Source organism: Rhodococcus sp. 15-649-2-2, assembly GCF_002258645.1.
Classification (GTDB): domain Bacteria; phylum Actinomycetota; class Actinomycetes; order Mycobacteriales; family Mycobacteriaceae; genus Rhodococcoides.
Genome location: NZ_NPFM01000004.1, coordinates 56,592 through 114,262 on the forward strand (window position 1 = coordinate 56,592; position 57,671 = coordinate 114,262).

Here is a 57,671-nt window from a genome sequence, read left to right on the forward strand (position 1 = left end):
ATCCGGACTTTCGGGCCGACCGCGCGAACCAGGCGATGAGCCTGACGCGCAATGCCACGCTGATGGTCTCGCTGATTGCATTCGTCGTCGCGGCGTTCCTCGTCTTCAACGTCATGAACATGGCCATCGCGAAGCGTCGACCCACGATCTCTCTGCTCCGGGCTGTCGGCGGTCGCCGCGGCGATATCGTCCGCGACCTGTTGTTCGAGTCCGTTCTGGTGGGCCTGGTCGGCGGTGCCGTCGGTGTTCCGTTGGGAATCGCGATGGGCCGCATCGCCATCGAGAGCCTTCCACCGTTCCTGTCGCAGGCATTCGACGCACGGATCGAGTACGTGTTGCCCGGTTTTGCAATTCCCGTGGCGATTGCGGCGTGCGTCCTGGCCTGTGTCGGTGCCTCGGCCGTCGCCGCGGTACAGGTGTATCGCATCTCGCCGATCGAAGCACTCGCCGTCGGCGGCGGGGAAACCGCAGGCGGACCGCGCCGTCGATTCGTTGCTGCTGCTACCGCGTTCGGCCTCGTCGCCATTGCCGGATCGTTCGTGTTCGCCGTCAGCGTCGACGGGCAACTGACCCTCGGTGCCGGTGCACTGTTCATGTTCGGCGTCGTCGCGCTGTGCGTCGGGGCGACGGGTCCGATCGTGTCCGCCACAGCGGCCGTCCCTCGCCGCTGGGGTGGTGCCGGCCGACTGGCCACCGCCACCATCGAACGGGCCCCGCGGCGGATCTGGGCAACGGTGATGACGATCGTGATTGCGGTGGGAGTCAGTGTCGGAGTGTCGGGTTCGTTGACCAACATGACCGACTCGGCGGCCGAATCGCTGTCTTCGTTGGCGAACACCGACCTGTACGTGTCGATGAGCTCCCCCGACGCCATACCGTCGGGCCCCATCGTTCCCGCCGAGGTGGAAGAAGCCGTCGCATCGACTCCCGGTGTGTCTCGCATCGTCGAGGGGCAGTGGGCATACGCCACGATCGACGACGAACTGGTGTCCATCCAGGGCGTCGCCGACGGCAGCAATGCGGTGACACTCGCGTCGCTCACCGACGACGTGCGTTCCCAGGTGCTCGCCGGTGACGGCGTGGTGCTGTCCCAGGGGTTCGGCAGAACGTTGGGTGTGTCGGTGGGCGACTACATCGATCTCCCGACGCCGACCGGTCTGCAGAACGTGCGGGTGCTGGATCTGGTGGACTACATCAATGCCGCAGGCGGCACGATGGCGATCTCGTTGGACTCGATGCAGCGCTGGTACGACCGCCCCGGTGCGACCTACCTCGAGATCAGCGTCGACGGAGACGTTGCCGCCGTGCAGGATTCATTGCGTTCGACACTTCCGCCCGAGACCTTCGTGTACACCGGCGCTGCCGCACTCGAGGGCACCAGCGCGGCCATCAGACAGTCCGGTGCACTGGCCATCGCGCTGCAATGGATCGTCGCACTCGTGGCTGCAGTCGCGTTGCTCAACACGTTGACGTTGTCGGTTCTGGAGCGTCGACGTGAACTCGGCGTACTACGTGCCATGGGCGGTGGACGGGGAACCTTGGCGCGAATGGTGTTGGCGGAGGCACTGTCAGTCGGCATCGTGGGCGGTGTGCTCGGCCTGATCATCGGCGCCGGTCTGCAGTATCTGAGCACACTGATCCTCGGCGCCAGCATCGGAATCCCGGTTGCCTACACCGCCGGGTGGTCGGTACTGCTGTACGGACTCGTCGCCCTCGGCCTGTCACTGCTGGGTTCCGCTCCCCCTGCCGTGCACGCCTCGCGACTGAACATCGTGGACGCCATTGCGGCGGATTGAGTGGTGGGCGGGGGCCTCCGGGATCCGCAAACGCGCGCGCGTTCGTCAGATGCGAGCGGAATAGTGTGACGAGCCTGCGCGCGTATGACAAATGCGCTCGCGTTTGCGGGAGGAAGGGTGACGGCCCGCGATATTCAGTGTTTCGTCGGTATCGAATCGATCGCCAACTACACCGCTCACCAGCACCGCACCGCCCTGAACCTGATCACGTCGATGACCGGCACAGTGACGAGCAGCGGCGACCTGCTTCACGATCGCCACGGTGGGCCGCTAGACTAGCGAGCGCGATGTGGGCCAGCTGAGCATCTCGACAGCGAACCCATCCGCACCCGATTGTTCGCTGGATCGAAAGCCGTTGCTGGACAATGACTTCGATCCAAAAGAACGGTCACCAGCCTTCGTAGCTCAGGGGATAGAGCAACCCTCTCCTAAAGGGTAGGTCGCAGGTTCGAATCCTGCCGAGGGCACCACACAGCAATTTGGTGACCCTCCCCAGTTTCGTGCATCTATTGCGGAACCACAAAAACCTCCGTACTATCGAACATGCATTCGAGTACTGGGGAGGAACTCGTGGTCACAGCTCTACAAGATTCGCCACTGACGTCCGATGAAGTGTTGCGGTTTGTCGCGCGACTTCAGGCGTCCGATGTCGTTGTCGACGCAGCAGCCGGCATCGATCTGATCTCCGCTCTCGAGACGGTCAAGTGCGTGAGCGTGGCAACGCAAGCCGTGGTGACCGATGCCGTCGCAACAGCCATCAGCGCCGAGCGCAAAGAACTCGGCAAGCCGAAAGCCCAATGGCGCAGCGGAATTGCGTCGCAGATCGGCCTGGCACGACGCGAATCACCGAACCGCGGCGGCACTCATCTGGGACTCGCTCGCGCGCTGGTGCACGAAATGCCGCACACCCTCGCGCGCCTGAAAGCCGGCGAACTCAACGAATGGCGGGTCATGATTCTCGCTCGCGAGACCGCGTGCCTCACCGTCGACGATCGCCGCACCATCGACGAACGACTCTGCGCAGACCCGGCCACCCTGGCCGGTGCCGGGGACCGCACCATCGAGGGCCGCGCCCGCGCACTCGCCAACGAACTCGATGCCGCCTCCCAGGTGAGACGACGCGCCAAGGCCTACGCAGCTAGGCGCACCAGCACCCGTCCCGCACCTGAGTCGATGGGCTTCTTCACGGTCCTCACCTCGATGGAGAAGATGGTCTGTATGTGGGCCACGCTGCGACGAGACGCCGACACCATCATCAATGCCGGCGGCGACACACGCACCCGCGACCAGATCATGGCCGACCTGGTGTTCGAGCGAATCACCGGCACATCGGCGGCTCAAGGTCCGCCGGTGACCGTCGACATCGTCATCTCGGACTCGACCCTCCTTGCCGGTGGTGACACGTCCGCATATCTGCACGGCTACGGCGATATTCCGTCCGACGTCGCCCGGCAACTCATCCGAGACGCACTCGACAGTGAGACGCACATCGCATTACGACGCCTCTACGCCCATCCGAAATCCGGAGCACTGACGGCCGTGGAGTCCACATCGCGAGGTTTTCCCACTGCGTTGGGACGCCTCATCGATCTCCGAGATCGCACCTGCCGCACCCCATGGTGTGACGCGCCGATCCGACACCACGATCACATCAGGCCACACACCGCAGGTGGCAAAACCAGCGCCGAGAACGGCGCAGGCCTTTGTGCCGCATGCAATTACGCGAAAGAAGGGGAAGGCTGGACGGCCGAAGCGATACGAGACAAACGCAACGCGCGACATCGCTACAGGCTCATCTCACCCACGGGGCACACCTATGACTCGAGTGCCCCGCCCATGCCGGTGGTCGAGCTCTACAGCTCGCAGATCGAGAACGTGATGATCACCGGTCTCTTCGACGATGACGCTGCATGACGCGTCGCCGCGGGAAGAGACCGAGCCACAACTCGGTTACACTCGGTGACGACGCGCGTAGCTGCACGTCAGACGTCGTGGAATGCTCCCGAATCACCATGTGCACCCTGCACAGGCTTCTCTTACGGCGATCGAAACTGCCCACCGGCAGTCTCGCCACCTTGCATCTCGGCCCAAGGCCCGCAGGTGCAACACCCTGCCCGAAAGGCACTTTTCATCACTATGACGACCCCACAAACTTTTGCTGCGCTCGGCGTACCCCAGGCCATCGCGGATGTACTCGCGAGCCAGGGCAAGACCGAGGCGTTCCCCATCCAGGCCGACACGCTCCCCGACACACTGCAGGGACGCGACGTACTCGGACGCGGAAAGACCGGCAGCGGAAAGACACTCGCATTCGCCATCCCGATGGTCGCTCGTCTCGCCGGGCAGCTTCCCGGCAACCGCAAGCCCGGCCGCCCGCGTGGCCTGATTCTCGCGCCGACGCGTGAGCTCGCCACCCAGATCGCCGTCGCGATCGAGCCACTCGCCTCCGCATACTCGCTGAAGGTCACCACGATCTTCGGTGGTGTGTCGCAGGTTCGCCAGGTCTCCGCGCTCAAGGGTGGAGTCGACATCGTCGTCGCCTGCCCCGGCCGCCTCGAAGACCTGATGAAGCAGCGCCACCTCACGCTCGACGGCGTTCAGATCACCGTCCTCGACGAGGCCGACCACATGGCCGATCTGGGCTTCCTGCCCGTCGTCACCCGCATCCTCGCCGCCACCCCGGACAAGGGCCAGCGCATGCTGTTCTCTGCGACCCTGGACAACGGCGTCGACAAGCTGGTCAAGCGCTTCCTGCACAACCAGATCACGCACTCCGTCGACGAGGCCACCTCACACGTCGAGGCCATGACCCACAGCGTCTTCGAGGTCGACGGCGTCGAAGCCAAGAAGAAGCTCGTCCATCAGCTCGCCTCGGGTACCGGACGCCGCATCCTGTTCATGCGCACCAAGCACCAGGCCCGCAAGCTGGCCAAGCAGCTCACCGACGCCGGAATCCCGTCCGTCGACCTGCACGGCAACCTCTCGCAGGCCGCACGCGACCGCAACCTCGCAGCCTTCTCCTCCGGCCAGGCCCGCGTTCTCGTCGCCACTGACGTCGCAGCCCGCGGCGTCCACGTCGACGACGTTCAGCTGGTCGTCCACGTCGATCCCCCGGCCGAGCACAAGGCGTACCTGCACCGCTCCGGCCGCACGGCACGCGCCGGAAGCGCCGGCGACGTCGTGACCGTCGTCCTGCCAGAGCAGCGCAAGGACACCGCAGTGTTGCTGCGCAAGGCCGACATCAAGGTCACCCCGATCCGCGTCACCGCCGACTCGCCCGCAGTGGCGAACCTCGTCGGCGAGCAGGCCCGCTACGTCGAGCCTGCACCGCGAGTCGAGCAGGCCCCGGCCCGCACCGGAGCCCCGCGCAACAACAACGCGCGACGCGGCGGCCCGGCCCGTTCGGGTGGTCAGCCGCGCAGTGGTGGTCAGCCGCGTAGTGGTGGTGGTCAGCCGCGCAGTGGTGGCGGTCAGCCCCGTAGCGGTGGCGGCGGCCACAGCCGTCGTGCAGCAGGACCGGCCACGAGCCAGCGCAGCCGCTGATCTGAGCACGTAAGAATCCCAGCCTGAGCGCGGAAAGCCCCATTTACGAGGGCTTTCCGCGCTTTCCTGTTCTCACGCTCACCACGGCAGCAACCGCACAGAGGCCGGCCGCACCGAACCACGCCATCGTGTAGGCGCCGGTGGCGTCCCGCACGACGCCTGCGACGACCGATGCGATACCGGCACCGATCTGATGTGAGGCGAACACCCAGCCGAACACCAGTGAGCCTCGATCGCCGAAGACCTCTCGACACAGCGCAATCGTGGGCGGAACCGTTGCCACCCAATCCAATCCGTAGATCACCACGAAGATCACGATCGACGGCTGAATGGTCGCGGACAGCAACCACGGCAGAAACAGCAGCGATACACCACGAAATCCGTAGTACGCCGCCAGTAGGTAACGCGGGTCGACGCGGTCGGTGAGCCACCCCGATCCGATCGTCCCGACGATGTCGAAGATTCCCACCACCGCCAGCAGTCCCGCTGCGGTGGTTTCGTGCATTCCATGGTCGTGTGCGGATGGGATGAAGTGAGTTCCGATGAGCCCGTTCGTCGTCGCGCCACAGATCGCGAAGCCCACCACGAGAGCCCAGAACGTACGAACGCGGCTCGCATCACGCAACGCCTGTATCGCGGCCCTGGCAGGATTCGCCGTCGGGTCCGCAACCACCGCCGTGTAGCCCTCCGGCGCTCCGTACGGTGTCACCCCGACGTCCGCGGGCATGTTTCGCAGCCACCGCAGCACGAACGGGACCACGATCAGCGAGCCACCCGCGATGAGGAACGACGCGGCCCGCCAACCGGACCTGTCGACGAGTTGCGCGATCACGGGCAGGAAGATCAGCTGCCCTGTCGCGCTGCCTGCCGTCAAGATGCCCGACACGAGGCCACGACGCCGCACGAACCACCGATTGGTCACCACCGCCGCAAAGACCAGAGCCATCGATCCGGTGCCGAGGCCGATCATGACGCCCCAGGTCAACACCAACTGCCACGCCTGGGTGACGAAGACACTGAGAGCACTGCCTGCCGCGACGATCGTCAACGCAACCGACGTCACCGCCCGGATTCCGAAGCGGTCCATCAAGGCTGCGGCGAACGGAGCCGTCAGGCCGAAGAGCACAAGATTGACGCCCACCGCCAGCGACAGCATCGACCGCGGCCAACCGAACTCCTCCTGCAACGGCACCATCAACACGCTCGGTGCCGCCCGGAAGCCCGCTGCACCGACAAGGGCGAGGAATGCCACGGCCGCGACGATCCACGCCGGATGAATCCGCCTGCGGGTCCCGATCTCGGAAGTCACCCAGACAGTGTGCACCAGCTGAGCTGGCACACTGGAGCGGTGACCGTCAGTTCTCCTCGCACTCCGAAGTCAGGGCCCCTCGGTCCTCAGGAATTGGCAACCGCCGCGGTCATGAGCAGCTTCACTGTCGCGTTGACGGTGATCGGTGTGCTCGTGCCCATGGCAACAATTCTTCAGGTCGTCGCGGCCATTCCCATGTCGGTGGTCGCGCTTCGGTATCGGACGCGCGCGCTTCTCACCGCTGCGGTAGCAGGCACCCTCGTCGGATTCGTCGCCGCCGGTACTCAGACGGCCCTCACCGTGGCCAGCGCCGCGCTGTTGGGCGGCCTGGTCGGGCGGGCGAAGCGCAAGAAGCAAGGACTCTTCGGCGTACTGGTCACCTCGATGGTCGTCGGGCCGGCGCTCGGGGCCCTGACGGTGTTGCTGCTCCTGATCCTCGTTCCACTACGCACGTTGTTCCTCGACACCCTCCGCAATACCTTGGAGGGGGTGTCCAGGTTGCTCGAGCGCACGTCGGCCTTGCAAGGTGCCGCCGATGTGCTCCGCAGCAGCTCCACCGCGGTGCTCGACAACTGGTGGTGGTGGGTCGGCGGTTCGATCGCGTTCGGGATCGTCACCGGAACGCTGTTCGCCTGGCTGATCCTCACCGCCATCCTCGACCGTCTCTCCACCATCCCCACTCCCGAGGCACTGGTCTCGAGCACGGACGACGAGGAGATCGGACCACTGCCGGTCACCCTCACCTCGGTCGGATATCGGTACCCGGGAAGTGCCACCCCTGCGTTGACCGGAGTCGAACTCCACATCGGACAGGGTGAATTCGTCGCGATCGTCGGCCACAACGGCTCCGGCAAATCGACACTGACGAGGATCCTCGCCGGCCTGGAACCGTCTGAAGGCACCGTGAACAGGCCCGGCGCAACCGGACTCGGTCGGTACGGTGGCACCGCAATGGTTCTGCAGCGACCCGAGAGCCAGATCCTGGGCACTCGCGTCGCCGACGACGTGGTGTGGGGTCTGCCGCCCGGCGACTCCCGTCCCGACGTCGATGCCCTGCTCGACGAGGTGGGTCTCGGCGGCATGGGTGCCCGCGACACCGCATCCCTGTCCGGCGGCGAGATGCAGCGCCTGGCCGTGGCCGCGGCCCTGGCCCGCCGTCCCGCCCTGCTCATCGCGGATGAGGCAACCGCCATGATCGACGCTGCCGGCCGCGAGCATCTGGTCTCGCTCCTCGCCGAACTACCTCGCAGACACGGCATGTCGGTCGTGCTCGTCACCCATCATGTCTCGGAAACCGTTGCCGCAGATCGCGTCGTGCATCTGCACGAGGGGTATCAGGTACAGCACGACTCGGGGTGGATGCAACCGAATACTGCAAATTCTGCTGTACTGCACGACAATTCGAGCCAACGCCTGCTCGAAGTGTCAGACGTTCGGCACACCTACAACCGTCGAACTCCCTGGGCGCAGGGCGCACTGAACGGGATCGACATCACCGTCAAGCGTGGTGAAGGAGTTCTCGTTCTCGGCGGAAACGGCTCGGGTAAGTCCACTCTCGCTTGGATCATGGCCGGACTCACCGGCCCGACGAAAGGCACCGCGCAGCTCGACGGCAAGGCCATGACCACCCGGGTGGGCGACGTCGGACTGGCATTTCAGCATTCCCGCCTGCAGTTGCAACGTCGCACCGTCTCCGAGGACATCGCCGCGGCAGCGGGGCCCGAAACCGGTTCTGCCACAGTCTCGGCCGCCATGGATGCGGTCGGCCTCGACAGGTCTCTCGCTGCCCGCGAGATCGATTCGCTCAGCGGTGGTCAGATGCGACGCGTCGTGCTGGCCGGGCTCATTGCGCGTCGGCCTCGCGTGCTGGTTCTCGACGAGCCCTTGGCCGGCCTCGATCCACCCGGCCGCGACGACATCATCGGCGTTCTCGCCGGACTACGTGAACGCGGCGTCGGGATCGTCGTCATCTCACACGATGTGGACGGCATGGACACCGTCTGCAGCCGCACCATCACGATGTCCGACGGCCACATCGTGTCCGACTCGATCCTGGGGAGCGTGCCCTCGTGACCACCGTCGTACTGCGTCAGGTCCCCCGGCTCTCGCCGATCCATCGGCTGTGGGCCGGCACCAAACTCGTCGTCGTCCTGCTCCTCAGCGTCACTCTCGTGGTGGCACCGACGTGGCCCGCGCTCGGAATCGTGTTCGGACTGTTGGTGATCGCCGCGATCATTGCGCACGTTCCGATCACGGCGCTGCCGCGTCCACCGTGGTGGATCTGGGCATTGTTCGGCGTCGGAGCCTTGATCAATCTGCCGATCGGCAGCGCAGCAGTGCTGGTGTACCTGCGTGCGACGCTCTTCGTCTTCGTGCTGCTCGGTGCCTCGATGATGATCGGCTGGACCACCTCGATGAGTGACATAGCCCCGGCCGTATCGAAACTCGGCGCACCGTTGAAGAAGCTGAAACTGCCGGTTGACGAGTGGGCGATCGCCGTGGCGTTGAGCCTGCGATCGCTTCCGCTGTTGATCGAAGAGATGCGTACCCTCAACGCGGCCCGACGCCTTCGCCCCAAGCCCGTTGTGAACAGCGCCTCGGACAATTCGCTGGTCGACATCGTCACGACGGTCATGTCGGTGGCCATCCGACGGGCCGACGAGATGGGTACGGCCATCACCGCTCGCGGCGGCACCGGGATGATCACCGCCACCGACTCTCGATTCAAGGCCTCGGACGCGCTGACGCTGGCCGTGGTGACGGTGGCCTGCGCCGCAGCGATCGCCATCAGCTTCCTGGTGGGGTGAAGGCTATTCGCCCGCGAGGCGCTCGGTGCGAGAGTTCAAAGCCTTCACGAACACATCGGGGATGTCTCGCGGATCCTCGGCGATGTAGCTCGTTCCACCCGTGACCGCTGAAATCTGTTGCAGCGCAACGGGGTCTGCATCACTGGTGACGCCGACGGTAACGATGACGATGGGCCGAACGGGATCTTGTTCCTTCTGCAGCGCTGCCAGCAACTGATCCAGCGAAATGCTGCCGTCGTCTTCGTTGGCTCCGTCGGTCAGGATGATGACGCTGTTGACGTAGTTCGGGTCGTAGCCCTCCTTGACCCGGCGGAATGCGGCCAGAGTGGTGTCGTACAGCCCGGTTCCGCCTCCGACCAGAGCAGGTAGACCACGAATGGAGTCGAGGATCGCCTGGCGCTGCGGCTTACCGTCGACCGTGTTGCTCACCGGACCGAGCGGTACCAGTTCTCGATAATCCTGTTTCCCACCACCGAGTCCGATCGAGAAAGCCCACAGACCCATCTGGGTCTGGTCACTGAACAGGTCGTTGGCACCGACCGATGCATCGACAGTCAACGCGATACGAGTCGAGTCACCCGATTTCGCGGCCATCGAACCGGATACGTCCTCGACGACGAGGGTGCGCAACGGCAGCGCGAGTACGGCCCAATCGCGCAGTGTCGTCTCGATGGACAGGGGGTTCTTGATCTCCAGCGAGGCAACGGATCCGACACCCTTGCCGTCGGGCAGCGGGGTGCCGCTCGCGGTACGGAAGCCGGCCGCGACAAGCGTGTCGGTGGCCGACTGGGTGGCCAGGACCGAGGCCAATGCCGCTCCGGCTTCCTTGACACGGTCGTAATCGGGCCCGGCCGGAGCGGTCACCGCCAACGGATAGTTGAGGAAGTAGCTGCCGGTCGGCGGAACCGACTCGGTGAGCTCCGCGCCCGGGTTGTCCGCCTCGTAGGCGAGCAACGCCTGTTCGGCTGCCACGCTGGTGCCGCCCTCGGCGGCCACCTGGGCCACCAGATCCGGGGTGTCGTGGGGAGCGTCGGCAATCCGTCCGAAGTCCTGCGCCATGGGTACCAACGCTGCGGATACGGCCTTGGCATCCGAGATCGCGACCTCGGATTCGGCAAGCGCGCCGAGAATGGCTGCGTTCGACGCACTGCTGGTGAGGGGATCTCCGATGCGCTGCCCGGGAAGTTGCAACACGCTGAGCCAGGTATCGGTGACCGGCACCGCATCGGACTTCGAGACCAGAACGGGAAGCGTGTTCGCGACGGACGTCTTGGCCAGCTCGGGCAGAGCACCGGTCGAGCGCAGGGTCTTGAGCAGCCACAGCGTCGAATCCGGGATCCACAGGTCCGGGCGGTTCTCGGTGCCCGCGATCTCCGTCGCAGTATCGGTGGGACGCTCGGAGCGGACATCGAAGTTCACGCACCCACGATCGAACTCGCCGGCCCGAGAGACGATCTGCTGCACCGGCTCGGCGATGGAGGCGTCCACCGCGAGCGAGACGGTGTCGAGGGAATCGCAGGAATCCGCACCGGATGCACGGACGGCCTGGACGCCGAACCAGCCGCCCGCCGCGACCACTACTACCGCGAGCGCCGCTGCGCCCCAGGTCACGACAGGACTGAACCTACGACTGCTGCCGCTGTGACGTCCCGACATCGACTTCGCCCCCTACTTCGACCCCCGACACGCCTCTGCGCCACGGTTACTCCGCACTACCCCAGGTGACGGAGAGCACGCGGCGCACATCATAGCCGCTCCCGTCACCGACCGGAACGGCTCCTCAGCGCATTCACGAAGACATTCGGGATTTCGGCCGGATTTCGAGCAACAAAGCTCGAACCACCGGTCGCAGCCGAAATTTGCTGCAGCACACCGGCATCGGCGTCGTCGGTGATGCCGATGGTGACGATGACGACCGGCTTGGACGGGTCCTGCTCGGCGCGCAGGGTGGACAACAGCTCGTCGAGCGAGATGCTGTCGGGATCCTCGTTGGTGCCGTCGGTGAGGATGATGACACTGTTCACGGCATCGGGGTCGTACCCCTCCTGCACGGTGCGGAACGCAGCCAACGTGGTGTCGTAGAGCCCGGTACCGCCCCCGACCAGCGACGGAAGGGTTCGAGTTTGCTGCAGCAGCACCTCGCGCTGAGTGGTGTTGCCTACCTTCTCGTCCATGCGCCGGATCGGTGCCAGCTCTTTGTAATCCTGGCTGCCGCCGCCGAGTCCGATCGAAAATGCCCACAAGCCCATCGACGCGTTGTCGGGGAACAGGCGGTTGCCGGTCTCGCTGGCCTGCACCGTCATGGCGATGCGCGTGTTCGCACCGGCGCTGTAGTTCATCGATCCGGAGACGTCTTCCATCACCAATGCCCGCGAGGGAAGCGCCAGCACCTGATACTGCTTCAGCGTCGACTCGGCGGCCTGCTGATCGGCAATCGTCAGGGGCGTCACCTCCCCGATCCCACGATCGGAATCCAACACTGCATTGTCCGCGGAACGGAACCCGGCCTCGGACAACGCCTGTTGGCCTTGCTCGGATTCGATGGCCGCCGCCAGAGCCGTGCCGACGGACTTCGCGGCCTCGTGTCGGTCTCCTGCAGGCTCGGTCACAGCCAACGGAAAGTTCAGGAAGATGCTGCCCGTCGGCGGTACCGTCGCGCAGAGATCGTTGTCGTTGTCGATCTGGTATTGCAGGAAGGTCTGCTCCGAGACCACGGCAACTCCGCCGTCGGCGACCACGTCGTCCAGACGAGCATTCGGATCGGCCTCACCGCGGGTGGCAGCCTGAGCCTGTGCGATGGGAACGAGCGCCGCCGAGACCGAGTCGAGGGCCTTCTCGTCCGATCCGGCCTCGGCCACCGCGCCGAGGATCGCCGCGTCGGACATGGTGTTGGTCAACGGGTTTCCGATACGCAGACCTTCGAGTTTCAGGGCAGTGAGCCACGTGTCGAAGAACGGCACCTCGTCCTTGCGGGCAGCGAGCACAGCGGGGGTACTGGCCACCGACTGACTCGCGAGGTCGATCAGCGATGCGGTGGACCGGACGGTCTTGCCGACCCACAGTGACGAATCCGGAATCCAGAGAGAGGGAACATCGGCACCCTTGGCCACAGCGGCCGAGACCTGACCCGATTCGCTCGCGGTCACGTCGATCCGAGCGCAATCCAGTTCCTCTGCGGACGTGCCGTCGACGATCTTCTGCAGCACCGGCGCGATCGCGGGATCCGCGGCCAGCGAGTAGGACGCGGGGTCGCCGCATTCGGAACCGAAGGCCTTCTGTGCAACGACCACGCCGCCTGCGACCACGACGAGGAGCGCGACGGCAATGACGCCGTACTTCACCACTCCTCTACTGCTCGTCGTGGACGACGAAGCACTGTGCCTACCGGGCATGACATGACCTCTCCGTAGCGAGCGAGAGGGAGAAGTTCGTCCGCCCCGCCGTTCGGTTCGCCAGATACTACGTCAGGCGTAGATCTTGACGAACGTCTTCAACGAGTTCTCGATGTCGCCCTTGAGTGCACGGGCCACGCCGGAACCGATCGGACCGAACAGCGGTGCACCGCCCAGGTTGATGTCGATGGTGATCTCGGAACCGTCGCCCTTGGATTTCACGGACATGTTCAACCCGATTTTGACTCCGCCCTTGCCGTTGCCCTTGAGCTCGAGCTTCTTGGGCGGATCGTAGGACTCGATCTTCCAGGACACCCGGTTGCGCATACCTTTCACGCTGGCGATGGAGTCCAGAGTGGTGCCGACGGCCAGCTGCTCGGGCAGCTCCCCCCGCCACGCTTCGTGGATGGAGAGCCATTGCTCGTATCCGGACAGATCGGACGCGTGCTCCCACGTCTGCTCGGGGGTCAGTGGGACGTCGAGGGAAACCTTCAGCTTGGCCACAGCAGGGATGGTAACCGCTGAACGAGAAGTGCCCGTGTGAGGCCTTGCTCACACGGGCACTTCTCGACGCGTCTACAGGTGTACTAGTGCGCGCTGGCCTTCTCCGCACCGATGCCGGTGAGGGAGCGAACCTCCATTTCGGCCTGCTTGTCGGTGTTCTCGGTGTCCTTCGAGATCAGAGTTCCGACGATGCCGAGGATGAATGCCAGCGGGATCGACACGATGCCCGGGTTGGAGAGCGGGAACCAGGCGAAGTCCGAGCCGGGAATCATCGACGTCGGCGATCCGGAGACGGCCGGGGAGAAGACGATCAGCACGATCGTCGAGATCAGGCCTCCGTACATGCTGAACAGTGCGCCGGTGGTGGTGAAGCGACGCCAGAACAGCGAGTACAGGATGGTCGGCAGGTTCGCGGCCGCCGCGACAGCGAACGCGAGTGCCACCAGGAAGGCGATGTTCTGCCCGTTGGCGAGGATGCCGAGGCCGATGGCCAGGATGCCGATGACGACGGCCGTGATGCGCGAGACCTTGACCTGCTTGGCGTCGTCGACCTTGCCCTTCTTGATGACGCTCGCATAGATGTCGTGAGCGAACGACGCCGACGCGGTGATGGTCAAACCGGCGACCACGGCGAGGATGGTCGCGAAGGCGACCGCCGAGATGACGCCGAGCAGAATGACGCCGCCGAGCTCGAAGGCCAACAGCGGAGCCGCGGAGTTCTGACCGCCGGCCGAGGCCAGGATGCGGTCGGGTCCGACGATCGCTGCGGCACCGTAGCCGAGCACCAGGGTGAACAGGTAGAACGCACCGATGAGCGCGATGGCCCACACGACGCTGCGACGAGCTTCCTTGGCGGTGGGCACCGTGTAGAAGCGCATCAGCACGTGCGGCAGACCCGCAGTGCCGAGCACGAGTGCGATGCCGAGCGAGAGGAAGTTGATCTTGGAGGTGGCACTGCCGCCGTACTGGGCGCCGGGCTCGATGACATCACGCGCTGCGACGGCGTCGCTTGCCGACGAGGACACCATGGCCTGTGCGCTACCGAGCAGCTCGGAGAAGTTCAGGCCGAACTTGGCGAGCACGAGGACCGTCATGAATGCGGCACCGGCGATGAGCAGAACGGCCTTGATGATCTGCACCCAGGTGGTGCCCTTCATGCCGCCGATGAGCACGTACGCGATCATCAGCACACCGACGATGGCGATGACGATGGACTGCCCGGTGCGGTCGGAGATGTCGAGCAGCAATGCGACGAGTCCGCCTGCTCCTGCCATCTGTGCGAGCAGGTAGAACAGCGAGACGGTCAAGGTGGACAACGCGGCCGCGGTGCGAACCGGGCCTTGCTTGAGCCGGAAGCTCAGCACGTCCGCCATGGTGAATTTGCCGGTGTTCCTCAGCAACTCGGCGACCAGGAGCAGGGCCACGAGCCAGGCGACGAGGAAGCCGATGGAGTACAGGAAGCCGTCGTAGCCGTACACCGCGATGGCACCGGCGATACCGAGAAAGCTTGCCGCCGAGAGGTAGTCGCCCGCGATGGCGACGCCGTTCTGAGGTCCGGAGAACCCGCCACCTGCGGTGAAGAACTCTGCAGAGGTCGCGTTCTTCTTCGATGCGCGAATGACGACGGCCATCGTGATGAGGACGAACGCGCCGAAGATCGCGATGTTGACGAGTGGCTCGCCGACGGTGGTGCTTGCTGCTTGCGCGAGATTCATCGCTTCGCTCCCTGGGAGGCTTCCATCTCGGCGCGCAAGGCTGCGGCGCGAGGATCGAGTTCACGGTTGGCGAACTTCACGTAGATGCCGGTGATGGCGAACGTGGTGACGAACTGGCCGAGGCCGAGCAGCAGACCGACGTTGATGTTGCCCCACACCTTGGTCGACATGAAGTCGACGGCGTAGGTGCTCAGCAGCACGTAGATGACGTACCAGACCAGGAAGAACCCGGCCATCGGGAACACGAAGCTACGCAGGCGGTGTCGGAGTTCCTGGAACTCGGGACTGGCTTGCATGTCGACGAACGCTTGCGCGTCCGGTGGCGAATTGGTTTCCGGTGCGGTCACCTTGGACTCCTGAAGTAGATGTGAGCTCTAGCTGAGTCGGAACAGTAATGAGAGTCAGGTCACAAAATCAGGAGGTGGCATCGATCACACGGCGGGCTGCGGGAGTGTGCGACGAGCGGTCGAGAATGGCAGATGAGCGGCGGCGGCGGGAGTGGAGCCTGCGGAATGACCCAACGAGTGGAGTGGAGCCTGCGGAACGACCCGAAGACGCAGTTACAGTTCGCGCTCTCGGTCTTTGCCCATGTCGAGGCCCTCGGGCAGGTGCAGACGGGCGAAGATGCGGGAGATGTCCGACGGCACCGTTTTTCGGGTGGCGAGGCTGACGACGATCATCGCGGCGAAGGCGACGGGAACGCTGACTGCGGCCGGGTAGCCGAGTATCGCTGCCGCCCAACCGCCGAGGACGCCGTCGGAGATGGGGGTGACGACGGAGATCGACGCGGCCACGAGTGAGATCCCACCGCCGAGGAACAGACCGGTCGCGGCTCCCGCTGCCGTGAGTCCGCGCCACCAGATGCCCAGCACCAGCAGGGGGCACAGGGTGGATGCGGCGACCGCGAACACGAGCCCGACGGTGCGTGAGAGGTCGAGTGAGACAACGCCGATCGACAGGGCGAGCGGCACAGCGCCGGCAAGTACCGAGGCGACGCGGAAGTCTCGCACTTTGCCCGAGAGCACATCGGTACTCAACACTCCGGCGATGCTGACCAACAGACCGGACGAGGTCGACAGGAACGCCGCGATGGCACCGGCGGCCACGAGAGCGGCGAGCAACTGCCCTGGAATTCCGGACAGCACGGAGCCGGGCAACAGCAGTACCGCGGCGTCCGATGCCCCGGTGATGAGCAGTTGCGGTACGTACAGGCGAGCGAAGACGCCGAGCACCGTCGGGAACAGGTAGAACATGCCGAGCAACGCCAGGACGGTCAACGAGGTGAGTCGCGCGGCTCGGCCGTCCGGGTTGGTGTAGAACCGCACCAGCACGTGCGGCAGTCCGAGGGTTCCGAGGAACGTGGCCAGAATCAGCGAATACACCTGATACAGCGGGTGCGCGCCGCCCAGTCCTCCGCCGGGCATCGCCCATGCCCTGTCGGTGGTCGGCGCTCCCGCCACCACAGGGACGGGCGAGCCTGCGTCCAACGTGAGCACAGTGCCCGATCCCAGTTCGTGTTCGCCTGCCTCGAGACGCACTCGGCCGTCGACGCTCTCGTCGTCGAGGGTGCCGGCCACGGATACGACGATCGGTGAATCCACCTGTACGAGAACATCGGTGGTGATGTCGACCACGGTCTGCTCGGACACGGTCGGTGGGGCCGGGCTGCCGACGCTGCGGTCGTCGGCGAAGAAGTACACGGCCAACACCAGTGCCGGGATCGCGATCGCGGTGAGCTTGAGCCAGTACTGGAACGCCTGCACGAAGGTGATCGAGCGCATTCCGCCGCCGACGACGTTGGCGATGACGATGAGCCCGACAGCCAGGGCCCCGACCCAACCCGGTACTCCGAGGAGGATGTTCAGGGTCAGGCCTGCGCCCTGGAACTGCGGCACCAGATACAGCGCGCAGATGACCACCACCACCAACATGGCCACGGTGCGCAACCATGGTGCACCGAGCCGGAACTCGACGAAATCCGGCACCGTGTACGCGCCACTCCGGCGCAGGGGCGCGGCGACGAACAGCAAAAGACCCAGGTAACCCGCGGTGAAGCCCACGGGATACCACAGCGCATCGGCACCGTATTTGGCTATGAGACCGGCGACACCGAGAAACGATGCAGCAGAGAGATATTCACCACTGATGGCCGCGGCGTTCCACCGCGGCCCGACCGAACGCGAGGCCACCAGAAAGTCCGAGGTGGTGCGGGCCAACCGAACTCCGTAGACGCCGATGCCCACGGTGGCCGCGGCTGCCAGGAGCAGCGCGATCACCGTTGCGACGGGAATGGACTGGTTCACCGAAGCCTAGTCCTCGACCAGATCGACGAACTCCGTCTCGTTGCGCTCGGCCCGGCGCACGTAGGCCCAGCCGACCCCGAAGAGCAGCGGATAAATTGCCACCCCCAGCACCAACCACGGCAACCCGATACCCAGCAGGGCGACATCGGTGAAACGCTCGAGCAGCAAGCCGGACAACGGGATTGCGAACAGTATCGACAGCGTCATCACCGCCAACCGCACCGACAGCAGCAGTTGGGCACGAACGAGACTACGAACCAGGGCGTCGCCCACCTCGGTTTGCTCCTGCACTTCGACGCGGGTGCGCACCATCCGTGCACCGCGACGTTGCGAGAGTACGACGCGTTGCCGATGCGGCTGGCTCACCGCGCACCCCTGATCATCGCGACGACCACGATTGCAGCGGCCCGCGGACCAATCTGTCCTTGAGCTCCCTGGCGTGCCTGCGGCTCACCGGCAACTCGCAGGCGGCCAGATCTCCACTGCCCCGCAAGCACACCACCAGACCCGAACCGACGCTGCGGATTCCCGTCACCAGCCGCAGCGAGACCAGATAGGAGCGGTGCACCCGCAGGAATCCTGCATCGGCCCAGCGACTTTCGAGTGCCGAGATCGGTATCCGCACAAGGTGCGAGCCGGTACCGGTATGCAATCTGGCGTAGTCACCGTCGGCCTCGACCCATGCGACCGAGGACCGGTGCACCAACGTGGTGGTTCCGCCGAGTTCGACCGGAATCACCTCGTCGGCGGAGGTGTCGGCGGCCTGCGCCGGTCGACGGCGGGCAACCAGGACGCGTCGAACGGCCTCGGCGAGCCGATCCTCGCGCAGTGGCTTGAGCAGATAGTCCACGGCACCCAGATCGTATGCGGCGAGTGCCCGATCGTCGTGGGCGGTGACGAACACGACGGCGGGTGGCCGCGCGAAGGCCGACAGGATGCCGGCCAGTTCGAGTCCGTCGAGGCCGGGCATGTTGATGTCGAGGAACACGGCATCGACTACCGGTTGCGCGGAGCTCTGCTGGAGCTGCCGGAGCGCGGTGGTCGCGTCCTGCGCGGTGAACACCTCGGAGACGGCGTCCTGCTCGCGAAGCAGGAAGGCGAGCTCGTCCAGCGCGGGGCGCTCGTCGTCCACCGCGAGCACGACCAATCCGCGCCCGCTCGAGGTTCCGGCCTGCGTCATGCCCGCACACCCGGCCTGAATTTCGGCACGCGCATGCTCACCTTGGTGCCTGCGCCCGGTGCGGTGTCCACGACGAGACCGTAGTCGTTTCCGAAGGCCGCCCGCAGCCGATCGTCCACGTTCGCCAATCCGACATGGGCCGCGTCCTCGGTGTGCAGGCTGCCCGACCGCAGCACCTCGGGGTCCATCCCCACGCCGTCGTCCTCGATGCTGATCACCGCATCGGTGCCCTCGTCGGCCGCGATGATCGTCACGCGGCCGCCGTCGGCCTTGCCCGACAGGCCGTGCCGGACGGCGTTCTCGACGAGCGGCTGCAGCGCGAGGAACGGCAGCGCAACCCCCAACACCTCGGGCGCGACCTGCAACGAGACCTGCAACGAATCACCGAAGCGAGCACGCTCGAGCGTCAGATACCGGTCGATGTTGCGAAGCTCGTCCGCGAGGACGGTGAATTCGCCGGCATTGCGGAACGAATATCGAGTGAAATCGGCGAACTCGAGCACCAGTTCGCGGGCCCGATCCGGATCGGTACGGACGAACGACGCGATGGTGCCCAGTGCGTTGTAGATGAAGTGCGGGCTGATCTGCGCTCGGAGCGCCCGCACCTCGGCGCGGTCCAACCGAGCCCTCGACGCATCGAGTTCGGCGAGCTCGATCTGCCCGCACGCGTAACGCGCGACCTCGGCGATGGCACCGAGCACGCCCGGCCCCGGCTCGTCGACCATGGCCGCACCCAACACCCCGACCACGGGCGAATCGTCGACTACCAGCGGCTGCGCCACCAGCGCCTTCACCGGGTGGATCGAACCGAGCGGAAGGCGCACCAGCACTCGCCGCTGCCCGTCCACGGCTCGCTTCGCCGCCTCCACGAACGCCGGTGTCAGCTCGTCCCACGGACCGTCCCAGGCCAGCAGGGAACCGTCGGGATCGCAGATACCGAGAGCGTCCGCCCCGGTCAGCACCCGCAGATGAGGTGCCGCAACCGATGCCGAGCGGGCGTCGAGACCGTCACGCAGGGGCTTGGCCGCCAGGGATGCGGTGTGCAGGGTGGAGTGCACGGCTCGTTCGGCCGGTGTGGTCAGATCGCGTCGACCACGCAGGCTGATGACTGCGATCACCGTGACGATCAGCGCCACGATCACTGCCAGCCAGGCCAGGGCAGCCGTCATCGCACGCACGTACCCGAAGTCGGCACGTTCAGGAATCGTTCGACGAGCCAGTCGACTCCGATGGCGTTGGCTGCCAGCTCGGCGTGGCCCTGTTGCGGTTCGGCCGTGAACTCGATGTCGTCGCCCATGCCGCAGGCCGTCGCAACGGCATCCCGAGTCCACTGCGGATCGATCAGATCGTCGCGCTCGCCGACCAGTACGAACAGCGGAACATCGGTGCGAGATGTCGGCAGCGCCACCGATTCGAGCCAGTCCGTCATCCGATCCGCTGCCTGCTCGGTGGCCGGAAGAGCATCGGCCGGGTCGATGACAGCTCCGGCGTCGGCCTTGGAGAAGCCGAGCAGATCGCTGCACGCCGTCAGTGCGGTCACGTTGTCGGCGAACGTGCCGCGGATGTAGTCCGAACGCTCGGCGCTCGGATCCGCGACGTGCAGACCCTCGAACAGATACGGCACCAGCAGCTGGCGCGGCAAGGTCTGTTCGGTCTCGGGGGCGAGGATGCGAGTCAGATCGGCGGTGGGCGAGAGCGCCGCGGCACCCACCAACTGCAAGCCGTCGCCGTAGTCTGCGTTGCGCTCGGCAGCTGCCCAGACCGCTTGCCCACCTTGGGAAGTGCCCACTGCACCCCACCGGGTACCGACGTCGGGCACCACGTTACGGGCCGCGCGCACCGCGTCGATGACGTCGTAGGCGGCGGCGTCTCGGTCGAGGTACGCCGGATCCCCGGGTGTTCCGAGCCCCTGGTAGTCGGTCACCACCACCACGGTGCCGCGCTCGAGGAACGGCGTCACCAATCCGATGGTGCCCAACAGATTCGGGTAGAGCGAGGGTGCACATTCGTCGGTGACGCCGGTGGTGCCGTGCCCCACCGACACGATCGGCCAGCCGCCCGGAGGCGCAGAACCTTTGGGCACGAACACCGTTCCCGACGTCTCGGTACCGCCACCGCTCACCCCGTCGGTGGTGCGGTAGACGATCTTGAAGGCCGTTCCACCGAGGTACGCGACGCCGATGTCGACCTGGCCCAGCTGCATCGACGACACGATCGCGCCGCGTTCGGAGCCCTCGGGCGCAGGAATCGCAGCCGGCACGGACGGTTCTGTCGGTGACGCCGGCGTGCTGCAGGCGGACAGAGCGAACGCCAGTGCCGCGGCCGCCACCAACCCGCTCGACCTCACTGTCTCTGCGCTCCTACATTGCGTTCGTCTACGTCGTGCGTCGTTGAATGCGGGCCTCGGCCGCAATCTCTTCCACGTCCAGACCATTCAACACTGCGCGCAGAGCTTCGTCGTCCAGCTCCCCCGAGTCACGGGCGGCGACCAGCGCCGCCCGCTGCGCGACCAGCACGTTGTGCCGCAGGGTATCGAACAGCGCTCCGGCCGCCGCGATTCGCTTCTCCCTGTCCTCGGTCTCGTCCGCGTCCAACCGTGCCCGCACCGAACGGCGTACGCGCGAGATCACCTCGGCTACCCGATCACTGTCGACGCCCGCGATTCCGTCCTTCGCAGCACGCTCGAGGTAGGTCTCGGCGGCGGTGCGGGCGATGACCTGCGAGAGCAATCGCTGATTGTCGGTGCGTTGCTGCTCGAGTGGATCGGCAACGTCGAGTCGGCGGATCATCAGCGGAAGCGTCAGGCCCTGCAGCAGCAACGTTCCGACCGCGACGACGAACGCGACGGCCTGAATCACTGCGCGACCGGGGAATTCGTCGCCCGCCACCGTCGTCAACGGCACACCCGCGGCCGCGGCAAGCGTCACCACTCCGCGCATGCCTGCCCACGAGAGCACCAGGTTCTGCTGCCAGCTCAGACCGGTCTCGCGTGGTGCCTTTCGCCGAAACAGTCTGCGAAACAACATGTGTCGACCGGAATTGACGAAAATCCAGGCTGGGCGGACGGCCATGACCACCACGAGCACCACCAGCGCGTATCCGAACACGTGATGGACCGGCAAACCCTCGCGTTGCACTTCCTGGATCACGAATTTCAGCTGTAAACCCATGTAGGCGAACACGAACGCCTCCAGGAGCAGATCCAGCGTCGGCCACACCTGGCGTTCCTGCACCCGAGTGGTGACCGAGACGTCTGCGGTGATGCGGCCCAACACGAAGCCGGCGGTGACAACGGCCAGGACACCGGAGGCATGAATTTCCTCCGCCGCCAGAAAGGCCGCGAACGGCAGCACGAGACCGAGCACTGTCTCGAGGGCCGAGTCGGCGATGCGCTTGCGGATGAACCGGACGATGCGCGACAGGACCAGCCCGACCAGAACGCCCCCGACGATCTCGTAGCCGAAGTACAACACCGGTGAACCCAGTTCGATGCGGCTCCCCGTCACCGACGCCACGGCCAGGGTGAACAGGGTCAGTGCGGCCGCGTCGTTCACCAAGCTCTCGCCGGTGAGGATGGCCATCATTCGCGCGGGGAGGCCGAGCTTGCGACCCACGGCGATCGCAGACACCGCATCGGGCGGGGCCACGACGGCCCCGAGCACCAGGGCCGCACCGAGCGTCAGTTCGGGAATCAGTAGATTCGCGAACCAGCCGACGGCGACCGTCGTCACGATCACCATGACCAGTCCGAGCCGAAGGATCTGGCCGAGGTTCCGTCGGAAGGTGACGAACGAGAAATCGAGCGCAGCCGAGTAGAGCAGCGGCGGAAGCACCACGCCGAGGATCAACTGAGGCGAGAGACTCACATGCGGAACGCCGGGAACGAACGACGCGATCGACCCGACGGTGACCAGAACGAGCGGGACCTGAAGGTCCAGACGCTTGGCGAAACCGGCAACGGCAATCGCAAAGATGACTACGAGAAGAAGAATCGGTCCGTCCACCGAGACTATTGTGCCGTCAGCCGCACACTATGGAGCGACCGACGGCCGCTATGACGAACTCCGGACGACCGGTACGTCCTACTTGTCCGAAATTGCCTTCTTGGCTGCTTCCTGAACCTTGTCGATCTTGTCGGAGTACTTGCCACCGGTCTTGTTGTCGATGAAGTCCCCCGCCTTCTCGACGACGTCGTCGATCTTGTCCGAGTTCTCGGCCGCAAGGTCCTTGCCCTTGTCGACGATGCCCTTCAGATTGTCTGCGAAGCCCATGACTGTCTCCTGTCGCTGGAATGATCGAACACCTGGAAGCTTACGTTTTGTACTGCGTGTTGCGTAGTGATGTTCGATTGCGCAGTGCCGATCCGAACCGGTGCGCAACCTCGACGAGCGCGATTCCGATGCCGCCGATGATCAATGCACTGGTGGTGGCTCCGATGTTGGACGGGTCGAGCTTGAAGAAGGTACGGCAGAACGGGATTGCGAACAGCAACAGGTAACCTCCGACCGATCCGGCGAGAAGCAGGATCTTCCACCAGTTGTACGGCCGTGCGACGACGGCCAACACCCACAGCGCGATCATGATCAAGGTGATCAGCGCGGTCGTGCTGGCCTGCGTCACCTGAGCCTCGGTGGCGTTGGGGCCCGCGTACACCAGCAGGTAGGACACGAACGTGCACGAACCGACGATCAGCCCGGACGGGACGGCCAGCCGCATCACCCGTGAGACGAATCCGCTGCGTGCCCGCTCGTTGTTGGGCGCGAGCGAGAGCACGAACGCCGGAATGCCGATGGTGAACCACGCCGCGATCGTCACGTGTCGCGGCAGGAACGGATACGGAATCGGTTCGAAGTGGAAGATCTGCGAAAGCACACCCGAGAGCCCGATGAGAAACGCCAACAGCACCGAGTACACGGTCTTGGTCAGGAACAGATTGGAGACTCGCTCGATGTTGCCGATGACACGTCGCCCCTCCCCCACGACGTAGGGCAGAGTGGCGAACTTGTTGTCCAACAACACGATCTGCGCGACGGCTCGGGTGGCCGCACTTCCCGAGCCCATCGAGACACCGATATCGGCGTCCTTGAGAGCCAGCACGTCGTTGACGCCGTCACCGGTCATGGCGACCGTGTGGCCGCGAGATTGCAACGCGCCCACCATCGCCCGCTTCTGATCGGGCCGGACGCGGCCGAACGTGGTGGAATTCGCGAGAGTGTCGGCCAGCTTCTCGGAGTCCTCGGGCAGCTCTCGCGCGTCGATCGGGGCGTCGCCGCCGGGTAGGCCGAGCGACCCGGCAACCGCACCGACCGAGACGGCATTGTCGCCGGAGATGACCTTCACCTCGACGTGCTGACTTGCGAAGTAGTCCAACGTCTCTCGGGCGTCCTCGCGCACCTTCTGCTCGAGAATCACCAGCGCACGCGGGGAGACGACACCGGGCGCATCCGGGGCGTCGACCGGGATGTCGCTGCTGGCGAGCAGCAATACCCGCAGGCCTTTGGAACCGGTGGATTCGGCCAGTCGAGCCGTCTCGGAGCCCGGGTCGAGCAACACGTCAGGGGCACCCAGCAGCCAGTTTCCGTGCTCTCCGTACGACAGGCCGCTCCACTTCTTGGCCGAGGAGAACGGGGCCACGGCGCTCTGCGTCCACCCCGGCGAGTCGGGGTACGCCTCGCCGACGGCCTGCACGCTCGCGTTGGGCCGCGGGTCGTCGTGCGCCAGAGATGCGAGAGCGGCTGTGGCGGAATCGGAATCGCTGTCGTCGATCAACACCAACTCGTGTAGCCGCATCCCGTTCTCGGTGAGCGTGCCGGTCTTGTCGGCGCACACCACGTCGACCCGGGCGAGCCCTTCGATCGCAGGCAGCTCCTGCACCAGGCATTGCCGTTGACCGAGCCGGATCACACCCACCGCGAACGCGATCGACGTCATCAGCACCAGGCCCTCGGGGACCATCGGAACGAGCGCTGCCACCATGCCGTTGAGGGCCGGCCTCAAAGCCTGCCCGCTGGAGAACAATTGGTTGTAGATGATGAGCGCGCCGGCCGGAATCATCAGGTACGTGATGAACTTCAAGATCTTGTCGATACCGCTACGCAGCTCGGACTTGACCAGGGTGAACTTGCTGGCCTCCTCGGCGAGCTTGGCCGCGTAGGCATCGCGCCCCACCTTCGTCGCGCGATATGCACCGCTGCCCGAGACCACGAAGCTGCCCGAAAGTACTTGCGCTGCCTGAAGTTTGTGCACCGTGTCGGCTTCACCGGTGAGCAACGACTCGTCGATCTCGAGGCTCGCGGTCTCGATCACCTCGCCGTCGACGACGATCTGATCACCGGGCCCCAGTTCGACGATGTCGCCGAGAACGACCTCGTCGGGCGGAATCTGTTGCGAGACACCGTCGCGTCGTACCTGCGGCTTGTTCTGACCGACGATCGCCAGCCGATCCAGCGTGCGCTTGGCGCGAATCTCCTGAATGATGCCGATGCCACTGTTCGCGACGATCAACAGCCCGAACATGCCATCGATCACCGAACCCGTCGAGAGCACGATGATCAACAGCACACCGAGAATTGCGTTGATGCGAGTGAATACGTTGCCGCGGACGATGTCGCGAACCGAACGAGAGGCGCGGGCCGGAACGTCGTTCGATTTACCCTCGGACTTGAGCCTGGCGACTTCCGCCTCGGTCAGCCCGGCATCACGCTGCGCATCGGCGTCGATAGACATGCGTGCAGCTTAAACCTGTTCGGTCAGCCCAGCCGGGACCACCAACGATCGTCGTGCAGGGTTCGCGTGCCGTCTATGCGCTGCCCCGGCATCGGCACCGCCACCTGCACTCCGACGTCCTGCGCGGCGGCGTGCAGGCGCACGATCGGCTCGGACCACGGGTGAAAAGCCAGGTTGAACGTCGCCCAGTGAATAGGCACGAAGATGCCCGACGCCGTCAGATCCACGTGCGCGGTGACCGCTTCCTCCGGATTCATGTGGATGTCCGGCCACCGCACGTCGTAGGCACCGACGGGAAGAAGCGTCAGATCGAAGGGGCCGTAGTTGCTGCCGATCTCGGCGAACTTCGGTGTGTAGCCGGTGTCGCCGCCGAAGAAGACGCGTCGAACCGGACCGGCGAAGGCCCAGGACGCCCACTGCGTCGAGTCCCGGGTCAGACCGCGGCCCGAGAAGTGCCGAGCCTCGGTGCACGTGACGGTGAGGCCACCGAGGTTCGTCTGCTCGTCCCAGTCCAGTTCGATGATGCGTTCCTCGGGCACCCGCCACTTGCGCAGGTGCGCTCCGATTCCCAGCGGCACCACGAACGGTGCCGACTGCGTGCTCGCCAACTTCTGCACCGTCGCCTTGTCGAGATGGTCGTAATGATCGTGGGAGATCACGATGGCGTCGACCCGCGGCAGGTCGATCAACTCGACCGGCGTCGGGTGCAGCCGCGCCGGACCCACCACCGAGGACGGGGACACGCGATTGCTCCACACCGGATCGGCGAGAACGCGATAGCCGTCGACCTCGATGAGCACACTCGAATGTCCGTACCAGGTGACCGCAAGCTCGCCCGCGTCCACGGGAGCGATCGGCGGGGCCAACGGAATCGGCCGCTGCGGCCTGCCCTTGCCGCGTTCGGTGACGAGCGAGACGAACATGTTCCTCTCGCCCTTGTCGCCGCGGCCCGGCACGTAGCTGGAACTGGGGTCGGAGTTGTGGAACCGGCGATCGCGGTATCGCGGGGACCCGGCGGCGTAGGGAGTGATGTGCACTCGCCGGGCACCGATGGCCGACGGCAGACCCCACAGGGCACGCGCCAACCATGCCCCGCTCAACGCTGCCGTGGCTCCCAGTACGAACTTCGTCTTCGTCACGGCCACCACAGTAGGCGGCGCCGACGTCTTCGCAGCTCACCCGTAGCCTTGCCGTAGAATATTCGCGTCGGTTTTGCTGCTAGAAGGGGAGACATTGAGTACCGAACAGCTCGAATTCCAGGCGGAGACGCGTCAGCTCCTGGATCTGATGGTGCACTCCATCTACTCCAACAAGGACAGCTTTCTCCGTGAACTGATCTCGAACTCCTCGGACGCGCTGGACAAGCTGCGCCTGGAGTCGTACCGCAACAAGGACTTGGACGTCGACGTCTCGGATCTGCACATCGAGATCGATATCGACTCCGCGGCCCGCACCCTCACCATCCGCGACAACGGCATCGGCATGTCCCGCTCCGAGGTGATCGACCTGATCGGCACGCTGGCGAAGTCCGGTACCGCCGAGGTCCGCAAGAAGCTCAAGGAAGCCAAGGATGCAGCTGCTTCCGAGGAATTGATCGGCCAGTTCGGCATCGGCTTCTATTCCACGTTCATGGTGGCCGAGAAGGTCACGCTGCTCACCCGCAAGGCAGGCGAGAGCACTGCCACCAAGTGGGAGTCCACCGGCGAGGGCACATACGAGATCACCGACGTCGACGACGCCCCGCAGGGCTCCTCGGTGACCTTGGCCCTCAAGCCGGCCGACGAGGAGGACCACCTCCACGATTACGCGTCCGAGCGCAAGATCAAGGAACTGGTCAAGAAGTACTCCGACTTCATCGCCTGGCCCATTCGCATCGACGTCGAGAAGCGCGTCAAGAGCGAAGAGGAAGGCAGCGAGGACACGGTCACGATCGAGACCGAAACGATCAACTCGCAGAAGGCACTGTGGACCCGCTCCAAGGACGAGGTGTCCGAGGAGGAGTACAAGGAGTTCTACAAGCACGTCAGCCACGCCTGGGACGAGCCGCTCGAGGTCATCCCGTTCAAGGCCGAGGGCACGTTCGAATACCAAGCGCTGCTGTTCATTCCGTCGCAGGCGCCGTTCGACCTCTTCATGCGCGAGAGCAAGGCCGGCGTGCACCTGTACGTCAAGCGCGTGTTCATCATGGACGACTCGCAGGAACTGCTGCCCGAGTACCTGCGCTTCGTCAAGGGTGTCGTGGACGCAGCGGACCTCTCGCTCAACGTCTCTCGCGAGATCCTGCAGCAGGACCGGCAGATCCGGGCGATCCGTCGACGCCTCACCAAGAAGGTGCTCTCGACGGTCAAGGAACTGCAGAGCGAGCAGCCCGACAAGTACAAGACGCTGTGGTCGCAGTTCGGCACGGTCCTCAAGGAAGGCCTGATCTCCGACAACGACAATCGCGAAACCCTGTTGGGCATCGCGTCGTTCGCGTCCACCAACTCCGAGGAGGGCGTGACCACCCTCGCCGAGTACGTGGACCGGATGAAGGACGGCCAGCAGCAGATCTACTACATGACGGGCGAATCCCGTCAGCAGATCGAGAGCTCGCCGCACATGGAGGCGTTCAAGGCTCGCGGGCTCGAGGTGCTGCTGCTCACCGATTCGGTCGACGAGGTGTGGGTCGGCAACGTCACCGACTTCGACGGAAAGTCGTTCCAGTCCATCGCCAAGGGCGAGGTGGACCTCGACACCGAAGAGGAGAAGAAGGAGTCCGAGGCCAAGCGCGAGGAGCAGGACAAGGAATTCGCAGACCTGCTCACGTGGCTCACCGATACCCTCGGCGAGGACGTGAAGGAGGTACGTCTGTCGACACGACTGACGACGTCACCGGCCTGCGTCGTCGGCGACGAGTTCAGCTTCTCCCCGCAACTGGAGAAGATGTACAAGGCCTCGGGACAGTTCGTGCCGACCTCCAAGCGGATCCTCGAACTCAACCCCACCCACGATCTGGTGACGGGATTGAAGAAGGCCCGCGAGGATCGCAGTGATGACCCGCACCTCGCCGAGACTGCCGAATTGCTGTACGCAACGGCACTTCTCGCCGAGGGTACGGAACTGAAGGATCCGGCGAAGTTCTCCAAGCTGCTCGCCGATCGGTTGACCCGCACGATCTGAGTGCCTGCGGCAGTGGTGTGGTCGAGTGCCCCAGGCGGGGCATATCCACACCACTGCGGCGCAGCCGCAGTCACTGCGGAGGCAGGATGTGCTCCCCCGTCTTGTCGGTGCTCAGCGAGAGCGAACTGATGTACTGCTTCTCGCCGTCCGGCCCCGGCACGTTGGATGCGATCATGTCGGGTCGCTCGAATTCCATGCCGCTGACATGGCACATCACGAGCTCGTCGGACGGGTTGCCGTGCTCGTCGAACATCGGTAGATCGATCCCGTCGTCGGTGCGTCGCAGGTAGTACTTGCCCTTGGTTGCCACCGCCAGGATGGGTGGAAGTACCAGTGCGAGAACGAGAGCCACGATCGGCGAGTAGGGCTTGATCGCGGATCCGAATGCCCCGAAGAAGACCAGAATCGACAGTATTGCCGAGGCCGCCATGGATCCGAAGCCGACCGGGTTGATGTTGTAGAGCATGCCGCGTCGGAACTCGGGCACCTTGGGCGAGAGCTTCAGGATGTACTTGTTGAACACGATGTCCGAGGCCACCACCGCGATCCATGCGATACCGCAGTTGGCGTAGAAGCCGAGGATGTTGTTGAGGAAGCTGAACATGTTGGCTTCCATCAGGATCAGTGCGATCGCGAGGTTGAACAGCACGAAGACCATCCGGCCCGGGTACGTCTTGGTGATGCGGGTGTAGGAGTTGGTCCACGCCAGTGATCCCGAGTAGGCGTTGGTGACGTTGATCTTGATCTGGCTGATGACGACCAGGATCACCGCGAGCGTCATGGCGAGCCAGCCGGGCATGAAGTTCTCGTAGATCTCCAGGAACTGGTGCACCGGCTCGTTGGCGATGGTGGATCCGTCGACGACGTTGGCGATCAGGTACACGGCGAGGAAGAGTCCGACGACCTGCTTGAGGGCACCGAAGATCACCCAGCCCGGTCCGGCGAGAAGCACTGCAGTCCACCAGCGCCGGGAATTCTCCGGAGTCTTGGGCGGCATGAATCGCAGGTAGTCGATCTGCTCGGCGATCTGCGCGATGAGCGAGAGACACACGCCGGCCGCGAGCATCACCGATCCGATGTTGACGCCCCTGCCGTCGGCCCCGTCCTGGCCGCCGAAGGCGAGGAACTCGCCGACCGAATCGGGATTGCTGATCACCAGGTAGACGAACGGCAGCACCATCAGCACCAGCCACAGCGGGGTGGTCCAGACCTGAAGTTTGGCAAGGGCTTTCATGCCGTAGATGACCAGCGGGATCACCATGATCGTCGACACCGCGTACCCGATGGGCAACGGAATACTCAGTCCCAGTTCGAGTCCCTGCGCCATGATCGAACCCTCGAGCGCAAAGAAGATGAACGTGAACGTCGCAAAGATGACGTTGGTGACCACCGACCCGTAGTAGCCGAATCCGCTTCCCCGAGTGATCAAATCGAGGTCTATGTTGTAGCGGGCAGCATAGTAGGCGAGCGGGAGCCCGGTCAGGAAGATCACGACGGCGAACACCAGGATGCCCCAGAGCGCGTTGCCGGTCCCGTACGAGATTCCGATGTTGGCACCGATGGCGAAGTCCGCGAGATACGCGATTCCGCCGAGCGCGGACGTCGCGACAACACCGGTTCCCCATTTACGGTAGCTACGCGGCGCGAAGCGCAGCGTGTAGTCCTCGAGCGTCTCTTTCAGCGCGGTGTCTGTCGGCGCAGGCTGTACGGCGGTCATGGATCAGTAACGTAGGTCTGCCACGTTGCCGCAGTGTCTTGCGTATGTGTAGCTACTGTTACTCATTCCGACGAATCGGACATACGCTGGTAATACCCGCTTTCGCGGCTCTATCAGGCGACTGCGCGGGCGTCCAGCAGCGAGAAGTTCGACAGTTCGGCACGAAGCATGTTCATCGCCCGATGCTGGGCCACCCGCACGGCTCCGGCCGTCATTCCGAGGGCAGCACCGGTTTGCGGTGCCGTCAGACCCCACACCACTCGCATCAGAATGATCTTGCGGTACTTCGTCGGCAGAGTGTCCATCAGCGCCTGCGCGTGACTGCGCAGTTCGCCGCCGAGAGCGAGCTGCTCCGGCCCGGCGTCCTGAGACTGCTCCTCGGGCATGTCGTCGATGGAGAACGTCTGTCGCAATACAGATTTACGCCCGGCGTCGGCCAACTTGTGGGCAGCGATTCCGTACACGAAGGCCATGAAGGGCTTCCCCATGTCGCGGTACTTGGGAATGGCGGTGACCAAGGCGAGGCAAACGTCCTGCACTACATCGTCGGCGGCGACGTCGAGGTTGCCGATTCGGGCGGCGCAATATCTGCGTACCGGCGGCTGGATCAGCACGAGCACCTGCTCGAGGGCGGTTCGATCTCCCGCGACGGCCTGCGGTACTACCTCGTCGAGCCTGTCCACGCCCATGGCCGATCTCCTCACTGGCAACGCGCGCCCTCACCTGAACGCTCATCAGTGCTTCGGTGCAGATTCCCGCTCGGCTTGGTCGCAGTGGCTATCACATCCGAAGAAAATGTGATTCAGGTAACACGGCGTGTCGCGGGAGCGAAGTACCCGACAACAACCTCGTCGCAGCACGTGACCTTCACACCCGCGGAGCGCACATGAACATCAGCGAGCAGACCCATCAGGTCGGTCGCCGCAGCACCGTCGCTGCGAGCGATGGCACTGCACTGGCGGTTCGCGAATTCGGACATCCGAATGCGCCTCTGACCGCGGTGTTCGTGCACGGGCACTGCCTGCGGATGCAGTCGTGGACGGACCTGCGCCGGCAGGTGGAACACACGTGGGGAGACGACGTCCGAATCGTGATGTACGACCACCGCGGTCACGGGGAGTCGAGCGCGGCCGTGCCGGAGAGCTGCACCATAGATCAGCTCGGCGAGGACCTGGCCGACGTGATCCGCGCTGTCGTCCCGGTGGGACCGTTCGTCGTGATCGGACACTCGATGGGCGGCATGACGGCGCTCTCCTACGCGCGTCAGTACCCGGACGCCATCGGCTCCCGCCTCGTCGGGGTCGGGTTGATCGCGACGTCCGCCGGCGGGATCACCGACGACGGGCTCAGTAGTTGCCTCGCGCATCCGGCCGTGTCGGCATTTCAGGCGGCTGTTCGACGCGCCCCTCGACTGATGTCGGGTGCCAAGAGGCTCAGTCGCGGGGTCTGTGCCCCCATCGTCAGGACGGCGGGATGCGGCTCCCGCAAAGTCAGCCCGCGGGTGGTCACGCTGGCGACGGCCATGCTCGGCGACACGTCCATCGTGACGATGGCCGGGTTTCTCGGCGCGTTTCGAGGCCTCGACGAGGTCGCCGGCCTGGCGGCACTCGCCTCCATTCCCACTCTGGTGCTGTGCGGCTCGGACGACCTGATGACGCCGATGCGGCACTCGGAAACCCTTGCCGCCCATCTTCCCGACGCACGGCTGGTGCGCGTCGCGCAGGCCGGGCACATGGTGATTCTCGAACGAGCGCACGAGGTGGCGGAGGCCGTCGTCGAACTCGTGACAACCGCTCGGCGTACTCACGTGGGGGATCTCGCCCTGGCACGCTAGACCTTTCGACGACTGTGGCCCGCACCGGATATCCGATGCGGGCCACAGCACTGTTGTCGAGGAGGTGTTACTTCTTGACTGCGGGCGGAGCGTTGAGCAGCTGGATGAACTGTCCGGCGTTACCGATGACCGCGCCGAGGCCACCGGCGGAGGTGCCGGCGAGCGATCCGATGGCACCGAGGGCGATTGCGCCGATGACGCAGCCGCCGATGGGGCCGGCTCCGAGAAGAGTTGCAACCGGTGCAGTCACGACGACTCCGGTGATGATTCCGAGGAGGCATCCGCCGACGATTCCGGTTGCAGCACCGAGGAATCCACCGACCGAGGCCGTGAGGCTGAGGTTGTCCTTGACACCAGCAACTGCGGCGGGCAGGTCGACCTGCTGCAGGCCGGGGAGAGAGGTGGAGACCGGGGTTGCCGCGGCAGGCGAGACATCGGCGGTCAGGGTGGCGTGGTTACCGTCGATCACGGCGGCGACGGGGTGCGAGAATCCGTCGGCGGCAATGGCCAGCGGCACCGAGTCGACCACGGCACCACTGGAATCGCGGACGACGAGGTGGTTGTCTTCGTTGCTCAGGGTGCCGGCCGTCGTGTCGACGAGGACCTGGTTGCCGGCCTGGGTGACGTTCCAACCGACGGCAGCAGCGGGAGCCGGTGCCGGATCGGCATAGGCGGTGCCCATGGCGGTCGTCATCGCTGCAATGACCAATGCGGACGTTGCCGCGAATCGAGTCAGCTTCATGTTCCTCAGTCTTTCGTCGTGTCCATCACTCGATGTCGAGCAGCGAAAAACTATGGGGCCAACAAGCGGTCGAGGCGAACCGAAGATGAACGAACGGGGTCGAATCGAACAACGATCGATCGCATCAACCCGAAAGGGACAGAACGACTTTCAACGACCGATCGGTTCGTAAAGGGCGTGTACGGGTTGCCCCTACTTACCGAAAAGACCAGGCTTGTTGCTGCCCCCGTGACCCACTCCGAAGTCGTAGGCGGACTCGGCATGCTCGTGCTCGTCGAGGCCGTCGGCTTCGTGCTGCGCGTCGGCGCGCACACCCATGACAGCCTTGATCGCGAACGCGATTCCGGTGGTGACCACCGCGCAGTAGACGAACACCGCGACCACCGCGATCGCCTGCACCCCCAACTGATGCAGGCCGCCGCCGTAGAACAGCCCGTCCACACCCGCCGGCATCTGCGCGCTGGCAACGAGCCCGATCATCAGCGTGCCGACGATGCCACCGACGAGGTGCACGCCGACGACGTCGAGCGAATCGTCGTAACCGAAGCGGTATTTGAGGCCGATTGCCAGAGCACACAAGGCACCCGACGCGATGCCGATCGCCGCGGCACCGATCGGAGTGACCGCTGCGCACGACGGTGTGATGGCCACCAGACCGGCCACGACGCCCGACGCCGCGCCGAACGACGTGGCGTGACCGTCTCGCCACTTCTCGACGACGAGCCACGCCGCCATGGACATCGCTCCGGCACCCATCGTGTTCACCAGGGCCACTGCGGCGACGCCGTCCGCAGCCAACGACGATCCCGCGTTGAAGCCGAACCAACCGAACCACAGCAACCCGGCACCGAGCATGACGGCCGGAAGGTTGTGCGGGCGCATGGGATCTCGCGGCCAGCCGCGACGCTTGCCGACCACGAGCGCGAGCACCAGCCCGGCGACGCCTGCGTTGATCTCCACCGCGGTACCACCAGCGAAGTCGATCGCGCCGAGCCTGTTCGTCACCCATCCGCCGAACTCACTGGTGAGCCCGTCGAGCGAGAACACCCAGTGCGCCACAGGGAAATACACGAGGGTCGACCACAACGCCGCGAACAGCACCCAGGGAACGAACCGCATCCGGTCTGCGACAGCGCCGGATATCAGCGCCACCGTCACCATGGCGAATCCGGCCTGGAACGCCGCGAACACCAGTGCAGGAACGGTTCCCACCAGCGGAATCGACACCGCTCCCCCGGCCGAGGTGTAGACCCCGCCCAACAGACCCTCGAAACCGGCGTACTGCAACGGGTTTCCGATCCACCCCCCGATCACGTTGTCGCCGAACACCATCGAGTAGCCGAACACCAACCACAGCAGCCACACCACGGCGATGGCCGACAGGCTCATCATCATCATGTTCAGCACACTCTTCGAGCGCACCATGCCGCCGTAGAAGAAGGCCAGGCCTGGCGTCATCAGCAGCACCAGCGCAGTACTGGCCAGCAGCCAGGCGGTATCGCCCGCATCGGGCGCTCCGGTGATCACTTGCCCACGAACTTCGGCTTGCGCTTCTCGGCACGTGCCCGTCGCGCTTCCTTCATGTCCTCGCTGCTCCACGCGGCCTCGAACGCCGCATGCTGCTCCGGCGTCGGATCATCGCGCATCTCGTCGTCGTTGAACACGAGCTTGAGGTGTTTCAGGGCCAGCGGAGCGAGTTCGGTGATCGACTCGGCCCACTGCGTTGCAACCGCGAGATCGCCGAGTTTGTTGGCCAAACCGCACGTGTACGCCTGCTCGGCGTGCACCCGCTCCCCGCCCAGCAGGATCGTGCGTGCCACTCCCCCACCTGCGAGCGCAGCCAACCGCCGGATGGTCCAGTTGCTCACCGCGATACCGAGGCGCGTCGACGGAATCTCGAAGAAACTGCCCGGCGCCACGACCCGAAGATCGCAGGCGATCGCCAGCTGCGTCCCCGCACCCACGGCCGGGCCGTTCACCGCAGCCACCACCGGAATCGAGGTGCGTTCGATCGCCGTCAGCATCTCTTCGAGGATCTGCCCGAACGACTCGGGAAACGCGTCGCCGGTCAGATCCGCACCTGCGCAGAAGCTGGTGCCCTGACCGGTGATGACGAGAACCCGCGCCCCGTCCCGCTCGGCCTGTTCCACACCGTGGCGCACCGCAAGACACAGCTCCGTGTTCAACGCATTGCGTCGATCCGGGCGCTGCAATTCGAGAGTGACGACATCGCCGTCACGAGAGAGTCCGATCACGAGAGCAGAGGTTACCGACCAGTACCGGTTTTACCTACTGGGTGGCTGATCTACTGATAGGCGTGATCGACACTCGAGTTGCCGTCATCGGCGCGGGGCAGGCCGGACTCTCGGCCGGCTACCACCTCCATCGAGCAGGCCTGGATGCAGGCGCAGGCTTCGTGATGCTGGACAGCGCCCCCGGCCCCGGCGGCGCCTGGCAGTTCCGGTGGCCGTCGTTGACGCTGAGCACCGTCAACGGGGTACACGACCTGCCCGGTATGACCTTCGCCGAAACGCTGGGCGACGAGCCGGCCGACACCATTCCGGCCGCCGAGGCAGTCCCCCGCTACTACCGCGAGTACGAGGACCGCTTCGAACTGCATGTTCGACGGCCCGTCACGGTGACCGTCGTGTGCGATCGCGAACCTCTCTTCCGGGTCGAGGCCGGGGAGACGGTCGTCATGGCCGAGGGATTGATCAATGCCACAGGAACGTGGGAGAAGCCGTTCGTTCCGCATTACGACGGAGCCGAGACGTTCACCGGCAGGCAATTGCACACGAAGGATTACCGGACGGCCGACGAGTTCACCGGCAAGCACGTGGTGGTGGTGGGCGGCGGGATCTCGGCCGTCCAGCTGCTCGACGAGATTTCCCGGGTGACGACCACAACGTGGGTGACCCGCCGACCACCGGTGTTCCGGGACGGTGAGTTCGATCAGAATGCCGGACGCACGGCCGTGGCGATGGTCGAGGAGAGGGTGCGGGCGGGCCTGCCACCGGGCTCGGTCGTATCGGTGACCGGGCTGTTGCTGACGCCGTCGTTGGCCGCCGCACGCGAGCGCGGCGCGCTCGAGCGCAGGCCGATGTTCTCGAGGATCACCGCAGATTCGGTGGTGTGGGACGACGGATCGAGTCAACGCGCCGACGTGATTCTGTGGGCCACCGGTTTTCGCAGCGCACTCGACCACCTGGCCCCTCTGCGCTTGCGCGGGCACGGCGGAGGAATCGTCATGGACGGTCGACTCGCCACTCGAGTGGCAGCAAACCATCGCGTCCACTTGCTCGGCTACGGGCCGTCCGCGAGCACGATCGGAGCCAATCGCGCGGGACGAGCCGCGGTGACGGAGCTGCTGGAAACGCTGGGCTGAGTCTTTACGGCGAGGTCTTTACGGCGAGGCGAGCCGCTCGGTCACGAACTTCGCCAGCGCTCCCAATCGTGCCCGGCTCGGCATCGACGTCGGGACGTCCAACGCATCCAACGGCGCCGACGTCACCGGCCCCACGCAAATCGCGGCGACGGGGCCTCGAAGCGCGTCCAGGAAGGCGTCGAGCAGGCCGTTGTCCTTCGCGGTAGAGAGCAGGGACGCGACGGCGGGGGCGCTGGTAAATGTCACCGCGTCCACGCGGTGCTCGATGATCTGCGACAGCAAGTCGATGAGTGGAGCCTGATCGACGGGACGGATCCAGCGGTACACCGGGATCGGTCTGACGTGCGCACCGAGTTCGCTCAGCGCGTCGCTCAGGTGGATCGTCGGTTCCCATTCGGTGATGACTCCGTGCAGCTGAACTGCGACGTCCACTCCGGAAACACCTTCGGCGGCAAGATGATCGGAGACTTCCTGCGAGGCCTCGGTGGCCGGCGACCACTCTTCACGAAGCCCCGTGCCACGAATTGCCCCGCGCGCCTTGGGACCTCGGGCAATGATCCGCGTGTGACTCAGTGCTGTCAGAAGGTCTTCGCGGATACCCCAGTCGGCCGCCGCGTCGAGCCAACCCCGAAAACCGATGCCGGTACTGATCACGACGATCTGCGGTGGTCGCTCGACGATGCCCTCGGTGGCGGACTTCAGCTCCGAGTCGTCGATCAGGGGCAGAACGTGAATCGCCGCGGCGTGAACGATGTTCGCGCCGCGGCGTTCGAGCATGGTGGCCAATTCGTCTGCACGTCGCTCGGCGGTGAGGGCAACGGTCTTGCCTGCGAGCGAATCGGACATGAGTACAGACTAGGCCCCTGACGTGCCTGGAACGTGACAGGTCAGCTGCTGAACTTGTCCGGGTCCGGGCCGGTGCGGCCGTCGGCGGAGTCCAGCGCATTGATCTGCTGAATTTCGTCGTTGCTCAGCTCGAAGCCGAACACGTCGAAGTTGCTGGCAATGCGCTCGGGGGTGACCGACTTGGGGATCACTACGTTGCCGAGCTGGATGTGCCAGCGCAGGATCACCTGGGCAGGGGTGACTCCGTGCGCCTCGGCGATGGGCGCGAAGGCCGGATCGTCCAGAACGGTGCCGGAGCCGAGCGGGCTCCAGGCCTCGGTGGCGATGCCCTTCGAGGTGTGGAAAGCGCGAAGCTCTTCCTGGATGAAGCGCGGGTGCAGCTCGATCTGGTTGATCGACGGCGTCTCACCGACCGCGTCGATCAGCTTCTCGAGGGTGGGAATGGTGAAATTGGAGACGCCGATCGAACCGATCCGGCCGTCGGCCTTGAGCTTCTGGAACGCCTTGAAGGTGTCGATGTACTGGTCGCGATCGAGCTGCTGCCAGTGAATGAGGTACAGGTCGAGGTACTCGAGTCCGAGGCGATCCATGCTCGCGTCGAACGCCGTCAACGTGGAGTCGTAGCCCTGATCGTCGTTCCACAACTTGGTGGTGATGAACAGCTCGTCGCGGGCGATGCCGGACTCCGCGATCGCCTTGCCGGTGCCGGCCTCGTTCTCGTACACCTTGGCGGTGTCGATGCTGCGGTATCCGACCTTCAGAGCCTCGGCCACTGCGGCCTGGGCACCGTCATCGGGAACCTGCCATACACCGAACCCGAGCTGGGGAATGGACGTGCCGTCGTTGAGCACGATGGTCGGGACAGTACTGGTCTCGGCTGAATACGTCATACGAATGGCAACGGTGGGTGGGGTGGTGTTGTTCCCGGGCCATAGAGTTTCGGTGTGACCGCAACGCTTCGTATCGATGATCTCGCCGCGTTCCACGGCGATCGAACCCTGTTCTCCGGCCTGGATCTGACGGTGACCGAGGGTGATGTGATCGGGCTCGTCGGGGCCAACGGTGCAGGTAAGTCGACGTTGTTGACGTTGCTCGCCGGGGTGGGGACGGCCGATCACGAGGGTGAGATCTACACCAGCCCACCCGACGCGACCGTCGGCTATCTGGCGCAGGAACCCGAGCGGATAGCCGGGGAAACGGTGCTGGATTTTCTCGGTCGACGGACTGGAGTCACAGCGGCCGAATCCACGATGAACGAGGCCGCCGAGGCTCTTGGTTCGAGTGACGAGGACCTCTACACCCCAGCGCTGGAGAAGTGGCTGGCCCTCGGCGGCGCGGATCTGGCGGAGCGCACGGCGAAGGTGCTGGCGGATCTCGGTCTGGAGGTCGACGGGTCTGCGCTCATGACGGCGCTGTCCGGTGGGCAGGCCGCCCGCGCGGGGCTCGCGGCGATTCTGCTCGCCCGCTACGACATTCTTCTGCTCGACGAGCCGACCAACGACCTCGATCTGGCGGGCCTCGAGCAACTGGAGCAGTTCGTCGTCGCGACGCGTGCGGCGATCGTCGTCGTCAGTCACGATCGTGAATTCCTGGCGCGGACGGTGACGGGCGTCGTCGAGCTCGATCGAGCTCAGCGTCGCATCGATGTGTACGACGGCAGCTACCAGTCCTATCTGGCAGAACGCGAGATTGCGCGCCAGCATGCGCGGGAGAAGTACGACGAGTTCGCGGACACCAAGTCGGCGTTGGAGTCTCGGGCGCAGATGCAGCGGAACTGGATGGAGTCAGGGGTGCGCAATGCGCGCCGCAAGGCCACCGACAACGACAAGATAGCCCGCAAGACCCGCGCCGAGTCGACAGAGAAGCAAGCCGCGAAAGCCCGTCAGACACAGCGCCGCATCGAGCGACTCGAGGTGGTCGAGGAACCGCGCAAGGAATGGGAGCTGCGAATGGAGATTGCGGCAGCTCCCCGCAGCGGCACCGTTGTCTCGGTGTTGGGCGGTGCTGTCGTCCGGCGATCAGGGTTCACATTCGGACCGGTGACGACGCAGATCGAGTGGGGCGATCGAATCCTGATCACCGGGCCCAACGGCTCCGGCAAGACGACGTTGCTGTCGGTACTGCTGGGCAGGCTCAGCCCGGACGAGGGCACGGCCTCACTGGGATCCGGAGTCGCCGTCGGTGAAATCGACCAGGCACGAGCATATTTCGTCGGAGAGGGCACCGTATCCGATGCCTTGAGCGCAGCGGTTCCCGAGTGGCCCGACGCCGAGGTGCGTACATTGCTGGCCAAGTTCGGACTGCGCGGCGACGACGCACTCCGGCCCGCGTCCTCACTCTCGCCCGGTGAGCGAACCCGCGCCGCGCTCGCATTGCTGCAGGCCCGCGGCGTGAATCTGCTCGTCTTGGACGAGCCGACCAACCACCTCGATCTGCCCGCCATCGAGCAACTCGAACGTGCGATGGAGAACTTCGAGGGAACCCTGCTGCTGGTGACCCACGACCGCCGAATGCTCGACACGGTCCGCAGCACTCGTCACTGGACGATGGCCGACGGGCAGCTGTCGGAACTGTAAGGGGCAGCACCCGATTCACTCAGCTCAGCAGAATCTCGTTCACCTCGGCTGCGGGAAGCATCGGCAATGTGTGATGCGTTGCGTTGTCCAGGATTACCGTCCTCGCTGTGGGCAGAACCGTTCGGACTGCCGCCTCGATGCGGACCGCGTTGTGCACCTTCCCTTTCCCTGCGAGGACCACTGTGGTGCGCACACCGAAGTTGTCGAACGCGGCAGGTTTCGGCCGTTTCGGAACAATGGTTTTTGTGGTCGGGGCATGCGCGGCTCCCAGAGCAAGTACGTCGAGCCAATCCGAATCCAGCCGCGCGCCGTCGGTTTCCCATCGGCCGAAAGTAAGCTGCCGTTTCTCGTTGGGAGACAGCAGAATCGGCAGGGCGTGAAGCAGGTACCGCGGACTCATGGAGCCGAAGCAGGAATTGGGATCGAGCAGGGTCAGTGCGTCGACGCGGTTCTCGTTGCGCAGGGCGTACGCCAGAGCGATCATCGCGCCGTAGGAGTGGCCGCAGAGCGCCGCGGTGGGCAGCTTCAGCTCATCCAGCACCGCCGTCACCCAGTTCAGCAGCTCGTCCACGGAGTCGATGGACTGGTCACCCGGCACGCTCCGACCGGCGTCGCCCATCAGGTCCACCGCGTACACCCGATAGTGCTGCGAGAGCGCTGCAACGTTGGCGAACCAGACGGTCGACGTCGCGCCCGCGCCCGGCAGTAGAACCAGCGCCGGACCGTCGACGGGTCCGCAGGCGTTCACTCGGGTCGTGCCGTGCGGTGTGTTCACATTCATCACCTCGACCTCGACCGGCCATTTCTTCAGCAGTCGGTCGTAGGCGGCATAAAAATTGTCCACTGTCACGGCAACCCTCACTTCTCTCGATGATCGAGATAGTAGACAATGGAGACACTGTCCGTCCAGCATCCACCGAGGGATCAGCACATGACCGAGCCCGCTTCTGCCGTCCATCAGCTACGCGCACTGACGGTCGACCTCGATCTTCTGGGCGCGGAGTTCGCGCAGAGACATGCGCTCCACCCGACGGATATCCGGGCGCTGATCTGTCTCCTCGACGCGGACCGAGCCGGAACGCGCGCCACGCCCGGCTGGCTCGGCACCCAGCTAGGCCTGGAATCCGCGTCGGTCACAGCCCTGGTCGATCGAATGAGCAAGCGCGACTTGGTATCACGCGAAGCGGACCCATCTGATCGCCGGCGAGTACTGCTGCGCGTGACCGCTCATGCCTCGGAACTCGGCACCACGTTCTTCGGCCCCGTCATCGGCCGAGCAGTCGACGAGCTGGCGCGCTTCACACCCGAGCAGCGGGCAACGATCGACGAGTTCCTGACGACGATGCGCGCCATCGTTGCCGACGCCCGGGAACAACAGGAAACGTAGCCCGCTGAAGCAATCCGTTATTACCCGTTGACAGATCGTTGGGTTTATACAACACTTCATTGTCATGAGCCCCGTCAAGCGCGGTACCGCGCTCCCGATCTACAACAGGGTGGGTGTTCTGCGGGCAGAACGAAAGATGAGCCGCGCACAACTGGCCGAACTCGTCGAGGTGAACCCGCAGACGGTGGGTGCCCTCGAACGAGGCGACCACTACCCGAGCTTGGACCTCGCGATGCGCATCTGCGACGTCTTCGACCTGCCGATCGAAGCGGTGTTCTCACGCACCGAACTCGGACCACTCTCGGCCGAACTCTTCCGAAGGGAGAAGGACCGATGAACACAAGTCCCAGCATCTTCAGCAGGTATCAGGAAGCCCGCACGAGAGTATTCCTGGAGAACGAAAGGACCTATGCGAACTGGCTACCGGGACTGCGACCCCAGAAACGACGCCGAGCCTTCGTTGCGTTCCTTCTGGTACTGCTCGCGGCATCTGCGGGATTCGCACTCTCGGAACCGGTGTTCGACTGGGCGATCGGATCCTGGGGAATCTGCTACATCGTGTTCACGTTCGCGGCAATCGTCCTCGGCATCGTGTCGAATCGGCGCGCCGAAGCCCCGGTGGATGCGCTCGACGAGCTCGAAGTCCAGCTCCGCAACGAAGCCCGATCCATCGGCCTGACGGTCACTCAGGTCTTGGGCACCGCGACTGGAGCGTACTTGCTCATCGGATCCGCCTTCGGGGCAACGAATCTCGGTATCTCCGGTGGAGCACTCGTCCTGACTGCACTGCTCACCGGAGGGACGACCCCCGCAATGCTTCTCGCATGGACTACCCCCGACCCCGACCCCGAGGACGGCTGAGACCATGACCCCGCAACCCGACATCCTCACCCGCTATCAGGCCTATCGGACCCGCCGATTTCTCGAGAACGACGCCAAGACACGCCATTGGCTTCCCGCGTGGCGAACCCAGCATCGTCGCCGAATCCTCGTTGTTGCGGTGGCTGTACTCCTCTTCTCGTTCTTCGTCGTCAGCATCGGCAGCCTGTTCTCCAAGTGGTTCGCAATCGGATGGGTACCGGCTGCACTGCTGTTTCTTCCGATCTGGACATCGCTGCAAACGGTCTCCGGCCGGCACGGCGATGCACCGGTCGGAGCACTCGACGAGTGGGAAGTGCAGCAACGCAACGAAGCTCGATCCATCGGCCTGACCATCACACAGACGCTGGTTCTGGCAGCAGCATTCGCGTCGATATTCCTGTCGACGGCGAACGACGAGATGCCCCGCCTCGCCTACGCAGGCGGCGGATGGACGCTGGCGGCACTGATGACCGGCATCTGCTCCCCCGCAATGATTCTCGCCTGGATCACCCCCGATCCCGAACCAGAAGACACCGAAGATTTCGACCAGCAGTAACGACCGAAAGGGCACCATGAGCACCCTCACGATCGACTCCGTCTCCAAGAGATACGGCGACAAGATCGCCCTGGACAACCTGAGTTTCGACGTCCGGCCGGGCGAGCTGTTCGGCTTCGTCGGCAGCAACGGCGCGGGCAAGACCACCACGATGCGCATTGCATTGGGCGTCCTGTCTGCAGATTCCGGCCAGGTTCTGTTGGGCGGCAAGCCCGTCGACCTCGACGTCCGCCGCACGATCGGCTACATGCCGGAGGAGCGCGGCCTGTACCCGAAGATGAAGGTCGGCCCGCAATTGGCATACATGGCCGAGTTGCACGGCTTGTCGTCGAAGGATGCCAAAGCCGCGGTGATCCGCTGGACGGAACGTCTCGGCATCGACGAGCGGGTGAACGACACCGTCGACGCGCTGAGCCTGGGTAATCAGCAGCGCGTGCAGTTGGCAGCAGCGCTGGTGCACGACCCAGCGGTTCTCGTGTTGGACGAGCCGTTCTCCGGCCTCGATCCGATCGCCGTCGACGTCATGAGCGAGGTCCTCCGCGAAAAGGCCGCTGCCGGAGTGCCCGTGGTGTTCTCGAGCCACCAGCTCGATCTGGTGCAACGCCTGTGCGACCGCGTCGGCATCATCGCCGCGGGCTCGATGAAAGCCGTCGGCACCGTCGACGAACTACGCGGATCGGGAGATTCGCACCTGCACGTCCACGCACCGAACGCCGCCCCCGGATGGGCGTCGGGCATCGACGGAGTGAGCATCCTCGGCCAGAGCGACGGCATCACCGTTCTGGGGTTGGCACCGGGAGCCGACGATCAATCAGTTCTGCGGGCCGCGCTCGCGACCGGACCGGTACACGAATTCTCCATCCAGAAACCTTCCCTGAGCGACCTGTTCCGAGAGGCGGTAGTGGCATGAGCTCACAACTGAATTCCTTCAGCGCGGTTTCACTGATTGCCAAGCGCGAGTTCACCGTTCAGGTGATGAAGAAGAGCTTCGTCATCAGCAACGTCATCATTCTGGCCGTCATCGTCGGCGGCATCATCGCGTACTCGATCTTCTCCGGCAGCGGTGACGAGGAACGCGACGTGATCGGCGTCGCCGGAGATCAGTCCATCGCGGCCGTACTGGAGGCAACCGGGGACGCCGTCGGCAGCCCCGTCGACGTCCGCGATGTCGCCGACGCCGCGGCCGCACGGAGCGGCGTCGAATCCGGGGATCTCGATGTGGCGCTGGTTCCGGACGGAACCGCAGGCGCATACACAGCCGTCACCGAGTCCGATCTGACCGGAACGTTGCGCGCCGTCGTCGAGGGCAGTGTTGCGACACAGGCTACGAATACTGCGCTGGCGCAACAGGGTGTCGACCAGAACGAACTCGCAGCGACGACGGGTGCCGCGACGGTCACCGTCGACGCGATCGATCCGCCCGACCCCGAAGCCGGTCAGCGGACCGCTCTGGCGCTGTCGGCAGTGTTCCTGCTGTACGCCCAGATCATCGGTTTCGGGATGTACGTCGCGATGGGCGTCGTCGAAGAGAAGTCCTCACGGGTGGTCGAACTGCTGCTCTCCACCGTTCGCCCACTGCAGCTGCTGTGGGGCAAGATCCTCGGCATCGGTGCCGTCGGCATCCTGCAGCTCGCCCTCTACGGAATAGCCGGTGTGGGAGCAGGATTGGGCACGGGCGTACTCACCGTCACCGGTGCCGCCGTCAGTGTCTTCGCTGCCACGTTGGCCTGGTTCATCCTGGGCTTCGCCTTCTTCGCAGTGCTCTACGCGGCGGGCGGCTCGATGGTCTCGCGGCAGGAGGACGTGAACTCGACAACCATGCCGCTCCTGATCCTGATCATGGCCATGTTCTTCGCTGCCTTCTACTCCGTCAGCGATCCGGAGAGCACACTTGCGAACACGTTGAGCTGGATCCCCCCGTTCTCCGCGATCATGATGCCGTTGCGCATTGCCGCCGGCGTGACCTCGCCGGTGCAGATCGTCGGATCGGCGGTCCTGATGATCGTCACCACCGCGATCCTGGCGATGGGCGCAGCCAAGATCTACCAGCGATCCATTCTGCGAATCGGCAAGACCGTCTCGTGGAAGGAAGCGTTTGCTCGCTAGGGTTCGCTGCGTAGGCTCCCCGATATGAGCCCACGGACATCCGCCGCCGAGATTCTCGACTCCGTTCTCGACGGCGGATCGTTCGTGTCATGGGACGCCACGCCGGTGGACGTCCATCCTGGGGAGTCCTATCTGAGGGATCTGGCCAAGGCTCGAGAAAAGAGCGGCGTCGACGAGTCGGTGTTGACGGGCGAGGGCACCATCGACGGTCGACGCGTGGTGATCATCGCGTGCGAGTTCGCTTTTCTCGCCGGCTCCATCGGCGTGGCGGCGGCCGAGCGCATCACCTCCGCGGTCGAACGCGCCACCGCCGAACTGTTGCCGCTGATCGCCTCCCCCACGTCCGGCGGAACGCGAATGCAGGAGGGCACACTCGCGTTCGTGCAGATGGTCAAGATCGCCGCCGCCGTCACCGCACACAAGATGGCACATCTGCCGTATCTGGTGTACCTCCGTAATCCCACGACCGGCGGTGTCTTCGCATCCTGGGGATCGCTGGCCCACGTCACCGTCGCCGAACCCGGAGCCCTGATCGGTTTCCTCGGCCCCCGCGTCTATCAGGCGTTGTACGACAAGCCTTTTCCCGACGGAGTCCAGACCGCCGAGAACCTCTACCAGCACGGGGTCATCGACGGGGTGGTGCCGGTCGATCAGTTGGGGAATCTACTCACTCGAGCCCTTCGGGTGATCCTCGACGCGCCGGCGTGGACCGATATCGCTGATGAACGTGCCGCGCCCATGACCGAGCGGTCGGCCTGGTATTCGGTGCAGTCGTCGCGTCGCGCCGATCGCCCCGGGATTCGGCAACTGATCGAACATGCTGCTACCGAGCAGGTTCCGCTCAGTGGTACCGGGCAGGGCGAGGCCGATACCTCGATCCTGTTGTCGCTGTGCCGCATCCGCGGCGCATCCTGTGTGTTGTTCGGAAACGACCGGAGCAGCAGCTCGGCCAGCGCCACAATGGGCCCCGCGGCATTGCGCGAGGCCCGACGCGGAATGCGGCTGGCCGAGGAACTGCGGATCCCACTGGTGCTCGTGATCGACACGTTCGGCGCAGCACTGTCCAAAGAAGCCGAGGAGGGCGGTCTGGCACCCGAGATCGCGCGCTCCATCTCGGATCTGGTCACCGTCGGCACCCCTACGGTGTCGGTGCTGCTCGGCCAGGGCACCGGCGGCGGAGCACTCGCGCTGCTACCTGCCGATAGAGTCCTGTGCGCCCAGAACGCCTGGCTCGCACCACTTCCGCCCGAGGGTGCCAGTGCCATCGTGCACCGCGACACCGTCCACGCTGCAGAGATGGCCGAGGCACAGGGCATCCGGTCGGTCGATCTACTACGCGACGGCATCGTCGACGCCATCGTCCCCGAACTCCCCGACGCGGCCGACGAACCGGCCGCGTTCTCCGGTCGCATCGCCGATGCCATCGCCCGAGAACTGCGCGGGTTGTCGACCGTCGATCCCGCCACTCGGACTCGGAACAGGCTGGGCCGCTACCGCACGCTGGGATGAGCGGCTCCGCCGCATGTGAGCGGGCGCCCTCAATAGGTCGTTCCGCAGGCTCCACTCCCGCCGACCCCTGCTACGAGTTTTCGTGCACCTGCGAGGTCACGAGCGCTACTACGTCGCCCGCGCGGAGGTCTGCGGGCAACTCGACCGGACTGACGCAACTGCGCCCTGGGCTGTGCACGTCGACTTTGACCACCGGACCCACCGAATGTCGATTGACGACAACGGCTTGCAGCAGATCGCCGAACTCGGCATCGACGCCCACCTCGCCTGCGATGACCGAGCGCACCCGAGTCACCAGAATGCGGCCCCACTGCACCGGAGTGCCCTGCGCATCGGCCAGATCCTCCAGCGCAACGCCGTCGACGGTGATTCGGCCACACACACAGTGCGTATCGGCGGGCCACAGCGATGGATCGCACCGCGCAACGTAGGCGGCACCGAGAGACGGAAGCATGTCGAGAAGTGTCATGAGAAGCAGTCTTGCGCCGCGCGGAGGCGTCGAACAGAGGTGTTGACGCAATCTTGACGGCGCAGCATCGAATATTGACGGCGCGGGCCGGAATGCACAGAACGACGCTATCCACGGGGCATGGCCGCCGCGGTGGGCACCAGTGCACGCAACGACCGTCGGTCGACGGGATCCCGCCGGTCGTCGCCGGTAGTGCGCAACCCGGCCCGCACCACGCAGCCCCGAACTACGCTCCACAACATGAGTGGCGAGTATCGGCAGGCGTTCGAGGACAGCATCGACAACCGCGAGGAATTCTGGCTGTCTGCGGCGGCAGAAATCGATTGGGATACCCCTCCCACCAGTGCGTTCGACGGCTCGCGCTGGTTTCCCGGGGCCCGTCTGAACACCTGCTTCAATGCCCTGGACCGGCACGTCGATGCCGGGCACGGCGACCGGACCGCGTTGATCTACGACTCGGCGATGCTCGGTCTCACCCGCAGCTACACCTACGCCGAACTGCTCGATCAGGTCGCTCGCTTCGCCGGGGTACTCCGCGGGCAGGGCGTAGGGCCGGGCGATCGCGTGGTGATCTACCTACCGATGATTCCCGAGGCCGTCGTCGCGATGCTCGCATGCGCCAGGCTCGGCGCAGTGCATTCGGTGGTGTTCGGTGGCTTCGCAGCCAAGGAGCTTGCAGCGCGCATCGACGACGCCGAACCGACACTGCTGATCACCGCCAGTGGCGGGTTCGAGCCGGGTCGCGTCATCGAATATCTCCCCTTGGTGGCACGCGCGCTGACTCTCACCACTGCGAAGACGCCGTCGGTGATCGTCAAAACGCGCGAGGGAATTCCCGGCGACCACGAGTGGCTGGACTGGGACACCCTCATCGCCGACGCCACTGCCACACAACCGGTTTCGGTGCTGGCCACCGATCCGCTGTACATCCTCTACACCTCAGGAACGACGGGTAAGCCCAAGGGCGTGGTGCGCGACAACGGCGGCCATGCGGTCGCGTTGACGTGGTCGATGCGCAACATCTACGACGTGGGGCCCGGCCAGGTGATGTGGACGGCGTCCGATGTCGGCTGGGTCGTCGGACATTCGTACATCGTCTACGCACCCCTGTTCGCCGGTGCCACAACGGTTCTGTACGAGGGCAAGCCCGTCGGCACTCCCGATGCCGGCGCATTCTGGCGGGTGATCCAGGATCACGGTGTCCGCGCCCTGTTCACCGCACCGACTGCGCTGCGCGCCATCCGCAAGGTCGACCCCCACGCCGCCGAGCTCGAGAAGTACGACGTCTCGTCTCTGGAGACCTTGTTCGTCGCCGGCGAACGCCTGGATCCCGATACCTACGAGTGGATTTCGCGCACGCTCGATCGTCCGGTCGTCGACCACTGGTGGCAGACCGAGACCGGGTGGGCGATCTGCGCCAATCTTCGCGGCCTGGAGCCACTTCCGATCAAATCCGGATCGCCGACCGTACCGGTACCCGGCTTCCAGGTCGGCATCCTCGACGCGTCGGGCAATCCGGTGGACGCAGGCACCGAGGGCAACATCGTCGTGCAGCTGCCACTGCCGCCGGGCGCACTGGTAGGTCTGTGGAACGACGAATCACGGTTCCAGCGTTCGTATCTCGATACGTTCCCCGGCTACTACCTCACCGGCGATTCCGGCTACATCGATGCTGATGGCTATGTCTACGTACTCGGGCGCAGCGACGACGTCATCAACGTTGCAGGGCATCGCCTGTCGACCGGGTCGATGGAGGCGGTGCTCGCCGGCCATCCCGCCGTCGCCGAATGCGCCGTCATCGGTATCCACGACGACCTGAAAGGCCAGCGCCCCAGCGGCTACGTAGTACTCAAAGCCGGGGAGAACATCACCGAGGAGCAGCTGCGTACCGAACTGGTCGCCATGGTGCGCGATCAGATCGGTGCCCTTGCGACGTTCCGCGACGTGACGATCGTCGGAGCGCTGCCGAAGACCCGATCGGGCAAGATCCTGCGGAAGACGATGCGCCAGATCGTCGCAGGCGAGGAGTACGGCGTGCCGTCGACCATCGAGGATCCGGCCGTCCTCGATGCACTGGAGAAGCTGCTCGGCAGATAGACGGCGGTAATACGAGCAACCATGGCCGAAACCCGCGCGCCACAGGGATGTCCCGCGCGATAGCGTCATCGACATGACAGATCTCGACACCCGTCCTGCCGTCGACTGGCTCGCCCTCGGTGCGGTCATCGTCACGGTGGTCTCGTGGGCCTCGGCCTTCGTGGCGATTCGCGGCGTCGGCGAGTCGTTCGGTGCCGGCCCGCTGGCATTGGGCCGGCTACTCATCGGCTCGTTCGCACTCGGCGCGATAGTTCTCGTCAAGAGAAGGTGGGTCAAGCCGAATCGGACACAGTGGCTGCAGATCATCAGCATCGGCGTCTTCTGGTTCGGCATCTACAACGTCTCCCTCAATGCCGCCGAACAGCGCGTCGACGCCGGGACGACGTCGATGATCATTCAGATCGGGCCGATTCTGGTCGCCCTGTTCGCGGGTCTGCTTCTGGGCGAGGGCTTTCCGAGGTGGTTGGTGATCGGTGCAGGCATCGCGTTCGCCGGGGCCGTCATGGTCGGTGTCGTCACCGCCGTCACCACCACCGCGACCACCAAGACAGACGCCGACTTCCTCGGCATCGCACTGTGTCTGGTGTCCGCAGTGACCTACGCGATCGGAGTACTCAGCCAGAAGCCGGTGCTACGGACGATCCCCGGACTTCAGGTCACGTGGATGGCATGCACCATCGGCGCGGTATGCACACTGCCCTTCGCACCGGCACTGCTCGACGACCTGGCGACCGCCTCGACCGGTGCCACCGGCGGACTGATCTACCTCGGCCTGGTGCCGACGGCACTGGCCTTCAGCACCTGGGCCTATGCGCTGACGAGAATGAACGCAGGCAAGCTCGGCATCACCACGTATGCCGTGCCACCGATCACCATCACTCTCGCCTGGCTGCTGCTGGGCGAAGTCCCGCACTACCTCGCCGTGGTCGGCGGAGTGATCTGCCTCGTCGGAGTCGGATTGTCCCGCAGGAAATAGCAGCCGCTACAGCGCCTTGAACCGTGCGATCGCCACTTCACGCTCGTGCTTGTGGTCGACGATCGGCTCCGCGTAGCCCTTGGGTCGGCCGAACTTCAACGTGTGCACTGCTTTTCCTTCTTCACCGCGCAGCTCCGGCACCCAGCGTCGAACATAGTCGCCGGTGGGGTCGAATTTCTCGCCCTGGGTGATCGGATTGAACACACGGAAGTAGGGCGATGCGTCGGTACCGGTTCCTGCGGTCCACTGCCAACCGTGCTGGTTGCTGGCCAGATCGCCGTCGACGAGATGCTGCATGAAGTAGCGCGCACCCCGCCACCACGGCAGGTGCAGATCCTTGACGAGGAACGACGCGACGATCATGCGGACCCGGTTGTGCATCCACTTCTCCGAGTTCAACTGCCGCATACCGGCATCGACGATCGGGAAGCCGGTCTCACCCTTGCACCAGGCCTCGAACAACTCGTCGGCGTGCTTGCCCGAGTCGAGTTCGATCTTGTCGAACTTCTTGACGTAGTTCTCACGCGCACTGTCGGGACGCTGAAAGAGTATGTCGCCGTAAAAGTCTCGCCAGCAGATCTGCCGACGGTACGACGCGGACCCTTCGCTGCGTAGTTTGCCGAGGTCGGCCAACATCGTCCGCGGGTGAATGGTTCCGTACTTCAGATGTACCGACATTCGGCTCGTCGAATCCAGGTCGGGACGATTGCGCTCGTCGTCGTACGCAGCAACCTCGTCGAGAAATTCCTTCCACTGCTTCGACGCGGCCGCCTCTCCCGCTGCCGCGTCGGACGCCTCCTTCTCGGAAGGAATCTTCACGCGCCGAACACCTTTGACCTCGTCCGGGTCGATCCACGTCGCACTGGCGGCAGACGTATCGGCAGGTCCGCGCCAGCCGTGTTCCAGCCACTGGCGCGAGTACGGGGTGAACACCTTGTACGGCTCGCCGTCGTTCTTGAGGATCCGCCCGGGGGCGACCGCATACGGGGAGCCGGTCTCGACCAGATTCACCTTCTCGCCCACACGCTTGTCGCGATCGCGGCCGTACGGGCCGTAGTCGGCACTGATGTGGACGTCCTCGGAGTCGATCGCCTTCGCCACCTTCGGGACCACCGTCTCGGGGTCACCGTGCACCACCATCAACCTGCCGTCGAGCTGCTCGTTCAGAGCCTCGAGCGAACGGAACAGGAAGTCCTTGCGCGGCCCGCCGGAGGGCTTCAGTAAGCGGTCGTCGAGCACGAACAACCCGAGTACCGGATCTCCGGACTCGGCGGCGGCGGTGAGTGTGGGCAGATCCCCCAGACGGAGGTCACGGCGAAACCATACGAGCGACATGGTTCCAGTCTTACCCAACCGTCCGGAGTGCAACCCGCACCGTCGCCCCGCGCAATTCTCAGAGAATCGCCAACGACGACTCACCAAGGCCGCAACATGGGCCTCTACCTTGGGAAACACAGAAGAGAAAAGGAGATCATCATGACGAACACCCGCCCCTTCCCCGGCGCTCTTTCCCTGGTGAACAGCACCTGCACCTTCGAGAAGTACTACGAGCAGCTCTACGCGAAGGCCCCGGCACTCGCCTGGTCACTCGATGCCGACACCGGCCGCCGCAGTGCGCTCGAGGAGTTCTTCGCCAAGACGCCCGAGGAACGCCGAACCACCGTCGACAGCTGGGTTGCCTGAACCGTCACAATGGACGCGTGACCGAATCGTCGAGTTCCCCCGCCACCGTCCTCGTCGTCGATGACGACGCCGACGTGCTGTCCTCACTGCAACGTGGACTGCGCCTGTCGGGGTTCACCGTCATCACCGCATCGGACGGAGCGGAGGCACTCGGCGTGGTCTCCAGATCCACGCCCGACGCGATCGTGCTGGACATCAACATGCCGGTACTCGACGGGGCCAGCGTTGTGACCGCGTTGCGTGCGATGGGAAACGACATCCCGATCTGTGTGCTCAGTGCCCGTAGCTCGGTGGACGATCGCATCGCCGGGCTCGAATCCGGTGCCGACGACTACCTCACCAAGCCGTTCGTGCTGGCCGAACTCGTTGCGAGGATCCGGGCAATGCTGCGCCGGCGCGGCACCAATCCAGTTGTGCCGGCGGCAGATTCGGGTGTACCGAACTCGGCGGTGGCCATCGGGAGCCTCGTGGTCGACATCCCCGGTTATCGCGTGCATCGCGGCGGAGTCGACATCGACCTGACCAAGCGGGAATTCGAGCTGCTGGCAATTCTGGCCCGGAACAAGGGCGTGGTCCTCACGCGTGAGCGATTGCTCGAACTGGTGTGGGGCTACGACTTCGTCGCCGACACCAACGTCGTCGACGTGTTCGTCGGCTATCTGCGTCGCAAACTCGAATCCGATGGGTCTCCGCGCATCCTGCACACCGTCCGCGGCGTCGGATTCGTCGTCCGAGACGCCGCATGAGCTTCTCGCTGCGCGCCCGCGTCGCTGCCGCCACGGCCCTCGGTGCCACCCTCGTGGTCGCCGCACTCGCGGTGGTCACTTCGGTCGCCATCTCCCGCAACAACGTCAATCAGCTCGACGAACGGTTGACGACAGCCTCCCAGGTGCTGGTCCCGAATTCGTCGACGTTGGAGGCCTTCATCGATCAACTCTCCGGCGCATTCGCCGTCACCATTCGCAGCGGTGACATCGTGGTGGCGTCCACACCGACGCGGCTGCCCGCGCTGGACACCGGATCGCAGACCGTCGACGTCGACGGCCAACGGTTCCGCGTCTACACGGCAGTATCGACCGTCGTGTCCACGATCTCCATTTCGATCGGCGTGCCGGCCCTCGAGGCACAACAGGTGACCGACGAGCAACAAAAACAGGTGCTGATGCTGGGGCTGGTTGCGATCGCCGTATCCACCGGCCTGGGCTGGCTGTTCGGCGGGCGAGCCGTCAGACCGCTGGTGACGCTGACCCGGCAAGTCAGCGCGCAGCCACCGACCGCTCCCGAGACCCGCACCGGCGTCACCGAGGCCGACGCACTCGCAGTCGCGATCGGGGGCATGCTGACCAGACTCAACGAGGCACAGGACCGCACCAATGCCGCCCTCGACACCGCACGCGACTTCGCGGCCGTCTCCGCACACGAACTGCGCACCCCACTGACGGCGATGCGCACCGACATCGAGGTCCTGCGAACCCTCGACCTCGAACCCGCACAGCAGCGGGAGATTCTGGGTGACCTCGAGCGAACGCAGGGACGGGTGGAGACGACGCTGACCGCTCTGGAACGCCTCGCGTCGGGTGAACTGTCCAGTGAGGGTGACAGAGTCGAGACCGACATCATCGACATCTGCGACGTCGCAGCCCAGGACGCGCAGAGACTGCACCCCGAGCTCGACATCCGCGTGGAGTCCGCTCCCGATTCCGAGATCACGATGCGCGCACTACCGACCGGTCTGCGGTTGGCCGTCGACAACGTGATCGGCAATGCCGTCCGGCACGGCAACGCAACCACGATCGTCATCACCGCCGAACGGGTGGACACGACGGTGCGCGTTCTGATCGACGACAACGGATCCGGTGTTCCTGTCGATGAACGCGAATCGGTGTTCGGCCGCTTCGAGCGCGGCACCAGGGCAGCGAAGGGTGGCTCGGGACTCGGCCTGGCACTGGTTGCACAGCAGGCCGAATTGCACGGTGGCCGTGTCTACTTCACCGACAGTCCACTGGGCGGCGCGCGCCTGGTGATGGAGTTGCAGATTCGCTAGGTTGCCGCATTCGTTACTCGGGAGAAACCCGCGGGATCGACCGATGCGAGGAGGATGGACCCGTGCACTCGTCATCGGAATTCACCGTTCCCATCATCGACATCTCGCCGTACGTCCTGGGTGATCGCTCCCCGGACGCCGACGCGACCGCGCGCCGAGGAGTGGCATCGAAAGTCGACCATGCATGCAGCACAGTCGGTTTCATGCAGATCGTGGGACACGGCATCCGAGACGAGATCGTTGCCGGGCTCGCAGCGGCGATGGATTCGTTCTTCGGACTCGACCCAGCGCAGAAATCGGCCTACATCTGCCCGCCCGAGCTCAACCGCGGCTACACCGCACCGAAGAGCGAAACGCTGAGCCTGAGCCTTGGGCTCGATTCGGCATCGGGCATGAACGACTACTTCGAGGCATTCAACGTCGGCACCGGTGAGCCGAACACCTGGCCCGAGTCGGCCGGGTTCCGGAACGCCGTCGAACTGTATTTCGCCGAAGCTGCCCGCGTGGCCCGGACACTGACCGGGGTGTTCGCCGACGCCCTCGGGGAATCGCCGAACCTGTTCTCACGCATCACCGATCGGTCACTGGACACGCTGCGAATGAACAACTACGCGCTCGATCCGGGCACCGAGGTACCGGAGCGCGAACTCACCGGGATGAGCGAGCACACCGATTACGGATTGGTGACGGTGCTCTGGGCCGATCGGGTACCCGGCCTACAGGTCCTCGGCACCGACCGACTATGGCACGACGTGCAGCCTGCCAAGGGCGCGATGCTGGTGAATCTGGGTGATCTGACGGCCCGATTGACCAACGATCGCTGGATGTCGACCCTGCATCGCGTGCGGCCACCGGTATCGGGCGGGACGATCCAGCGCAGGCGTTCTGCTGCCTTCTTCCACGACGGCAACCTCGACGCAGTAATCGCGCCGCTGGCGTCGTGCATCGAGGCCGGCGCAGTGCCCCGGTACCGACCGGTGACCGTGGCCGAACACATTCAGGCAAAGCTCGCGGGTTCCCGAGGCGGAACGGCGAATGCCTCGGCAACCCGCGAAGCCGAGCGGGTGCGACGCTCAGTTACTCGACCTGCAGTTACTTGACGTCGAGCAGGTCGATGACGAACACGAGCGTCTTGCCGGACAGGCGGTGACCTGCGCCGGCTGGGCCGTAGGCGAGCTCCGGCGGAATGGTGAGCTGACGGCGTCCGCCGACCTTCATTCCGGGGATGCCGTCCTGCCAACCCTGAATCAATCCGCGCAACGGGAACTGGATGGATTCGCCGCGGTTCCAGGACGAGTCGAACTCTTCGCCCGAATCGAACTCGACGCCGACGTAGTGCACCTCGACGGTGCCGCCTGCAACTGCCTCTGCGCCGTCACCCTCGACGAGGTCGACCGTCACCAGGTCCAATGGTGCCGGTCCGGCCTGAAATTCGATCACTGGCTTCGTCACTGAAGTCTCCTGCGGTTGATGCCGGCCCGCCGACGCCGGCTGTGAAGCTCTGGGCATATTCCGCTTCGACTTTACGTCGTGACGGTCAGCCAATTGGAGCTGGCATCAAATTCGTCTTGTATTCGCAGGTCAACGTGTTGCCGGTTGCGGGGTCGCCCATCTCCACCTTCCAGGCGTCGGAGAACTGATTCACCCCGTGGTGCATCGAGATGGTGCCCGAGATCAATACCGTTCCACGCGAGAACAGTCCACGTTCGGTGAGCACGTCCAGCCAGTACTGCGGAGCGAGAAGATCACCGAGCGTTCCCGACTGGATGAGCACTCCATCGGCCCAGCCGGTCAGGGTGATGTCGTCCAGTCGGTCGGCCACCTCGCTCAACCGCCATGCACCGGTGCCGAGCACGTCGGGAGCCGCGTTCTTGCTCCACGCGACGCTGTGAACTTCCAGGTCACGATCGGTGTGATCGCATGCCACCGTGAGCAGCACGTCGTCGATCGTGTCGCCCAGGATCACCAGAGCCCATTCCGCCTCACCCGAGGTGCGACCATGTTGGACGGCAACGGCATCGGTCTGCTGCGCCAGGTACGGCGAGATGGGATACAGCGCCGGGGTCACCGTCGGAGCCGGCACGCCCAGTTCGGCCAGCTCGGCGATATGCGACGCCACCTCCTCTTGGTTGCGACCGGCATAGCCCGCATTGAGCAGTGCGGTCACTTCTACCGACTCGGTCGTGCCGTCGGGCAACGTGAATGTGAGCATCAGTAAGGACCCTCTCCTCGTAAATTTTCTGTTTCCGATACGCCCAAAGCCTTGCGCATACGTCTTGTATACAGCAAGTATGGAGCACGTACAACGGATAGAGTGATCCCAGGCACACGAAGGAGTCGTCATGACCGAACCAGTTTCGGTGGATAGAAAGGGCCTGGCCAAGGCCTTTGCCGCCAGCCTGACCGGAACGGCATTGGAGTGGTACGACTTCGCCGTCTACTCGGCCGCCGCAGCGCTGGTGTTCCCGTTGGTCTTCTTCCCGGACAGCGACCCACTGACCGGGACTTTGCTGGCCTTCTCGACGTACGCCGTCGGGTACATCGCCCGTCCGGTCGGTGGATTCGTCTTCGGGCGACTCGGCGACGTCATCGGCCGAAAGCAGCTTCTCGTCATCACCCTGATGCTGATCGGCGTCACGACGTTCGCCATCGGCTTGATCCCCGGCTACGACACCATCGGCATCGCCGCCCCGATCATCCTCGTCACCATGCGGTTCTGCCAGGGCGTGGCCGTCGGCGGCGAGTGGGGCGGAGCCGTTCTGCTCTCCAGTGAATACGGTGACCCCCGTAAGCGGGGCTTCTGGTCGTCCGCCGCGCAGATCGGGCCACCGGCGGGCAACCTGCTCGCCAACGGCGCACTTGCAATCTTGACGCTGTCGTTGACCGACCAGCAGTTCGAGTCCTGGGGATGGCGTGTTGCATTCCTCTTCTCGGCCGTACTCGTCGGGTTCGGTTTGTGGATCCGATTGAAGCTCGAGGACACCCCGGTGTTCAAAGCACTTCAGGAGAGCGGCGATCGCTCCGAAGCGCCGATCAGTGAAGTGTTCAAGACCGAACTGCGACCACTGGTGGCAGGCATCATGTCTCGTGTCGCACCGGACGTCATCTACGCACTGTTCACGGTCTTCTCCATCACCTACGGCACGCAGAAACTGGGCTTCGAACGCAGCGAGGTGCTTACGGCCATCCTGATCGGATCGGCGTGCCAGCTCGGCCTGATCCCGCTGGCCGGAGCCGTCTCGGACCGCATCAATCGACGTCTGGTCTACGGCGTCGCAGCCGTCGGCGGTGTTGCCTGGAGCGCGATATTCTTCCTCGTCATCGGCGGCGGATCTCTACCACTGCTGATTCTGGGTGTGGTTGTGGGCCTGGCGTTCCACTCGTTCATGTACGGGCCACAGGCAGCATTCGTCACCGAGCAGTTCAGCGTGCGATTGCGCTCCACCGGTAGCTCGTTGGCGTACACGATCGCCGGAGTGTTCGGCGGAGCGATGGCACCGCTGATCTTCGTGTACCTGTTGGACAAGACGGACAGTTGGGTACCGATCGCCGGATACATCGTGATCGTCGGTGCCGTGACACTTGTCGGCCTCGCACTCGGGCGCAACCCCGACCCCACCGAGGACGAGCACTACGTGCTCCTGAACCAGGAGAACGAAAAGGCTACGCGCGCAGCAGAGTCTGAAGTGTGACCTCGAGGTGAGCGTCGATCTTCTCGTGCACCAGGCCCTCATCGCCCGCACCCAGTGCGTCGATGATGGCCTGGTGCTCGGCGCACACCCGATGCTGCCGGTTGGCCGCGGTGAACAGCGCACTCAAGCCCACGCGAAGCTGGCGCGCTCGCAGGCCGGCATACGTACGAGAGAGCAGATCGCTTCCAGCCGAATCGATCAGACTCTGGTGAAACGTGCCGTCCCAGTCGATGAACTCCTTCGGCGCATCCGCACTGTCAGAATTCATCAGCAATTCCTGCTGCTCGAGCGCATGCTGCATCGCCGCGATCGGAGCGTCCCCGGCGCGCAGCGCTCGGGTGGCCGCGTGCCGCTCGAGAACGCCGCGCAGATCCATCAGTTCGCCGATCTGCCGTCCGGACATCGCCGGCACGTGCGCCCCGCGCTTGGGCACCATCTCGACCAGACCCTCGGACTGCAACATCAGCAGCGCTTCACGAACCGGCGTGCGCGATACACCGATTCGCGTTGCGAGCTCCTGCTCGTTGAGAAAAGTGCCGGTGGCGGCCGGTGACGACAGCACCTGATCGCGCACGAACAGATACGCCTTCTCCCTCCCCGACAGCGGCTGCATACGATATGTATACCTGTCTTCCTCCGACGAAACCAGGAGTCACACCGTGAGCTCGTCCATTCGCATCAGCCTCGCCCAGATCACCAGCGGCGAACACCCCTCCGAGAACCTCGAACTCATCGACACTCACGCCCGTGCCGCCGC

General features: G+C 64.8%; 54 protein-coding genes and 1 tRNA gene (2 of these 55 cut by a window edge). 26 read left to right on the top strand and 29 right to left on the bottom strand.

Annotated elements, in window-relative coordinates:
- The 5 genes from CH305_RS02410 to CH305_RS02430 all read left to right on the top strand — a co-directional run.
- Positions 1 to 1,796, top strand: the 3' portion of a protein-coding gene (locus tag CH305_RS02410; RefSeq protein ID WP_094702450.1) for an FtsX-like permease family protein. 676 nt of this gene lie to the left of the window's left edge; the window shows 1,796 of its 2,472 coding nt (coding positions 677–2,472); its start codon lies off the left edge, out of view; the stop codon is at positions 1,794 to 1,796.
- Between the two features lie 84 nt (positions 1,797 to 1,880).
- Positions 1,881 to 2,075, top strand: coding sequence for a hypothetical protein (locus CH305_RS02415; RefSeq protein ID WP_094702452.1), 195 nt, complete (start codon positions 1,881 to 1,883; stop codon positions 2,073 to 2,075).
- Positions 2,076 to 2,190: 115 nt separating this feature from the next.
- A tRNA-Arg gene (locus CH305_RS02420) sits at positions 2,191 to 2,266 on the top strand.
- Between the two features lie 100 nt (positions 2,267 to 2,366).
- Positions 2,367 to 3,710 carry an HNH endonuclease gene (locus CH305_RS02425; RefSeq protein WP_256983471.1) on the top strand — a complete coding sequence of 448 codons (1,344 nt, stop codon included), beginning with the start codon at positions 2,367 to 2,369 and terminating at the stop codon, positions 3,708 to 3,710.
- A 222-nt stretch (positions 3,711 to 3,932) separates the two neighbouring features.
- Positions 3,933 to 5,339, top strand: a complete 1,407-nt coding sequence (locus CH305_RS02430) for a DEAD/DEAH box helicase (protein WP_094702454.1) — start codon at positions 3,933 to 3,935, stop codon at positions 5,337 to 5,339.
- 43 nt (positions 5,340 to 5,382) lie between these two features.
- Here the strand turns inward: CH305_RS02430 and CH305_RS02435 are convergent, their stop codons facing one another.
- Positions 5,383 to 6,648, bottom strand: coding sequence for an MFS transporter (locus tag CH305_RS02435; RefSeq protein ID WP_256983472.1), 1,266 nt, complete (start codon positions 6,646 to 6,648; stop codon positions 5,383 to 5,385).
- Between the two features lie 39 nt (positions 6,649 to 6,687).
- Between CH305_RS02435 and CH305_RS02440 the strand changes: the two genes are divergently transcribed.
- Positions 6,688 to 8,721 (top strand): ATP-binding cassette domain-containing protein, encoded by a 2,034-nt coding sequence (locus tag CH305_RS02440; RefSeq protein WP_179278153.1) that lies wholly within the window; start codon positions 6,688 to 6,690, stop codon positions 8,719 to 8,721.
- A complete protein-coding gene (locus tag CH305_RS02445) occupies positions 8,718 to 9,455 on the top strand; it encodes an energy-coupling factor transporter transmembrane protein EcfT (protein WP_032404357.1) in 738 nt (245 codons plus the stop codon). The genes CH305_RS02440 and CH305_RS02445 overlap by 4 nt, the downstream gene beginning before the upstream one ends.
- A gap of 3 nt (positions 9,456 to 9,458) precedes the next feature.
- Here CH305_RS02445 and CH305_RS02450 read toward each other — a convergent pair whose 3' ends face one another.
- The 14 genes from CH305_RS02450 to CH305_RS02515 all read right to left on the bottom strand — a co-directional run bounded on the left by CH305_RS02450 (position 9,459) and on the right by CH305_RS02515 (position 26,414).
- Positions 9,459 to 11,066 (bottom strand): substrate-binding and VWA domain-containing protein, encoded by a 1,608-nt coding sequence (locus tag CH305_RS02450; RefSeq protein ID WP_256983473.1) that lies wholly within the window; start codon positions 11,064 to 11,066, stop codon positions 9,459 to 9,461.
- A gap of 149 nt (positions 11,067 to 11,215) precedes the next feature.
- Positions 11,216 to 12,847 carry a substrate-binding domain-containing protein gene (locus CH305_RS02455; protein ID WP_179278154.1) on the bottom strand — a complete coding sequence of 544 codons (1,632 nt, stop codon included), beginning with the start codon at positions 12,845 to 12,847 and terminating at the stop codon, positions 11,216 to 11,218.
- Positions 12,848 to 12,919: 72 nt separating this feature from the next.
- Positions 12,920 to 13,351, bottom strand: a complete 432-nt coding sequence (locus tag CH305_RS02460; protein ID WP_032377358.1) for an SRPBCC family protein — start codon at positions 13,349 to 13,351, stop codon at positions 12,920 to 12,922.
- An 83-nt stretch (positions 13,352 to 13,434) separates the two neighbouring features.
- Positions 13,435 to 15,066 carry a cation acetate symporter gene (locus CH305_RS02465; RefSeq protein ID WP_032404359.1) on the bottom strand — a complete coding sequence of 544 codons (1,632 nt, stop codon included), beginning with the start codon at positions 15,064 to 15,066 and terminating at the stop codon, positions 13,435 to 13,437.
- The gene (locus CH305_RS02470) at positions 15,063 to 15,362 is read right to left on the bottom strand and encodes a DUF485 domain-containing protein (RefSeq protein ID WP_032404916.1); all 300 of its coding nucleotides are present in this window, start codon (positions 15,360 to 15,362) and stop codon (positions 15,063 to 15,065) included. Before CH305_RS02470 ends, CH305_RS02465 begins: the two co-directional genes overlap by 4 nt.
- Before the next feature lie 264 nt (positions 15,363 to 15,626).
- Positions 15,627 to 17,369, bottom strand: coding sequence for a cation acetate symporter (locus CH305_RS02475; RefSeq protein WP_032404360.1), 1,743 nt, complete (start codon positions 17,367 to 17,369; stop codon positions 15,627 to 15,629).
- Between the two features lie 6 nt (positions 17,370 to 17,375).
- The gene (locus CH305_RS02480) at positions 17,376 to 17,681 is read right to left on the bottom strand and encodes a hypothetical protein (protein ID WP_230592612.1); all 306 of its coding nucleotides are present in this window, start codon (positions 17,679 to 17,681) and stop codon (positions 17,376 to 17,378) included.
- Positions 17,682 to 17,748: 67 nt separating this feature from the next.
- Complete coding sequence (locus tag CH305_RS02485; RefSeq protein ID WP_037155058.1) at positions 17,749 to 18,549, bottom strand: LytTR family DNA-binding domain-containing protein; 801 nt, start codon at positions 18,547 to 18,549, stop codon at positions 17,749 to 17,751.
- Complete coding sequence (locus CH305_RS02490) at positions 18,546 to 19,718, bottom strand: sensor histidine kinase (RefSeq protein ID WP_037156002.1); 1,173 nt, start codon at positions 19,716 to 19,718, stop codon at positions 18,546 to 18,548. Before CH305_RS02490 ends, CH305_RS02485 begins: the two co-directional genes overlap by 4 nt.
- Positions 19,715 to 20,896 (bottom strand): S9 family peptidase, encoded by a 1,182-nt coding sequence (locus tag CH305_RS02495; RefSeq protein ID WP_037155056.1) that lies wholly within the window; start codon positions 20,894 to 20,896, stop codon positions 19,715 to 19,717. Before CH305_RS02495 ends, CH305_RS02490 begins: the two co-directional genes overlap by 4 nt.
- Positions 20,897 to 20,924: 28 nt before the next feature.
- Positions 20,925 to 22,553: a Na+/H+ antiporter gene (locus CH305_RS02500; protein WP_094702460.1), complete on the bottom strand. Its 1,629-nt coding sequence runs from the start codon at positions 22,551 to 22,553 to the stop codon at positions 20,925 to 20,927.
- Between the two features lie 78 nt (positions 22,554 to 22,631).
- Positions 22,632 to 22,820: an antitoxin gene (locus CH305_RS02505; protein ID WP_094702462.1), complete on the bottom strand. Its 189-nt coding sequence runs from the start codon at positions 22,818 to 22,820 to the stop codon at positions 22,632 to 22,634.
- A gap of 40 nt (positions 22,821 to 22,860) precedes the next feature.
- Positions 22,861 to 25,275: an HAD-IC family P-type ATPase gene (locus CH305_RS02510; RefSeq protein ID WP_094608339.1), complete on the bottom strand. Its 2,415-nt coding sequence runs from the start codon at positions 25,273 to 25,275 to the stop codon at positions 22,861 to 22,863.
- A gap of 23 nt (positions 25,276 to 25,298) precedes the next feature.
- Complete coding sequence (locus CH305_RS02515) at positions 25,299 to 26,414, bottom strand: MBL fold metallo-hydrolase (protein ID WP_094702508.1); 1,116 nt, start codon at positions 26,412 to 26,414, stop codon at positions 25,299 to 25,301.
- 94 nt (positions 26,415 to 26,508) lie between these two features.
- On the opposite strand from CH305_RS02515, the gene htpG reads away from it, so the two are divergent.
- Complete coding sequence (gene htpG, locus CH305_RS02520) at positions 26,509 to 28,434, top strand: molecular chaperone HtpG (RefSeq protein ID WP_094702464.1); 1,926 nt, start codon at positions 26,509 to 26,511, stop codon at positions 28,432 to 28,434.
- Between the two features lie 70 nt (positions 28,435 to 28,504).
- Here htpG and CH305_RS02525 read toward each other — a convergent pair whose 3' ends face one another.
- On the bottom strand, positions 28,505 to 30,151 hold the full coding sequence (locus CH305_RS02525; RefSeq protein WP_094702466.1) for a cytosine permease: 1,647 nt from the start codon (positions 30,149 to 30,151) through the stop codon (positions 28,505 to 28,507).
- Positions 30,152 to 30,264: 113 nt separating this feature from the next.
- Positions 30,265 to 30,840, bottom strand: a complete 576-nt coding sequence (gene shbA, locus CH305_RS02530) for an RNA polymerase sigma factor ShbA (RefSeq protein ID WP_037155048.1) — start codon at positions 30,838 to 30,840, stop codon at positions 30,265 to 30,267.
- 197 nt (positions 30,841 to 31,037) lie between these two features.
- On the opposite strand from shbA, the gene CH305_RS02535 reads away from it, so the two are divergent.
- Positions 31,038 to 31,985: an alpha/beta fold hydrolase gene (locus CH305_RS02535; protein ID WP_179278155.1), complete on the top strand. Its 948-nt coding sequence runs from the start codon at positions 31,038 to 31,040 to the stop codon at positions 31,983 to 31,985.
- A 67-nt stretch (positions 31,986 to 32,052) separates the two neighbouring features.
- On the opposite strand, the gene CH305_RS02540 is transcribed toward CH305_RS02535, so the two are convergent.
- The 3 genes from CH305_RS02540 to CH305_RS02550 all read right to left on the bottom strand — a co-directional run bounded on the left by CH305_RS02540 (position 32,053) and on the right by CH305_RS02550 (position 34,982).
- Positions 32,053 to 32,727 (bottom strand): hypothetical protein, encoded by a 675-nt coding sequence (locus CH305_RS02540; RefSeq protein WP_037175505.1) that lies wholly within the window; start codon positions 32,725 to 32,727, stop codon positions 32,053 to 32,055.
- Between the two features lie 192 nt (positions 32,728 to 32,919).
- The gene (locus CH305_RS02545) at positions 32,920 to 34,254 is read right to left on the bottom strand and encodes an ammonium transporter (protein ID WP_094702468.1); all 1,335 of its coding nucleotides are present in this window, start codon (positions 34,252 to 34,254) and stop codon (positions 32,920 to 32,922) included.
- Positions 34,251 to 34,982 (bottom strand): enoyl-CoA hydratase, encoded by a 732-nt coding sequence (locus CH305_RS02550; RefSeq protein ID WP_094702470.1) that lies wholly within the window; start codon positions 34,980 to 34,982, stop codon positions 34,251 to 34,253. The genes CH305_RS02545 and CH305_RS02550 overlap by 4 nt, the downstream gene beginning before the upstream one ends.
- 56 nt (positions 34,983 to 35,038) lie before the next feature.
- Between CH305_RS02550 and CH305_RS02555 the strand changes: the two genes are divergently transcribed.
- Positions 35,039 to 36,112, top strand: coding sequence for an NAD(P)-binding domain-containing protein (locus CH305_RS02555; protein ID WP_094702512.1), 1,074 nt, complete (start codon positions 35,039 to 35,041; stop codon positions 36,110 to 36,112).
- Positions 36,113 to 36,130: 18 nt separating this feature from the next.
- Here CH305_RS02555 and CH305_RS02560 read toward each other — a convergent pair whose 3' ends face one another.
- Positions 36,131 to 36,958, bottom strand: a complete 828-nt coding sequence (locus CH305_RS02560) for a uroporphyrinogen-III synthase (RefSeq protein WP_094608342.1) — start codon at positions 36,956 to 36,958, stop codon at positions 36,131 to 36,133.
- Between the two features lie 41 nt (positions 36,959 to 36,999).
- The gene (locus CH305_RS02565; protein WP_094702472.1) at positions 37,000 to 37,848 is read right to left on the bottom strand and encodes an aldo/keto reductase; all 849 of its coding nucleotides are present in this window, start codon (positions 37,846 to 37,848) and stop codon (positions 37,000 to 37,002) included.
- A 54-nt stretch (positions 37,849 to 37,902) separates the two neighbouring features.
- Here CH305_RS02565 and CH305_RS02570 point away from each other — a divergent pair, with 54 nt between their 5' ends.
- Positions 37,903 to 39,534 carry an ABC-F family ATP-binding cassette domain-containing protein gene (locus tag CH305_RS02570; protein WP_094702474.1) on the top strand — a complete coding sequence of 544 codons (1,632 nt, stop codon included), beginning with the start codon at positions 37,903 to 37,905 and terminating at the stop codon, positions 39,532 to 39,534.
- A gap of 19 nt (positions 39,535 to 39,553) precedes the next feature.
- Here the strand turns inward: CH305_RS02570 and CH305_RS02575 are convergent, their stop codons facing one another.
- Positions 39,554 to 40,384 (bottom strand): alpha/beta fold hydrolase, encoded by an 831-nt coding sequence (locus CH305_RS02575; RefSeq protein WP_256983477.1) that lies wholly within the window; start codon positions 40,382 to 40,384, stop codon positions 39,554 to 39,556.
- An 81-nt stretch (positions 40,385 to 40,465) separates the two neighbouring features.
- Here CH305_RS02575 and CH305_RS02580 point away from each other — a divergent pair, with 81 nt between their 5' ends.
- The 7 genes from CH305_RS02580 to CH305_RS02610 all read left to right on the top strand — a co-directional run bounded on the left by CH305_RS02580 (position 40,466) and on the right by CH305_RS02610 (position 45,953).
- Positions 40,466 to 40,921: a MarR family winged helix-turn-helix transcriptional regulator gene (locus CH305_RS02580; protein ID WP_094702476.1), complete on the top strand. Its 456-nt coding sequence runs from the start codon at positions 40,466 to 40,468 to the stop codon at positions 40,919 to 40,921.
- A gap of 64 nt (positions 40,922 to 40,985) precedes the next feature.
- Positions 40,986 to 41,258, top strand: coding sequence for a helix-turn-helix transcriptional regulator (locus CH305_RS02585; protein ID WP_032404377.1), 273 nt, complete (start codon positions 40,986 to 40,988; stop codon positions 41,256 to 41,258).
- Positions 41,255 to 41,782 carry a hypothetical protein gene (locus tag CH305_RS02590; RefSeq protein ID WP_094702478.1) on the top strand — a complete coding sequence of 176 codons (528 nt, stop codon included), beginning with the start codon at positions 41,255 to 41,257 and terminating at the stop codon, positions 41,780 to 41,782. Before CH305_RS02585 ends, CH305_RS02590 begins: the two co-directional genes overlap by 4 nt.
- A 4-nt stretch (positions 41,783 to 41,786) precedes the next feature.
- Positions 41,787 to 42,338: a hypothetical protein gene (locus tag CH305_RS02595; protein ID WP_094702480.1), complete on the top strand. Its 552-nt coding sequence runs from the start codon at positions 41,787 to 41,789 to the stop codon at positions 42,336 to 42,338.
- 16 nt (positions 42,339 to 42,354) lie between these two features.
- Positions 42,355 to 43,248 (top strand): ABC transporter ATP-binding protein, encoded by an 894-nt coding sequence (locus CH305_RS02600; protein ID WP_032404380.1) that lies wholly within the window; start codon positions 42,355 to 42,357, stop codon positions 43,246 to 43,248.
- Positions 43,245 to 44,444 carry an ABC transporter permease gene (locus tag CH305_RS02605; RefSeq protein WP_094702482.1) on the top strand — a complete coding sequence of 400 codons (1,200 nt, stop codon included), beginning with the start codon at positions 43,245 to 43,247 and terminating at the stop codon, positions 44,442 to 44,444. Before CH305_RS02600 ends, CH305_RS02605 begins: the two co-directional genes overlap by 4 nt.
- Positions 44,445 to 44,468: 24 nt before the next feature.
- Positions 44,469 to 45,953, top strand: coding sequence for a carboxyl transferase domain-containing protein (locus tag CH305_RS02610; RefSeq protein WP_094702484.1), 1,485 nt, complete (start codon positions 44,469 to 44,471; stop codon positions 45,951 to 45,953).
- 70 nt (positions 45,954 to 46,023) lie between these two features.
- On the opposite strand, the gene CH305_RS02615 is transcribed toward CH305_RS02610, so the two are convergent.
- Both CH305_RS02615 and CH305_RS29350 read right to left on the bottom strand, forming a co-directional pair.
- The gene (locus CH305_RS02615; protein WP_032377384.1) at positions 46,024 to 46,422 is read right to left on the bottom strand and encodes a hypothetical protein; all 399 of its coding nucleotides are present in this window, start codon (positions 46,420 to 46,422) and stop codon (positions 46,024 to 46,026) included.
- Positions 46,423 to 46,529: 107 nt separating this feature from the next.
- Positions 46,530 to 46,664: a hypothetical protein gene (locus CH305_RS29350; RefSeq protein WP_256983481.1), complete on the bottom strand. Its 135-nt coding sequence runs from the start codon at positions 46,662 to 46,664 to the stop codon at positions 46,530 to 46,532.
- On the opposite strand from CH305_RS29350, the gene CH305_RS02620 reads away from it, so the two are divergent.
- Both CH305_RS02620 and CH305_RS02625 read left to right on the top strand, forming a co-directional pair.
- Positions 46,663 to 48,519, top strand: a complete 1,857-nt coding sequence (locus tag CH305_RS02620; RefSeq protein WP_094702516.1) for a propionyl-CoA synthetase — start codon at positions 46,663 to 46,665, stop codon at positions 48,517 to 48,519. The two genes, CH305_RS29350 and CH305_RS02620, sit on opposite strands and share 2 nt — an antisense overlap.
- Before the next feature lie 73 nt (positions 48,520 to 48,592).
- The gene (locus tag CH305_RS02625) at positions 48,593 to 49,495 is read left to right on the top strand and encodes a DMT family transporter (protein WP_094702486.1); all 903 of its coding nucleotides are present in this window, start codon (positions 48,593 to 48,595) and stop codon (positions 49,493 to 49,495) included.
- Between the two features lie 6 nt (positions 49,496 to 49,501).
- On the opposite strand, the gene CH305_RS02630 is transcribed toward CH305_RS02625, so the two are convergent.
- Positions 49,502 to 50,830: a deoxyribodipyrimidine photo-lyase gene (locus CH305_RS02630; RefSeq protein WP_037155010.1), complete on the bottom strand. Its 1,329-nt coding sequence runs from the start codon at positions 50,828 to 50,830 to the stop codon at positions 49,502 to 49,504.
- Between the two features lie 141 nt (positions 50,831 to 50,971).
- Between CH305_RS02630 and CH305_RS02635 the strand changes: the two genes are divergently transcribed.
- The 4 genes from CH305_RS02635 to CH305_RS02650 all read left to right on the top strand — a co-directional run bounded on the left by CH305_RS02635 (position 50,972) and on the right by CH305_RS02650 (position 54,322).
- Complete coding sequence (locus CH305_RS02635) at positions 50,972 to 51,178, top strand: hypothetical protein (RefSeq protein WP_032378310.1); 207 nt, start codon at positions 50,972 to 50,974, stop codon at positions 51,176 to 51,178.
- Between the two features lie 17 nt (positions 51,179 to 51,195).
- Positions 51,196 to 51,924, top strand: a complete 729-nt coding sequence (locus CH305_RS02640) for a response regulator transcription factor (protein ID WP_032404385.1) — start codon at positions 51,196 to 51,198, stop codon at positions 51,922 to 51,924.
- Positions 51,921 to 53,222, top strand: coding sequence for a sensor histidine kinase KdpD (locus CH305_RS02645; protein ID WP_037175544.1), 1,302 nt, complete (start codon positions 51,921 to 51,923; stop codon positions 53,220 to 53,222). The genes CH305_RS02640 and CH305_RS02645 overlap by 4 nt, the downstream gene beginning before the upstream one ends.
- Before the next feature lie 62 nt (positions 53,223 to 53,284).
- Complete coding sequence (locus tag CH305_RS02650) at positions 53,285 to 54,322, top strand: isopenicillin N synthase family oxygenase (protein ID WP_094702488.1); 1,038 nt, start codon at positions 53,285 to 53,287, stop codon at positions 54,320 to 54,322.
- Here CH305_RS02650 and CH305_RS02655 read toward each other — a convergent pair.
- Both CH305_RS02655 and CH305_RS02660 read right to left on the bottom strand, forming a co-directional pair.
- The gene (locus CH305_RS02655) at positions 54,315 to 54,674 is read right to left on the bottom strand and encodes an FKBP-type peptidyl-prolyl cis-trans isomerase (RefSeq protein WP_032377394.1); all 360 of its coding nucleotides are present in this window, start codon (positions 54,672 to 54,674) and stop codon (positions 54,315 to 54,317) included. The genes CH305_RS02650 and CH305_RS02655 overlap by 8 nt on opposite strands.
- An 85-nt stretch (positions 54,675 to 54,759) precedes the next feature.
- Entirely contained in the window at positions 54,760 to 55,434 is a 675-nt protein-coding gene (locus CH305_RS02660) for a DUF2848 domain-containing protein (protein WP_094608353.1), read from the bottom strand.
- A gap of 130 nt (positions 55,435 to 55,564) precedes the next feature.
- Here CH305_RS02660 and CH305_RS02665 point away from each other — a divergent pair, with 130 nt between their 5' ends.
- Complete coding sequence (locus tag CH305_RS02665) at positions 55,565 to 56,914, top strand: MFS transporter (protein WP_032404389.1); 1,350 nt, start codon at positions 55,565 to 55,567, stop codon at positions 56,912 to 56,914.
- Here CH305_RS02665 and CH305_RS02670 read toward each other — a convergent pair.
- On the bottom strand, positions 56,886 to 57,527 hold the full coding sequence (locus CH305_RS02670; protein ID WP_094702490.1) for a GntR family transcriptional regulator: 642 nt from the start codon (positions 57,525 to 57,527) through the stop codon (positions 56,886 to 56,888). The genes CH305_RS02665 and CH305_RS02670 overlap by 29 nt on opposite strands.
- Before the next feature lie 46 nt (positions 57,528 to 57,573).
- Between CH305_RS02670 and CH305_RS02675 the strand changes: the two genes are divergently transcribed.
- On the top strand, positions 57,574 to 57,671 hold the beginning of the coding sequence (locus CH305_RS02675) for a carbon-nitrogen hydrolase family protein (RefSeq protein WP_179278156.1). Its footprint extends 703 nt past the window's final position; 98 of the gene's 801 nt are visible here — the first part of the coding sequence; it begins with the start codon at positions 57,574 to 57,576; its stop codon lies off the right edge, out of view.

Bases quoted from the DNA above. Each gene is read 5' to 3' on its own strand.
- CH305_RS02415 (WP_094702452.1), top strand. From the start codon at position 1,881: ATGACAAATGCGCTCGCGTTTGCGGGAGGAAGGGTGACGGCCCGCGAT.
- CH305_RS02430 (WP_094702454.1), top strand. From the start codon at position 3,933: ATGACGACCCCACAAACTTTTGCTGCGCTCGGCGTACCCCAGGCCATC.
- CH305_RS02455 (WP_179278154.1), bottom strand. From the start codon at position 12,847: ATGCCCGGTAGGCACAGTGCTTCGTCGTCCACGACGAGCAGTAGAGGA.
- CH305_RS02465 (WP_032404359.1), bottom strand. From the start codon at position 15,066: ATGAATCTCGCGCAAGCAGCAAGCACCACCGTCGGCGAGCCACTCGTC.
- CH305_RS02470 (WP_032404916.1), bottom strand. From the start codon at position 15,362: ATGCAAGCCAGTCCCGAGTTCCAGGAACTCCGACACCGCCTGCGTAGC.
- CH305_RS02480 (WP_230592612.1), bottom strand. From the start codon at position 17,681: ATGGTGCGCACCCGCGTCGAAGTGCAGGAGCAAACCGAGGTGGGCGAC.
- CH305_RS02485 (WP_037155058.1), bottom strand. From the start codon at position 18,549: ATGACGCAGGCCGGAACCTCGAGCGGGCGCGGATTGGTCGTGCTCGCG.
- CH305_RS02490 (WP_037156002.1), bottom strand. From the start codon at position 19,718: ATGACGGCTGCCCTGGCCTGGCTGGCAGTGATCGTGGCGCTGATCGTC.
- CH305_RS02505 (WP_094702462.1), bottom strand. From the start codon at position 22,820: ATGGGCTTCGCAGACAATCTGAAGGGCATCGTCGACAAGGGCAAGGAC.
- CH305_RS02510 (WP_094608339.1), bottom strand. From the start codon at position 25,275: ATGTCTATCGACGCCGATGCGCAGCGTGATGCCGGGCTGACCGAGGCG.
- CH305_RS02525 (WP_094702466.1), bottom strand. From the start codon at position 30,151: ATGACCGCCGTACAGCCTGCGCCGACAGACACCGCGCTGAAAGAGACG.
- shbA (WP_037155048.1), bottom strand. From the start codon at position 30,840: ATGGGCGTGGACAGGCTCGACGAGGTAGTACCGCAGGCCGTCGCGGGA.
- CH305_RS02535 (WP_179278155.1), top strand. From the start codon at position 31,038: ATGAACATCAGCGAGCAGACCCATCAGGTCGGTCGCCGCAGCACCGTC.
- CH305_RS02540 (WP_037175505.1), bottom strand. From the start codon at position 32,727: ATGAAGCTGACTCGATTCGCGGCAACGTCCGCATTGGTCATTGCAGCG.
- CH305_RS02560 (WP_094608342.1), bottom strand. From the start codon at position 36,958: ATGTCCGATTCGCTCGCAGGCAAGACCGTTGCCCTCACCGCCGAGCGA.
- CH305_RS02565 (WP_094702472.1), bottom strand. From the start codon at position 37,848: ATGACGTATTCAGCCGAGACCAGTACTGTCCCGACCATCGTGCTCAAC.
- CH305_RS02580 (WP_094702476.1), top strand. From the start codon at position 40,466: ATGACCGAGCCCGCTTCTGCCGTCCATCAGCTACGCGCACTGACGGTC.
- CH305_RS02585 (WP_032404377.1), top strand. From the start codon at position 40,986: ATGAGCCCCGTCAAGCGCGGTACCGCGCTCCCGATCTACAACAGGGTG.
- CH305_RS02590 (WP_094702478.1), top strand. From the start codon at position 41,255: ATGAACACAAGTCCCAGCATCTTCAGCAGGTATCAGGAAGCCCGCACG.
- CH305_RS02595 (WP_094702480.1), top strand. From the start codon at position 41,787: ATGACCCCGCAACCCGACATCCTCACCCGCTATCAGGCCTATCGGACC.
- CH305_RS02600 (WP_032404380.1), top strand. From the start codon at position 42,355: ATGAGCACCCTCACGATCGACTCCGTCTCCAAGAGATACGGCGACAAG.
- CH305_RS02605 (WP_094702482.1), top strand. From the start codon at position 43,245: ATGAGCTCACAACTGAATTCCTTCAGCGCGGTTTCACTGATTGCCAAG.
- CH305_RS02610 (WP_094702484.1), top strand. From the start codon at position 44,469: ATGAGCCCACGGACATCCGCCGCCGAGATTCTCGACTCCGTTCTCGAC.
- CH305_RS02615 (WP_032377384.1), bottom strand. From the start codon at position 46,422: ATGACACTTCTCGACATGCTTCCGTCTCTCGGTGCCGCCTACGTTGCG.
- CH305_RS02620 (WP_094702516.1), top strand. From the start codon at position 46,663: ATGAGTGGCGAGTATCGGCAGGCGTTCGAGGACAGCATCGACAACCGC.
- CH305_RS29350 (WP_256983481.1), bottom strand. From the start codon at position 46,664: ATGTTGTGGAGCGTAGTTCGGGGCTGCGTGGTGCGGGCCGGGTTGCGC.
- CH305_RS02625 (WP_094702486.1), top strand. From the start codon at position 48,593: ATGACAGATCTCGACACCCGTCCTGCCGTCGACTGGCTCGCCCTCGGT.
- CH305_RS02630 (WP_037155010.1), bottom strand. From the start codon at position 50,830: ATGTCGCTCGTATGGTTTCGCCGTGACCTCCGTCTGGGGGATCTGCCC.
- CH305_RS02635 (WP_032378310.1), top strand. From the start codon at position 50,972: ATGACGAACACCCGCCCCTTCCCCGGCGCTCTTTCCCTGGTGAACAGC.
- CH305_RS02645 (WP_037175544.1), top strand. From the start codon at position 51,921: ATGAGCTTCTCGCTGCGCGCCCGCGTCGCTGCCGCCACGGCCCTCGGT.
- CH305_RS02660 (WP_094608353.1), bottom strand. From the start codon at position 55,434: ATGCTCACATTCACGTTGCCCGACGGCACGACCGAGTCGGTAGAAGTG.
- CH305_RS02665 (WP_032404389.1), top strand. From the start codon at position 55,565: ATGACCGAACCAGTTTCGGTGGATAGAAAGGGCCTGGCCAAGGCCTTT.
- CH305_RS02670 (WP_094702490.1), bottom strand. From the start codon at position 57,527: ATGCAGCCGCTGTCGGGGAGGGAGAAGGCGTATCTGTTCGTGCGCGAT.